The sequence below is a fragment of the bacterium genome (genome assembly GCA_021372615.1).
Lineage (GTDB): Bacteria > Armatimonadota > Zipacnadia > Zipacnadales > UBA11051 > JAJFUB01.
In genome coordinates this window covers 1-57671 of record JAJFUB010000022.1, presented here as the reverse complement: position 1 = coordinate 57671, position 57671 = coordinate 1, and the positions used below count along the sequence as shown (strand labels likewise).

44 protein-coding genes and 2 pseudogenes (1 of these 46 running past the window's edge) are annotated in these 57671 nt (G+C 68.3%); 18 read left to right on the top strand and 28 right to left on the bottom strand.

Going from position 1 to position 57671, the window contains the following annotated elements:
* Nucleotides 1-1011, top strand: partial view of a 5'-nucleotidase C-terminal domain-containing protein gene (locus tag LLH23_03650; protein ID MCE5237567.1) — the 3' portion only. The gene continues 474 nt to the left of window position 1, outside the view; 1011 of the gene's 1485 nt are visible here — the last part of the coding sequence; the start codon falls outside the window, past its left edge; it ends in the stop codon at nt 1009-1011.
* 3 nt (nt 1012-1014) lie between these two features.
* Here LLH23_03650 and LLH23_03645 read toward each other — a convergent pair whose 3' ends face one another.
* Genes LLH23_03645 through LLH23_03615 form a run of 7 tightly spaced genes read right to left on the bottom strand, consistent with a single transcriptional unit; the run spans nt 1015 to nt 7857 of the window.
* Nucleotides 1015-2472, bottom strand: coding sequence for an HD domain-containing protein (locus tag LLH23_03645; GenBank protein MCE5237566.1), 1458 nt, complete (start codon nt 2470-2472; stop codon nt 1015-1017).
* Between the two features lies 1 nt (nt 2473).
* Nucleotides 2474-3232 (bottom strand): rRNA pseudouridine synthase, encoded by a 759-nt coding sequence (locus LLH23_03640; protein ID MCE5237565.1) that lies wholly within the window; start codon nt 3230-3232, stop codon nt 2474-2476.
* A complete protein-coding gene (locus LLH23_03635) occupies nt 3114-4445 on the bottom strand; it encodes a D-alanyl-D-alanine carboxypeptidase (GenBank protein ID MCE5237564.1) in 1332 nt (443 codons plus the stop codon). Before LLH23_03635 ends, LLH23_03640 begins: the two co-directional genes overlap by 119 nt.
* A 26-nt stretch (nt 4446-4471) precedes the next feature.
* The gene (gene scpB, locus LLH23_03630) at nt 4472-5296 is read right to left on the bottom strand and encodes an SMC-Scp complex subunit ScpB (GenBank protein MCE5237563.1); all 825 of its coding nucleotides are present in this window, start codon (nt 5294-5296) and stop codon (nt 4472-4474) included.
* 40 nt (nt 5297-5336) lie between these two features.
* Complete coding sequence (locus LLH23_03625; protein ID MCE5237562.1) at nt 5337-6137, bottom strand: segregation/condensation protein A; 801 nt, start codon at nt 6135-6137, stop codon at nt 5337-5339.
* Nucleotides 6137-7210, bottom strand: a complete 1074-nt coding sequence (locus LLH23_03620) for a glucose-1-phosphate thymidylyltransferase (GenBank protein ID MCE5237561.1) — start codon at nt 7208-7210, stop codon at nt 6137-6139. The genes LLH23_03625 and LLH23_03620 overlap by 1 nt, the downstream gene beginning before the upstream one ends.
* Nucleotides 7211-7236: 26 nt before the next feature.
* Nucleotides 7237-7857, bottom strand: coding sequence for a site-2 protease family protein (locus LLH23_03615; GenBank protein ID MCE5237560.1), 621 nt, complete (start codon nt 7855-7857; stop codon nt 7237-7239).
* Nucleotides 7858-8192: 335 nt separating this feature from the next.
* Between LLH23_03615 and LLH23_03610 the strand changes: the two are divergent.
* Nucleotides 8193-8336: pseudogene (locus LLH23_03610) on the top strand (energy transducer TonB).
* A 304-nt stretch (nt 8337-8640) separates the two neighbouring features.
* Here LLH23_03610 and LLH23_03605 read toward each other — a convergent pair.
* From LLH23_03605 to LLH23_03570, 8 genes and pseudogenes are all read right to left on the bottom strand, one after another.
* Nucleotides 8641-9102: pseudogene (locus LLH23_03605) on the bottom strand (hypothetical protein).
* A 28-nt stretch (nt 9103-9130) separates the two neighbouring features.
* Nucleotides 9131-10441 (bottom strand): diaminopimelate decarboxylase, encoded by a 1311-nt coding sequence (gene lysA / locus LLH23_03600; protein ID MCE5237559.1) that lies wholly within the window; start codon nt 10439-10441, stop codon nt 9131-9133.
* 149 nt (nt 10442-10590) lie between these two features.
* Nucleotides 10591-13014 (bottom strand): Ig-like domain-containing protein, encoded by a 2424-nt coding sequence (locus LLH23_03595; GenBank protein MCE5237558.1) that lies wholly within the window; start codon nt 13012-13014, stop codon nt 10591-10593.
* Between the two features lie 233 nt (nt 13015-13247).
* Nucleotides 13248-14318, bottom strand: coding sequence for a hypothetical protein (locus LLH23_03590; protein MCE5237557.1), 1071 nt, complete (start codon nt 14316-14318; stop codon nt 13248-13250).
* 28 nt (nt 14319-14346) lie between these two features.
* Entirely contained in the window at nt 14347-15180 is an 834-nt protein-coding gene (locus LLH23_03585; protein ID MCE5237556.1) for an SGNH/GDSL hydrolase family protein, read from the bottom strand.
* Between the two features lie 23 nt (nt 15181-15203).
* Nucleotides 15204-15992, bottom strand: a complete 789-nt coding sequence (locus LLH23_03580; protein ID MCE5237555.1) for an amidohydrolase family protein — start codon at nt 15990-15992, stop codon at nt 15204-15206.
* Complete coding sequence (locus LLH23_03575) at nt 15989-16765, bottom strand: amidohydrolase family protein (GenBank protein MCE5237554.1); 777 nt, start codon at nt 16763-16765, stop codon at nt 15989-15991. Before LLH23_03575 ends, LLH23_03580 begins: the two co-directional genes overlap by 4 nt.
* 190 nt (nt 16766-16955) lie before the next feature.
* Entirely contained in the window at nt 16956-18026 is a 1071-nt protein-coding gene (locus tag LLH23_03570) for a Gfo/Idh/MocA family oxidoreductase (GenBank protein ID MCE5237553.1), read from the bottom strand.
* A gap of 160 nt (nt 18027-18186) precedes the next feature.
* Here LLH23_03570 and LLH23_03565 point away from each other — a divergent pair, with 160 nt between their 5' ends.
* The 6 genes from LLH23_03565 (at nt 18187) to LLH23_03540 (ending at nt 26687) form a co-directional block, all read left to right on the top strand.
* Nucleotides 18187-19044, top strand: coding sequence for an SMP-30/gluconolactonase/LRE family protein (locus LLH23_03565; GenBank protein ID MCE5237552.1), 858 nt, complete (start codon nt 18187-18189; stop codon nt 19042-19044).
* A 294-nt stretch (nt 19045-19338) separates the two neighbouring features.
* Nucleotides 19339-21354, top strand: a complete 2016-nt coding sequence (locus tag LLH23_03560; protein ID MCE5237551.1) for a CHASE2 and HATPase_c domain-containing protein — start codon at nt 19339-19341, stop codon at nt 21352-21354.
* Entirely contained in the window at nt 21351-24851 is a 3501-nt protein-coding gene (locus tag LLH23_03555; protein ID MCE5237550.1) for a TonB-dependent receptor, read from the top strand. Before LLH23_03560 ends, LLH23_03555 begins: the two co-directional genes overlap by 4 nt.
* A 145-nt stretch (nt 24852-24996) precedes the next feature.
* Complete coding sequence (locus LLH23_03550) at nt 24997-25989, top strand: hypothetical protein (GenBank protein MCE5237549.1); 993 nt, start codon at nt 24997-24999, stop codon at nt 25987-25989.
* Between the two features lie 45 nt (nt 25990-26034).
* Nucleotides 26035-26292, top strand: a complete 258-nt coding sequence (locus LLH23_03545; protein MCE5237548.1) for a carboxypeptidase-like regulatory domain-containing protein — start codon at nt 26035-26037, stop codon at nt 26290-26292.
* Between the two features lie 137 nt (nt 26293-26429).
* The gene (locus LLH23_03540) at nt 26430-26687 is read left to right on the top strand and encodes a carboxypeptidase-like regulatory domain-containing protein (protein ID MCE5237547.1); all 258 of its coding nucleotides are present in this window, start codon (nt 26430-26432) and stop codon (nt 26685-26687) included.
* A gap of 82 nt (nt 26688-26769) precedes the next feature.
* On the opposite strand, the gene LLH23_03535 is transcribed toward LLH23_03540, so the two are convergent.
* The 4 genes from LLH23_03535 to LLH23_03520 all read right to left on the bottom strand — a co-directional run bounded on the left by LLH23_03535 (nt 26770) and on the right by LLH23_03520 (nt 32225).
* Nucleotides 26770-27714, bottom strand: a complete 945-nt coding sequence (locus LLH23_03535) for a hypothetical protein (protein MCE5237546.1) — start codon at nt 27712-27714, stop codon at nt 26770-26772.
* 64 nt (nt 27715-27778) lie between these two features.
* A complete protein-coding gene (locus LLH23_03530) occupies nt 27779-28426 on the bottom strand; it encodes a DUF1559 domain-containing protein (GenBank protein ID MCE5237545.1) in 648 nt (215 codons plus the stop codon).
* A 100-nt stretch (nt 28427-28526) separates the two neighbouring features.
* Complete coding sequence (locus LLH23_03525; protein ID MCE5237544.1) at nt 28527-29312, bottom strand: creatininase family protein; 786 nt, start codon at nt 29310-29312, stop codon at nt 28527-28529.
* A gap of 75 nt (nt 29313-29387) precedes the next feature.
* Nucleotides 29388-32225 carry a glutamine amidotransferase gene (locus LLH23_03520; protein ID MCE5237543.1) on the bottom strand — a complete coding sequence of 946 codons (2838 nt, stop codon included), beginning with the start codon at nt 32223-32225 and terminating at the stop codon, nt 29388-29390.
* 142 nt (nt 32226-32367) lie between these two features.
* On the opposite strand from LLH23_03520, the gene LLH23_03515 reads away from it, so the two are divergent.
* Nucleotides 32368-33954 (top strand): tetratricopeptide repeat protein, encoded by a 1587-nt coding sequence (locus LLH23_03515; protein MCE5237542.1) that lies wholly within the window; start codon nt 32368-32370, stop codon nt 33952-33954.
* A gap of 262 nt (nt 33955-34216) precedes the next feature.
* Here the strand turns inward: LLH23_03515 and LLH23_03510 are convergent, their stop codons facing one another.
* The 3 genes from LLH23_03510 to LLH23_03500 form a co-directional block, all read right to left on the bottom strand.
* On the bottom strand, nt 34217-35461 hold the full coding sequence (locus tag LLH23_03510; GenBank protein ID MCE5237541.1) for a homocitrate synthase: 1245 nt from the start codon (nt 35459-35461) through the stop codon (nt 34217-34219).
* Between the two features lie 316 nt (nt 35462-35777).
* Nucleotides 35778-36269 carry a hypothetical protein gene (locus tag LLH23_03505; GenBank protein MCE5237540.1) on the bottom strand — a complete coding sequence of 164 codons (492 nt, stop codon included), beginning with the start codon at nt 36267-36269 and terminating at the stop codon, nt 35778-35780.
* 143 nt (nt 36270-36412) lie between these two features.
* Nucleotides 36413-37408 (bottom strand): Gfo/Idh/MocA family oxidoreductase, encoded by a 996-nt coding sequence (locus tag LLH23_03500; GenBank protein MCE5237539.1) that lies wholly within the window; start codon nt 37406-37408, stop codon nt 36413-36415.
* Nucleotides 37409-37867: 459 nt separating this feature from the next.
* Here LLH23_03500 and LLH23_03495 point away from each other — a divergent pair, with 459 nt between their 5' ends.
* The 6 genes from LLH23_03495 (at nt 37868) to LLH23_03470 (ending at nt 48124) form a co-directional block, all read left to right on the top strand.
* On the top strand, nt 37868-39841 hold the full coding sequence (locus LLH23_03495) for a type IIA DNA topoisomerase subunit B (protein MCE5237538.1): 1974 nt from the start codon (nt 37868-37870) through the stop codon (nt 39839-39841).
* Nucleotides 39842-40054: 213 nt separating this feature from the next.
* Nucleotides 40055-41014 carry a hypothetical protein gene (locus tag LLH23_03490; protein ID MCE5237537.1) on the top strand — a complete coding sequence of 320 codons (960 nt, stop codon included), beginning with the start codon at nt 40055-40057 and terminating at the stop codon, nt 41012-41014.
* 112 nt (nt 41015-41126) lie between these two features.
* Nucleotides 41127-43775 carry a DNA gyrase subunit A gene (gene gyrA / locus LLH23_03485; protein ID MCE5237536.1) on the top strand — a complete coding sequence of 883 codons (2649 nt, stop codon included), beginning with the start codon at nt 41127-41129 and terminating at the stop codon, nt 43773-43775.
* Nucleotides 43776-43838: 63 nt separating this feature from the next.
* A complete protein-coding gene (locus LLH23_03480; protein ID MCE5237535.1) occupies nt 43839-46079 on the top strand; it encodes a vitamin B12-dependent ribonucleotide reductase in 2241 nt (746 codons plus the stop codon).
* Nucleotides 46080-46223: 144 nt separating this feature from the next.
* Nucleotides 46224-46955, top strand: a complete 732-nt coding sequence (locus tag LLH23_03475; protein MCE5237534.1) for a SagB/ThcOx family dehydrogenase — start codon at nt 46224-46226, stop codon at nt 46953-46955.
* A gap of 158 nt (nt 46956-47113) precedes the next feature.
* The gene (locus tag LLH23_03470) at nt 47114-48124 is read left to right on the top strand and encodes a DUF2029 domain-containing protein (GenBank protein ID MCE5237533.1); all 1011 of its coding nucleotides are present in this window, start codon (nt 47114-47116) and stop codon (nt 48122-48124) included.
* A 41-nt stretch (nt 48125-48165) separates the two neighbouring features.
* Here the strand turns inward: LLH23_03470 and LLH23_03465 are convergent, their stop codons facing one another.
* The 3 genes from LLH23_03465 to accD all read right to left on the bottom strand — a co-directional run bounded on the left by LLH23_03465 (nt 48166) and on the right by accD (nt 51458).
* Nucleotides 48166-49395 carry a hypothetical protein gene (locus LLH23_03465; GenBank protein ID MCE5237532.1) on the bottom strand — a complete coding sequence of 410 codons (1230 nt, stop codon included), beginning with the start codon at nt 49393-49395 and terminating at the stop codon, nt 48166-48168.
* Between the two features lie 105 nt (nt 49396-49500).
* Nucleotides 49501-50466, bottom strand: coding sequence for an acetyl-CoA carboxylase carboxyltransferase subunit alpha (locus tag LLH23_03460; protein ID MCE5237531.1), 966 nt, complete (start codon nt 50464-50466; stop codon nt 49501-49503).
* A 170-nt stretch (nt 50467-50636) separates the two neighbouring features.
* Nucleotides 50637-51458 (bottom strand): acetyl-CoA carboxylase, carboxyltransferase subunit beta, encoded by an 822-nt coding sequence (gene accD / locus LLH23_03455; protein MCE5237530.1) that lies wholly within the window; start codon nt 51456-51458, stop codon nt 50637-50639.
* Nucleotides 51459-51621: 163 nt separating this feature from the next.
* On the opposite strand from accD, the gene pheA reads away from it, so the two are divergent.
* Entirely contained in the window at nt 51622-52695 is a 1074-nt protein-coding gene (pheA, locus tag LLH23_03450; GenBank protein MCE5237529.1) for a prephenate dehydratase, read from the top strand.
* Nucleotides 52696-52775: 80 nt separating this feature from the next.
* On the opposite strand, the gene LLH23_03445 is transcribed toward pheA, so the two are convergent.
* The 3 genes from LLH23_03445 to LLH23_03435 are packed head-to-tail and all read right to left on the bottom strand — an operon-like array spanning nt 52776 to nt 56398.
* A complete protein-coding gene (locus LLH23_03445) occupies nt 52776-53828 on the bottom strand; it encodes a M48 family metalloprotease (GenBank protein MCE5237528.1) in 1053 nt (350 codons plus the stop codon).
* On the bottom strand, nt 53829-55106 hold the full coding sequence (locus tag LLH23_03440; protein ID MCE5237527.1) for a hemolysin family protein: 1278 nt from the start codon (nt 55104-55106) through the stop codon (nt 53829-53831). It lies immediately after the preceding gene.
* Entirely contained in the window at nt 55103-56398 is a 1296-nt protein-coding gene (locus LLH23_03435) for a hemolysin family protein (GenBank protein ID MCE5237526.1), read from the bottom strand. Before LLH23_03435 ends, LLH23_03440 begins: the two co-directional genes overlap by 4 nt.
* Before the next feature lie 197 nt (nt 56399-56595).
* Here LLH23_03435 and LLH23_03430 point away from each other — a divergent pair, with 197 nt between their 5' ends.
* Nucleotides 56596-57027 carry a universal stress protein gene (locus LLH23_03430; protein ID MCE5237525.1) on the top strand — a complete coding sequence of 144 codons (432 nt, stop codon included), beginning with the start codon at nt 56596-56598 and terminating at the stop codon, nt 57025-57027.
* Between the two features lie 11 nt (nt 57028-57038).
* The coding region (locus LLH23_03425) for a phosphotransferase (protein ID MCE5237524.1) at nt 57039-57671 on the top strand (633 nt) is incomplete at its 3' end.

Here is a 57671-nt window from a genome sequence, read left to right as displayed (position 1 = left end):
GCGGCCATCGTGGGGTTGAGCACCCCGGACACCAAGACCGAGAGTGCCCCGGGCAACACCGTCGGCGTGGACTTCACTGGCCCCGCGCAGACCATGCGGCAGCAGATCGCCCGCCTGCCCGGGAACGTGAAGCTCATCATCGCCCTGACCCACCTGGGCCTCGGGGGCGACCTCAAGTTGGCCGAGGCCGTGCCGGAGATTGATGTCATCATCGGCGGGCACAGCCACACGGTGCTGCAGCAGCCGCGCCAGGTTGGGCAGACCCTCATCTGCCAGGCCGGCGCGTACAGCCAGTACCTCGGCCAGCTCGACGCCTACGTCGAGGACGGGCGCATCGTCAAGCATCGCGGCTTCCTGCGCCCGGTGACCGAGAAGGTGCCGGAGCGCAAGGACGTGGCCGCCGTCGTCAAGCAGTACGCCGAGAAGCTGGAGCAGCGGATGGCGCAGGTCGTCGGGCAGGCGGGGTGCCCGCTGGAGGGGGAGCGTGAGGCGGTGCGCAGCCGTGAGACGAACCTGGGCAACCTCATCGCCGACGCCATGCGCGAGCGAGGCGAGGCCGAGGTCGCGCTCGTCAACGGCGGCGGCATCCGCGCCGGCATAGACGCCGGGCCGATCGCCCTGGGCGAGCTGCTGACGGTGCTGCCCTTCAACAACGAGCTGGTCACGCTGGAGCTGAGCGGCCAGGCTCTGGGCGAGGTCCTGCAGTTCAACGCCAAGGGCACTGCTGACAAGGACAACGGGGGCTTCCTGCAGGTCTCCGGCCTCAGCTTCACCATCCGCAACGGCGCCGCCGAGGACATCAAGGTAGGGGAGAGCCCGCTGCAGGCCGACAAGACCTACAAGGTCGCGACGGTGGATTTCCTGGCCTCGGGGGGCAACGGCTACACGGCCTTCACGCAGGGACGGAATGTGCGCATGGTCGGGGTGCTGCTCAGTCAGCTCGTGCTGGACTACCTCGGCGCCCACCAGCCGGTCGCGCCGCAGGTGGAGGGGCGCATCCGCCTGCCGTAGCGCCTACGGCGCGTCCCCCAGCATCCGCCGCGCGAACGCCAGCGCCTCCGCCCTCGTGCTCACCAGGTCCTCGATCTGTGCCTCCTCCACGGCCGCCAGCACCTCGCCGAACCGCTCGCCCGGCTCGTACCCCGCCGCGATGAGGTCCCTGCCCGTCAGCAGTGGCGGGGCCAGCCGCTCCCGCTGCCAGTCCAGGTACCGCTGCAGCATCCCGTCGAGCACTCCGGCCAGACGCTCCTGGAGGGCGGGAATCGTGGCCGGTCCGCGGCAGGCGCGGACATCCGCGAGCGCCAGCAGGAACAGCCCGGGCCCGTGTGGGTGCACGGCCCGCAGCATCCGCACCAGCGCATGCCGCGTGATCTCCTGGGGCTCCCGGCCATCCTGCGGGAACTCCAGGGCGGCCAGTTGCAGGGGGCGCAGGTGGTTGGCGATCAGCAGCGACACGATGTCCAGGTCGTGACGCCGCATGCGGAAGCGGCGCCCGATCTTGCGGGCCAGGACCGCGCCGACGTGGTCGTGGCCGTAGAAGCGCCACCAGCCCTCTGCATCGCGCGTGCGCGTCTCGGACTTGGCCAGGTCGTGCAGCAGGGCCGTGCACAGCAGCACCGGCGCTCGGCGCGCGTGCTGCAGGTAGCGCTCGACTTCGTGGCACGTCAGGGCGAAGTGCTGTCGGGGGGACTGGATGATCTCCTCGAGCTGCGCCACCACCTCAACCGTGTGCCCCCACACGTCCAGGTGGTGATACCCGCCCTGCCCGACGCCCCGGGTGGGCTCGATCTCCGGGATCAGGTGGCCCAGCAGGCCGTCCTCATCCATCAGCCGCACCGCCTGTGTCGCGCGCGGGGGCACCAGCGTCTTGAGCATCTCCTCCCCCAGGCGCTCGCCCGGCAACGTCGGCGCCAGCGGCGCCACCTGCCGCAACCAGGCGCGGGTCTGGGGCTCGATGCGGAAGTCCAGCTCGGAATACAGCCGGTACACCCGCAAGCAGCGCAGAGCATCGGCCTGCAGGTTCGCCAGCGACACGGCCCGCAGTACGCCCCGCTGCAGGTCAGCCAGGCCGTTCAGAGGGTCCAGGAGTGCGTGGGAGGGCAGCTCGAGGGCGAGGGCGTTGATCGTGACATCGCGCGTGGTCAGGTCGGTCACGATGTCGCCGCGCAGCTCGCTGATGTCGAGGCAGTACCGGGGGCGACGCCGGTCGAGGACGATGCGGAAGCACGGCACCCGCTCGTGCAGGCTGACCAGCCGTCCCCCGGTGCGCTCGGTCAACTGTGCGGCGACCTCGCTGGCCCCGACGACGGCCAGGTCCCAGTCCTCGACCCGGTGTCCCAGCAGCGCGTCGCGCACGGCGCCGCCAACGAGGTAGACCGGGCGCCCCAACTCCCGCGCCACCCACTCCACGTGCTCGTGCACGGGCTCGGCGCGCCAGACCTCCAGGATGGCCGGCAGGGGATCGCGGGTCATGTCACTGCCGCTGGCCCCCTCTGCCCGCGCCGTCTCCACCCCGTCCCTCCACCGCTCGTCGGAGCCGCTCCACTTCCGCGGGTGTCAGCTCGCGGCACTGCCCGGGCGGGAGGTCGCCCAGCTCCACGCTGGCGATGGCGACGCGCACCAACCGCCGCACCGGGTGCCCCACCGCTTCGAGCATCCGCCGCACCTGGCGCTTGCGCCCCTCGTGCAGCGTGATCTCCACCACCGTCGCGTCGGCCAGCCGTGACAGCACCTTGACATGCGCCGGCGCCGTGGGGCCGTCTTCGAGCACGATGCCCTTCCGCAGCTGGGCAATCGCCTTGGGGCCAATGTTACCGGCGGCCAGCACATGGTACAGCTTGGCGGCATGGAAGCGGGGGTGGGTGAGAGCGTTGGCGAGGTCGCCGTCGTCGAACAGGAAGAGCAGCCCCTCGGAGTCGGCATCGAGACGCCCGACGGGGTAGACGAGCTTGCGCAGGCGCTCGGGGATGAGCGACATGACGGTGGGGCGGCCTTCGGGATCGCGGCGTGTGGAGATGAAGCCGACGGGCTTGTGGAGAGCCAGGTAGTGATGGCCCTGCGCCAGGCGCAGCGGTCTACCATTGACGGCGATGACCTGGGTGGCGGGGTCGGCTCTACTCCCCAGGTGCGCTGTCTGTCCGTCTATCGTCACCCGGCCCTGGGCGATCAGCTTCTCGCTCTCGCGCCGCGAGGCGACGCCGGCGCGTGCGAGCAGTTTTTGCACCCGCTCCATGCAGCAACACTCCTGCAGCCAGCAGCACAACCAGCCCCGCGCCGGCCTGCGGTACCTTGACGTCACTCAGACGCGCCCACAGCGACAGCGGCACCTGCTCGGCGGCAACCAATGGCACCGAGGCCCCGGTCGTCGTCGTGAGCCGGCCCACGACCTGCCCGGGTTCCACCGGCGCCTCGCAGGTTCCGTCCTCGCGCACCACCGTCGAGACGGTCTGGTCCCAGCGCCCGACCACGTACAGGTCTGCCTGCGGCCGGGCCTCCACGGAGCGCCGCGCGCCACGGCGCACCGGCACGCGGAAGGTGTCTCCGGTCCCCGCCACGCGCTGCCGCTGGTAGTTGAGAGGCCCCCACCGCAACAGCGTCTCCGCGTCACTCCAGGAGTCACGGCACTTGAGGACGACGCAGATCAGCCGCCAGCCGTCCATGGTCGCCGAGGCCGCCAGACACCGCCCCGCGTGCTTGGTGTAGCCGGTCTTCACGCCATCGCACTCGTCCCACCGCAGCAGCAGGCGGTTCCGGTTCACGAGCTTGCGCATCCAGGGCTTGCCGGCCCAGGGGATGACTGCCTCGCGGGTGCCGACGATGCGCGCGAAGGTCGGGTTGAGCATCCCCTGGCGTGCGATCCGCGCCAGGTCGGCCGCAGTCGAGTAGTGGTCCGGGTCGTGCAGGCCGTGCGGGTTGGTGAAGTGCGTGTCGGTCAGGCCCATCGCCTGCGCTCGGCCGTTCATCATCTGCACGAACGCCGGCACCGACCCCGCCACACTCTCGGCCACCATCACGGTGGCATCGTTGGCCGACTTGATGAGCGCCGCGCGCAGCACCTGCTGCAGCTTCAACGCCTCGCCCTTCTGCAGGGCGATGCTGCTCTCCCCGGTCTTGGCGGCGGTCTCGCTGGCGTAGTGGACCTGCTCCAGCCGCCGGGTCTCCACTGCCAGCAGCCCCGTCATCATCTTCGTGAGACTGGCCGGATACATGCGCGCTGTGGAGTTGTGCTCCCACAGCACCTGGCCGGTCTGCGCGTCCAGGAGAATGGCCGCCTGGGCCGACAGGACCGGGTCGGCGCCGCGCACCGGTGGCACGGGCTTCCAGGGGGGCAGAGGCGCCTTGGCCGGCGGCTGCCCGGCGACGCCCTTCGTTGCGGGACGCCCCGCAACGAACGGAGGCGTCAGCTTCTTGACCCCCGGCTTCTCCGCGGCCTGGACCTGGCACACCAGACCAATCCAGATGAAACAGAGAACTACTGCTCGGGTACGGATGGCGCTTCCTCCTGAGTCGCCGCCAACTCCTCGAGGGCCTCGCCCAACACGCGCGGCTGTTGCGTCGTCTCGCCGATCTCCGGCAAGTCCACCCGCGGCAGGTCGGACAGGTCGCCCAGCCCGAAGGAGGACAGGAAGTGTGCCGTCGTCTCCAGCAGGAACGGGCGTCCCGGCGCATCCTTGCGGCCCCTGATGCGGAGCAGACCCTTCTCCAGGAGCGAGGTCACCACGCCACCGGAATTGACGCCGCGCAGCGCGTCAATCTCCGGGCGGGTGATCGGCTGTCGGTAGGCGATGATGGCCAGCGTCTCCAGCGCCTGGATGGACAGTCGCTCGGGCTCCGGCTCCAGCAGGCGCTGCACGTAGTCGGCGAACTCTGGGCGTGTGGCCAGGGCATAGCCCCCCGCCAGTTGCACCACATGCAATCCTTGGCCCTCCAGATGCTCATTGAGCCGGTCGCACAGCCCGGGGATATCGGTGACCTCCTGCCCCAGCGCCTGGGCCAGACGGTCCACAGGCAGCGGCTCCCCGGCAACGAACAGCAGGCACTGCAGCGCGCAGAGCAACTCCCCGTCATCGGGGGGGGAGGCGGGCGCCTCGGCCTCGTCGGCCGGCGAGGCACCCTCGGGCTCCACCGCCTCGGCAGCGGGGGCAGCGGCCTCGTCGGCCGGCGTCTCTTCCTCGGCAGGGGGCGGCGTCGCGTCAGGTTCCGGGGCCAACGCCGCATCCGTCGCGGCGTCGTCGGCCCTCGGGGCCTCTGTGCCCTCGTCTACCTGCGCCCCGCCCACGTTCTCTTCGCGATCCATGATGGCTACCAGTCTGACAGGAAGTGGTCCGGTTCGCGCCCTACGCCTTCGCCAGCTCCACGGCGAAGTCGCGCATCGGGCGCGACTGACTGATGCGCACCCGGCGGCGGCGCACCAGCTCGAGAATCGCCAGGAAGGTGACGATGATGAACAGCCGCGTGGCCGGCATGACGATCAGCTCGCTGAAGGCCAGCGGACGCTTCTCGGCGGTGAGCTGCAGCAGGATGTCGTCAATGCGGTCGGCAACGGTCACGGCTGGCCGGCGCATGCGAGCCGGCGGGTCGGGTTTGGCCCGCAGCAGCATCTCCTGCACCGCCGCGATCATGTCGAACACCGAGACATCTTCCAGGTTGACGAAGCCGGTGCCGATCTCGGCCTCGTCGCCGGAGCGCAGGAAGATGCGGCTGCGCAGGCGGTGGGACTCCTCGAGCATCTCGGCGGCGTCGCGGTAGAGGCGGTACTCCTGCAGCCGTCGGTGCAACTGCGCCTCGGGGTCCTCGACGGCCTCCTCGACGACTTCCTCCTCGGCTTCGCCGGCCGGGTTGATGGGCAGCAGCCAGCGCGACTTGAGGAGCATCAGAGAGGAGGCCATCACGACGAAGTCCGCGCTGTAGTGGATGTTCAGCTCCTCCATGGTGTGGAGGTACGTCAGGTACTGGCCGGTGATCGAGGCGATGCTGATCTCGGCCACATCCACTTCCTCACGACGGACGAGGTGCAGCAACAGGTCCAGCGGGCCCTCGAAGATCTCGATGCTCACGGGGAAGCCGCTGAAGAGCGCCAGTTGGGGCTGCTCGCCGGCCTGCTTGGCTTTGGATTTGCGTGTGGTCGTCGCGGCCATCAAAGCATCCTGATCTGCGCCATGTCCCCCAGCACCATGTGCAGGGGGCGTTCGGGGGTCTCCCCGCCACCGATCTGGACCCGCTCACCCAGCACCGAGTGCTGCAGCGCCACGCCGGTGATCTGGCACTTCTGCTGGATGATACTATCCTCGACACGGCTGTCCTTGATGTCGCAGCCGTCCCCGATGGCCGCGTACGGCCCGATCACGCAGTTGTCCACGTGGCAGTTGCTGCCGATCAGGCACGGGCCTTCCAGGCGGCTGTTGGTGATGCGCGTTCCCGGCCCCACGCTGGCCGGTCCGGACAGCGTACAGCCGTTCCGCAGCGGTACCCGGGTCTCGGTGACGGTCCGGTCCAGGTAGAAGCGGTTGGCCACCAGCAGGGCCGCCGGCTCTCCGGCATCCTCCCAGAAGCCCGCCACCAGGCCCGCCTTCACCACGCGATCCTGCTCGATCAGGTGCTGGATGGCGTCGGTGATCTCCAGCTCGCCGCGGGGCGAGGGCTTGATGCTGTCAATCGCGTCGAAGATGATCGGCTGGAAGGCGTAAACGCCGACGATCGCGAGGTTCGAGGGCGGCTGGGCGGGCTTCTCGACCACGCGCGTGACCCGCCGCTGCTCATCCACCACCGCCACACCGTAGCGCCGGGGGTCCGGCACCTCCTTGAGCAGCAGCGCCGCGTCCCCGTTCCCGGCGCGGAAGTCATCCACGAAAGACGTGATGCCGTCGCCCAGCAGGTTGTCGCCCAGGTACACCAGGAACGGCGCCCCGTCCAGGAAGCCCTCCGCCTGCTTGATGGCATGGCCGAGCCCCAGCGGGTGCTCCTGTCGGATGTACGTGGCCGTCACACCCCACTGCTCGCCGTCGCCCACGTAGCCCTGCACTGCCTCGGCCAGGTAGCCCACCACCAGGCCCACCTCGTGCACTCCGGCAGCGGCCAGCGCGTCCAGCACGTGCCCCAGCAGCGGCTTACCCGCCACCGGCAGCAGATGCTTGGGCTTGGAGAAGGTCAACGGACGCAGCCGCGTGCCCTCCCCGGCGCACAGTACGACAGCCTTCAGGTCATCACTCAAGTGCAGGTCTACCCCTTCACGCGCGGCTAGATGGACGGCAATCCGGTGAATAGCACAAACAACAGCCGTACCGGCAACCCGACGATGCCGGTGAAGACCAGGGCCAGCAGGGCGAGGAACAGCCACTGGGCGTTGCGGGCGTAGAAGGTCTCGACCCGCCGGTGGAGCCTCAGTGGCAGCAGCATCTGCAGCACGTGCGACCCATCCAGCGGCGGCACCGGGATCAGGTTGAACACCGCCAGGATCAGGTTCAGGTACACCATGACCGCCAGCGGCATGGTGTATGCGCCCGACAGGCCCAGACGGATGGGCAGCGCCGCCAGGACGGCAATCACCATGTTGCTGACCACGCCCGCCAGCGACACCGCGATCGTGTCGCTCCGCGGGTGGCGGAAGGCCAGCGGGTTGATCGGCACCGGCTTGCCCCACCCGAAGCCGAACACCAGCAGCATCGTCGTGCCCATCAGGTCGTAGTGGGCCAGGGGGTTGAGGGTCACGCGACCATTGAGGCGCGGCGTGCGGTCCCCCGCCATGTCGGCCCGCTTGGCGTGGCAGAACTCATGGACGGTGAGACCGATCGCCATGGCCAGGAGCCACGACAGGAACACATCGAGACCGATCTCGCCTCGCAACAAGGGATACAGCATATCTGTAGTCTACAATCCGTGTTCGGCCTGCCAGTGCTGCAGCGCCTGCCGCGCCGCCGCCAACTGCTGCGCGCGGTCGGCTCCCTCGTCCAGCTTCGCCCGGCGGGCTGCCTCCAGCGCCGCCCTGAACCCGGGGGACGGTGTGAACCCCTCGGCCTCCAGGACGTGGCCGTCAATGTCCAGTTGTGGCGCCAGCCTGCGGAACCGCTCGAGCGCGGGTCGCGAAGCCGGGAGACGGACCCACAGCGCCGCCAGCGCCGCCCGCGCCAACGGGGCCAGAGCCTCATAGAGTGTACTATTTTTCGTGCCCGGTGCAAAGACGCCTTGCGGGGGCGCCGCCACCGCCTCTGCCGCCGCCCCGGCAGCCGTCGCCTCCGCCGCCGACAGACCAAACTCCGTCACCCGGTGCGGCATGCACGCCCCGGACAGCAGCCCCAGCGCCGCCATGGCCCGGTCCCAGTCCCCCAGCCCCAGGTCCCGCTGCGCCACGTGCAGCACGCGCAGTTCGACGCTGCCCGAACCTGTGAGCCCCAGGCGCTCCAGCGCGCCCCAGCGCCCCAGCAGGCCCACGGCCTCCGGGGCAGTCGGCTCGGCGAGCAACCGCGACAACTCGCCCCACAGGCGCTGCCCGGTCACCGTCCGCAGCGCCCCCGCGGCCACGGCCTGGTCCAGCCAGCCGCGTGTCTCCGGCTCAAGCCGACACCCGAGCCGCGCCGCATAGCGACCCGCGCGGAGGATGCGGGTCGGGTCGTCCACGAAAGTGCGCTCATGCAGCCCGCGCGTCAGACCCGCGCGCAGGTCAGCGAAGCCGCGCAGCGGGTCGCACAACAGCCCCGGGTCGCGGTCCAGGCGCAGCGCCATGGCGTTGTACGAGAAGTCGCGCCGCCGCAGGTCCTCCTCCAGGCCAGCCGGCTCGACGACGGGCAGTGCCCCCGGCTGAGGATACGTCTCGCGCCGGGCGGTGGCGACATCGAGATGCCACCCGGGCATCTCCACGACGGCAGTGCCGAAGCGTTCGTGCGCGGTCAGGCGGCCCCCGAAGTGCTCGGCAAGCCGCTCGGCCAGCGGCGCCGCCTCCCCCTCCACGGTGACATCCAGGTCCAGCGACGCCCGCCACAGGAGGGCGTCGCGCACCGGCCCGCCGACGAGATACGCCGGCAGGCCCAGTTCGGCTGCCAGCCTCCCGATCTGCGCCAGGCGTGCCGCATGCTCGGCCGCCACTCGCTCCGTCAGCGCAATCCGCATCTCGCTCGCGCGCCCACGCGGGACCCTCCTACTTCAGTCGCTCCGGCATGACGTCCTGCCGCAGCAGGTCTGCCAGCTCTTCGCGCTGGGTGATGAGGTCCGCCTGGCCATCGGCCACCAGTACCATGGCCGGGCGGCAGAAACGGTTGTAGTTCGAGGCCATCGAGTGGTTATAGGCGCCGGTGCCGAAGACCGCCAGGATGTCCCCGGGCTCGGGCGACTGCAGGGTGATCTCGGGAATGAGCGTGTCGGTCTCGCAGTGCGCGCCGGACACCCGCAGGCCCTCGACCGAGTGCTCGTGGGCCGCCTTGTTCGCAATTGTCGCCCGGTAGAGCGCGTCGTACATGACCGGGCGCGGGTTGTCCGACAGGCCACCATCCACGGACAGGTAGGTCCGCACGCCGGGAATGTGCTTGACGGCCCCGATGGTGTACAGCGTAGTGCCCGCCTCGCCCACGATCGAGCGCCCCGGCTCGAGAATCAGTGCCGGCACGGGCAGGTTCTTGTGCCCGCATGCCGCCGTGAGCGTGCCGGCCATCACTGCGGCCAGTTCGTCAATGCTGGGCGGCCGGTCGTCCTCCTGGTAGCGGATGCCCAGCCCGCCGCCGAGGTCGAGCTGCTCGCAGGCGAACCCGAGCTCCTCGCGCACGCTGCACAGGAAGTCCACGAAGACCTCGACCGCGCGCTTGAAGGCATCGGTGTCGAGAATCTGCGAGCCGATGTGGGCGTGCAGCCCGTGCAGTTGCAGGTGGGGCAGCTCCAGGGCCAGCTTGATGCCCGGCCGCGCCATGTCGCGAATGCTCAGGCCGAACTTGGTGTCCTCCTGGCCGGTCTGGATGGCCGCGTGGGTGGAGGCCTTCACACCGGGGGCGATGCGCAGCAGCAGGTGCGCCGTCTTGCCCATGTCGCCGGCGATCCGCGAGATCTCCTCCAGTTCCACGAGGCTATCGGCCACGATCCGCCCGACACCATGCGCCAGCGCCATGCGGATGAGGCTCTCCTTCTTGAAGTTGCCGTGCAGCTTGATGCGCTCGGCGGGGAAGCCCGCCTGCAGCGCCGTGTACAGTTCACCCTCGGAGGCCACGTCGAGCGACATGCTCTCCTGGTACATCAGCCGGCAGATCGCGGTCGTGATCAGCGCCTTGCTGGCATAGGCGATCTCCACTGCGGCAAGACGCTGGCCGAAAGCGCGCTTGTACTCGCGGCAGTTGCTGCGGACGAGAGCCTCGTCCACGACATACAGGGGCGTGCCGAACTGCCGCGCCAGTTCGACCGTGTCGCAGCCGCCGATCTCAAGATGGCCGGCGCTGTTGAGCTGCTGAGTCCCGAAGAGAGTCATGTGCCAATCCTCCGCATGGAGTGCCGGTATGGCTGTAGTGCGGGAGGTGGGGCAGAGGCTTGCACCTCCCGGGTGGGACAAGTTGTGAAAGCAGCCCCAAAAGGGTCTCTCTTGGGGCTGCCGTTTGTGTACCGGGAAAACGACAGGGACTACAGTTGATTGCTGCTGATCATGATGTCGCCGGTGGCGCTGTTGACGGCGATGTTGACGTCCAGCACGTCGGCGATGAACTGCAGCGGCACCATGGTGCGACCGCGCTTGATGTACGGCGCGATCTGCAGCACCCGCTGCTCACCGTTGACCGTAACCTTCGGGTCACCGATCTTCAGGTTCACATCCACGCCCTTGTTGACCGCGCGAACCTGCTTCTCGACCGGGAACCAGTACAGCACACCGTCGGTCTGCTCGAAGATCTCGCGGAGCGGCGCGAGCGAGATGCCACGGCGCGTCTCGGGCGTGGCCCGCAGCGACAGGACCTCGCCGTCGAACACGATCTTGATGTCGCGCACCTTGGCGATGGCGACCGGGATGGCGGCGATCGTGCCCTCCGGGGTCGTGGTGCGTCCATCGGCGGCCACGCGGGCGGCGCCACTCTCAGGCAGGCGAGCCGTCATGCGGTACGCCGGGACCGGCAACCCGCGGTACTCGGCCAGAGCTGCGTCGGTGATGAGCGGCGACACGGCCGGGCGGACGCCGACGGCGACCTTCGTCGGAGCCACCGGCTTCGGCGCTGCCGGCTTCGCGGCGACAGGCGTGCTGGGTACGGTGATGCGTGACAGCCCCGAGGCCGGGCCGGTCTTCTCGGGGGTCAGGACCGTCGCAGGCTGCACGGCCACGGGCTGGCTGGCGGTGATGGCGACTGCCGGGCCCACGGGCTCGACGCGCGTGACGGCGGGCCGCGACGGCCGTACCGGCAGCGGCGCCAGGCCCGGCTGGCGGGTGGTGGTCTTCACGGGCGCGGTGCTCTCGACGGCCGCCACCGAACCGGTGGGTAGACTCGTGCGACCGACGGCACTTGTGCGGAGTTCACCGGCGGGCGCCGTCGTCTTGGCCAGGGCGGGCAATGCCGGCGAGCTGAGCGCCAGGCGCGGCTGCGTGGTGGTCGGCAGGGCCGCCTCGGCCTGCAGGCCACTCGTCGTGGCGGCGCGCAGCGGCAGCACCGCGGTCGTCGGCTGCGTCGTCTTGATGGCCACAGGGCCGGAAGCCGTATCAGGAGTCGTCGCTGGCGCGGACCGCGCCACGTCGGTCGTGGGGACGGTCGCGGCGCCCGCCGGCGCCTCGGTCTTCGGCGCGGTGCTCAGAGCGCCCGTAGCGCCGGGGCGGCTGGCATCCACGCCCGGCCGCGGCAGGACGCCTGCCTCGCCCCCGGCGGCAGTCTTGGCGCTGAGAATGGCCGGCGCGAGCCCGGACTGGCGGTCACTGGCGACAGCCACGGGGCTGGACGAGCCGACGGGTGGGAGCGTGATGGTCGGCGGCGGCGGGACGTAAGTCGGCGGCTGGACCCACGGCGCCACCGTGACGATCTTCACCGGCGGGGCCGGGGCCGGCGCGATGGGCGTCGGTGCGCGGTCGACGCTGGGGGCCGGCGTAGGCGGCACGCTGGGCAGCGGGGTCCCCGTCACGGCCGGAGCCGGAGTGATCGGCGCGGGCGTTGGCACGGTCCCGGCAGTCGCGATCCCGGTAGACGGCTCACTGGTGACGACCGGCGCCGGCGTCGGGGCCGGGTTGGGCGTCGGTACCGCCGCTGTATCGAGCGTCGGCGCTATGGGCGCGGGCGCCGGGACGCCAATCGGCGCCGGCGTGGGCGGCACGGTCGGGAGCGTGGACGAGCCGAAACCCTGCGTCTTCACCGGGCCGCCGGGCGCCATCCCCGTCGCGCTGCGGTTCTCGACCACAACGGTCACTTGCGCCGAGCGCGCCTCGTTCTCAGCCTTGTCTACCGCCACCGCTTCCAGGACGTGCAGGCCGTCCACCTCGCGGGTGGTGTCCCACGCGTCCACGTACGGCGGCGCGTTCATCATCATCTTGTGCAGTCGACCGTCAATGTAGAAGTACACCAACTCGACGCCCACGTTGTCCGTGGCCTCGGCCTTGATCTCGGTCGTGTCGTGGACCTTGGCGCCCTGGGCGGGGTAGTAGATGCGGACGACCGGAGCGATGACATCGGGGCCGGTGGCGGCGGCGTTCTGTACCTGAACGGAGATGGAAGCGACGGCGGAGTTGTTGCCCGAGTCAATGGCCCGGGCGCCGATCTTGTGAGTGCTGTTGGAGGAGTAGCTGAAATCCCAGTTGAAGCTCTGGCGGCCCATCAGCATGGGCTGGGCCAGGTCCACTTCCCGCGCCAGTTGGTCATCAATGTAGACCTCCAGGCGGGTGACAGGGAGGTTGTTGCTGGCGTTGAAGGCCACATCAATCCAGATCTGGCCCGACACGACCGCGCCCTGCACCGGGCGCGTGATCGCCACCAGCGGAGCTCCGAACGCCAGCCCGGGCAGCAGCGCGGTCAGCACGATGCTGCCCAGCGCCAGGGCCGAAAGAAAGCTGAACACAGGGGAACGGCGCAGAGTTGCCATCTCTACCATCCCTTTGGGCAACGATGTGTGCTGCGAACGTTGGTTTCGCTTCTTCGTGCTGACGTGCGGAAGGCCGTCACAAATGAGGCTCCGCCGGGGCCAAAACCCATGGCCGACGGGGCCTGCTTATCTTCCCACGGTAAACGTAACACAATCTTCGCCGGAAAGTCAAGAGCCTGACCGCTTCGTGGCCTATTCGCAGACACAAGCCAGGGAGACGCCGCGACGGGCGCTTACCAGGCTTCCTCCAGGTGAATCTCGTCGCCCGCGATGATCTCCATCTGCGTCAGTCCCATCGCGGCGGAGGCCCGGTTGTCGTGCTTGAACTCCAGGACGTTCTCCCCCGCCCGCAGGTCCTCCGGCTTCAGCATCACGGTCACCAGCAGCGAGCCGCCGTCGCCGGTCAGCGGAAAAGCGTACGGTTTGGAGCCATTCAGCGTGAATGTACCCTCGTTGGGGTAGTCTACGTCCTGCGCCACAGCCCGCAGAGCCGCCATCCTGGCCCGGGGCGCCGCTTCGAGGGCGAACTTGACCGTGAACGTGCCTCCCTGGGTCAGAGACAGGTTCCTGAGCGGCACGTGCAGGCTGATCTGCTCGGGCTTCAGGGAGCCCACGAACGCCGCCAGCCATTCGGGCTGCTCGCAAAGGTACGGCGGCAGGCCCCGCCCCAGCCACAGTAGCACGTCATCGAGCACCAGCTTGGGGTCCTGGGGCTTGGACAGCGCGATCGCCCACGGCTGGCTATCCATGCCCGCCGGGACCTCCACCTTCAGGCGCTGCAGCGTGTCGAAGTCGTCCTCCAGGTCCACGACGGCCTTACCGTCCGGCGACCAGATGCCCAGTCGCGCCCCCTCGCCCGTCACGTCGGCGCTGACACCGATCTGGAACCGGTTGAGGCCCTTGGGGACGAAGAAGTAGTGCCTGGCGAAGCCGCCGCAGACGTTCAGGGGCGTCTGCTCCGAGGCGACGAGGGCGAAGGGCCCATTGGTGCGGCGCACGACCGCTACCGGCTGCCCGGTGGTCACTGCCAGCACGTGCAGCCCCTCGGTCTGCAGCGGCACGTCCATCTTCGCTTCGGTCCCCAGCGGCACGACCTGCTCAGCTACCTCGCGGCTCTGGGAGTCCAGAGCGAGCAGTTGGAGGTCGTCATGGTAGGGCGCCCGGGGGATGGCACGGGCCGCGAAGCTCGCCATCTCGCCCTTCTGCCCGGTGAAGGCCAGGTAGCAGTCATGGCGGAGGATCGTGTCCTGGGCCCGCAGCGGCAGGGCCACGGCGACCAGCAGGAGCGAGAGTAGCAGTCTCATGGTCTTCCTCTGTCGGGCAGTCTCGTCGTCAGGCCTGGGCCGTCCAGAACGCCATCATGATGCGGGCCAGGATCTGCTCGCCGAACTCGTTGGCATGGACGGCATCGCGGAAGAACAGGTGCGGGTGCACCCCGGTGCTGCGCAGGTATTCGGCCCAGGGGCCGGTCATGTCCAGATAGGCGCAGCCCAGTTCGGCCGCCAGCGCCTGGAGCGCCGCGCCCCACGGCCCCGTGCCCGAGTACGGCGCCGCCGCCAGCGCCACCGGGTCGCGCGGGTCGGCGCGCCCGAAGGTCCCCGTCGCCAGCAGCACCTCGACCTCCGGCAGGCCGGCCCGCAACTGGCCGACGACCTCACGGATGCTCTCAATGTCCGCTTGGCTGATTCCGCCGATGTAGACGACATCCGGCCGCAGCGGCACGACGACCTTCGCGATGCGCTCTTCGAGCTTGTAGTGCTGGCAGCCCCCGCACCCGCGCACGCAGACCGTGCCGCGCACCCGCGCCCGCGGGTAGGCTTCCTGCAGCAGCCCCACCCAGCCGGAGCGCATCGTGTCATTGACGATGCTGTCGCCCAGGCCGAGCAGGTGGAAGTCGCCGCCCTCCGTCAGCAGGCGCCGGGCGCGCTGCAGCGGCCCCCAGTCCGCTGGCGGCGGCGTGAACGTGCCGGGGATCATCTCGGCCTGGACGGTCCGGATCTGCTCCAGCGACCGCTCCGGCGTGCTGAAGAGGTAGTAGTCCGGCTCCGGCGGACGATTCTCGGCCGGCAGGTCGCACGGGTACGTCGCCGGGGCCGGGCCGTCTGTGGGGAAGGTGACTGGCGAGTCGGCGGCCAGCGTGTCCACGGCTTGGTCGGGTGAGGGCACGGTATGCTCCGTTCGCGCGTTGGCTACCGTCCGAGCAGCACCCGGGCGGCGGTCTCGCCCAGGATCAGGCGCTTGTCGGCCTCGCTGATCTGGGCGAAGATGACGCGGCCGATCTGCTGCTCCATGCTCATGAAGATGCAGTCCGAGCCCCACAGCATCTTGTCCGCGAGGCCCTCGCCCACGAAGTACTCCACCAGCCCCCGCGGGCAGGCCGAGAAGCACAGCTCGAGGTAGACGTTCGGGTACTGGTGGCCGAGGTGCACGTAGTGCTCGCGAGCGACCGCCCCAGCATGCCCGAGGATGAAGTTGACGTTCGGGCAGCGGCTGAACTGCGGCTCCAGGTCGTCGAGTTCGCTGTCGCTCCACGTGTGCGCCAGCAGCGGCAGGCTGCGGGCGGCGGCGAAGTCATAGACGGGTGTGTAGTTGGGGTGCCGGTACGGCAGACCGCTGCTGCTGTGGATCTTGACCCCGCGCATCCCGCCGGCCAGGCCGCGTTCCAGCTCCGGCTGCACTCGGTCCGGATAGCCGATGTCCACGACGACGTAGCCGAAGATGCGGCCCGGGTGGCGCGCCAGGGCGGCGAGTACCTCGGCATTGCCGCGGGCGGACTGCCCGTAGATGGCTGGGATGCTGCTCACGCAGGTGACGTCCACCCCGATGCGGTCCATGGTAGCCACGAGCGCGTCGGTCGAGGTGGTCGGGAAGGGGAAGTCCCGATCGTCGCCCAGGTGGCCGTGGGCGTCAATGACGATGGCGTCGCTCAGCGGTGCGCCGGCGAAGGCCTGCTGCTCGAAGTAGTCCTTCCCGATCATGCATGCACCTCCGCCTGCAGCCGCTCCAGGTTGCCGTGGGCGATGTCCTGCAGCGCTTGCGGCGACAGCCCCGCGTAGAGCAACCCCGTCACGGCCGCCCCGCCCTCCGCGTCCGGGTAATGGTTGCCCCAGAGCCAGCGATGCGACCCGAAGCGTCGGCACAGGTCCGGCCAGTAGGCATGCACCGACAGCGACGGGGCGCAGCCCAGATACAGCTCCGGGTGTGCCGCCAGCAGCGGCTCGACCAGCCGGTTGCGCCCCACGCGCGGGACTTGCAGCAGCACGACGCGCAGCGCGGGGAAGGTCTCCATCGCCTCGTGCAGGTCGCGCAGAACGATGCTCGCGTAGTCCAGCAGCAGCGGCACGCGATGCTCGGACAGGGCGGCCAGGAGCGGGCCGCTGCACCAGGGCTGCAGCGAGAAGCCCTGGGCCGCAGGATCGGTCCAGGTCCAGCGCACACCGGCGGCCAGCATCTGCGCCAGCGTGACGGCGGGGTCGAACTCCGGCTCGCGGCCGTCGGGCGTCACGAACCACGCCGGCCGCAGATGCGGCCGGCCGGTGATCTCGTCCATGAGTATGTTGTTGCCCAGGTGGGCCGAGGTCTGGCGGCAGGCGCGGTGGCGCACGACGGCGGCGCTGAGGTGCAGCCGCGTCATCTCCGCCTCGAGGTCCGCCACATCGGGCACAGGCCCCGACGGCGGCACGAGTGGCGCCCCGACGAGGGCATCGCAGGCGATGAGCGGCCCGCACACAGGTGCTTCAGGTTCTGACATCACGGGCTTCCCTTCCCGGTGTGGGTGCCACGGCCAGCCCTGCCGGCCGTGCAGGTCCGAACCGGAGCACGGCCAGGGAGCCTGGCCGTGGCACCCCGGCGATCCCTTGCAGTAGGGCGGGCGGCCTCGCCCGCCCATCCCCACCGCACGCGGGCGAGGCCGCCCGCGTTACTGCTGAGTTGCACAGACCCTAGAACGTCATCAGCTTGCCCGTGCGGGCGCTCTCGAAGCACCGCAGGATGAAGCGCGTCGTGCGCGCCCCGTCCCAGGCCGTCGCGATGGGCTTCTCGCCGTTGATGATGGACATTCCGAACGCCGGGAGAATGTCCGGCACGCCGCTGGCGACTTCGGCCCCTAGCTCCACCGAGTACTCCTTTGACTTGTACGGCGGCGTCCACTGGTCGGCCGGCACGCACGACTCGAAGCGCGCGTCGTGGCCGTGGTCAATCGCCATGCCGCTGCGGCCCTTGCACAGGGAGATGACAAAGAACGGGCAGCCGCAGGGCAGCGGGTGGTGCATCATCAGGTTGCCCACGCCCCCGTCTCCGCCCATGAAGGCGCCGGTGGCGCCGTTCTCATAGCGGATGGCGGCATTGATCGTGTCCAGCGGCTCGGGGCGGTTGTGGTGGTACATGCCACCGGTGGCCCAGACCTCCTTGGGCTCGGCGCCGGCCAGGAAGAACATCATGTCCACGACGTGGCAGCCCTGCGACAGGATCTGCCCGCCGCCCTTGATCGGGTCCTGCGCCCAACTGGCCTCGCCCCAGATGCCTGCCGCCCGCGCGTTGGCGACAATGTTGTCGGGCTGGGGAATTTCTCGCTTGACGTCCTGGGCGCCCTTGGCGAAGCGGCAGCGGAAGGCCACCATGTAGTTGAGGCCCGACTTCTCCTCCATCGCCAGGATGTCGTCGCACTCCTGCTCGGTCATCGCCATCGGCTTTTCAATCAGCACGTGCTTGCCGGCGGCCATGGCGCGCAGGGAGAGCGGGGCATGTGTGTCGTGCCAGGTGGTGATGAGAACAGCGTCCACGTTCGGGTCGGAGAAGAGCTTCTCGGGGTCGTCGGTGATGTAGTCGCCGCCGAACTTCTGGCGGTACGCCTCGGCCTTCTCCTGGTTGATGTCACACAGACCGCGGATCTCGATCTGCTCGGCGAAGGGGCGGTACTGCTCGGAGATGGCGGGAGACTTGCCGCCCACGGACGGCAGGTGCGCTCCGCACATCCCGCCACAGCCGATGACGCCCAGACGAACGGTAGACATGAGAGACTCCTTGAGTGGCAAGTGGCAGGTGCCATGTGCCAAGTGCTTGGTGGACAGTGGTCGAGGAAGCGACCGGCGCAGGATATTCGCCGTTGCGTATGGAAACACCTACTGCGAGCACTGCCGTTCACTTGGCGCTTGGGACTTGGCACCGACCACAATGCACATGGAACTCATTGCCGACTATGCCTGTCACACCGGTGAAGGCCCTCTGTGGCACCCGCTGCAGAAGCGTCTGTACTGGGTGGATATCCCCGCCGGGCGGCTGTTCCGCTACGACCCCGCCACCGGGGAGGATGAGCAGTGCCTGGAAGCTGACGAGGCCATTGGCGGCTTCACCGTGCAGGCCAATGGCGACCTGCTGCTCTTCATGGCCCGCGGCGCGGTGCGCACGTGGCGCGACGGCTTCCGCGACACGATCATCGAGGAGATCCCGGCTGAGCGCAACTCGCGCTTCAACGACGTGATCGCCGACCCGCGCGGGCGGGTGTTCTGCGGCACCATGGCCGGCCCCGACAAGCCCGGCACGCTGTACCGCCTGGATGTGGACGGAACGCTCAAGGTCATCCTCGAAGGCCTCGGCTGCCCCAACGGCATGGGCTTCACGGGGGACCGGAAGCGGATGTACTTCACCGACTCGGGGGCGCACACCATCTGGCTGTTCGACTACGACGAGGCCACGGGGGAGATCACCAACCAGCGGCCCTTTGCCGTGCTGACGGCCGAGGAGGGCTTTCCCGACGGCATGACCGTGGATGCCGAGGATCACGTGTGGTCAGCGCGCTGGGATGGTGGCTGCGCCGTGCGCTACAGCCCTGACGGACAGGTCGTCCAGCGGTTCGACTTCCCGGCGCCGAAGGTGTCGAGCGTGACTTTCGGCGGCGCGGACTACCGCGACCTGTACGTCACGACCGCCGGCGGGAGTAGCAAGTCCAGCGATGGGACCGAGGCGGGAGCGTTGTTCCGCCTTGCCGGCGCCGGGCGGGGACGTGAGGAGTTCTACTCACGGGTAGGCTGAGGGGAGCTACGCAGGCAGGCGTACGTATCTGTACGCGTTCTTCAGTTCCGTCACAATCTCACCCAATTGCGCCGTCTCCAGGGGACGCCACTTGCTGTATAATACTGACTGACCAGGCTCCGGCCCTGTCGCCGTCGGGTCCTCCGGCCATCATCCATACTCCATCCTCTGTTCACTCTTGCCGCCAGCCGATGACCGTCACCGACGGAGCAGCCCGGCATGTCACTACCCAGGCATCCTCAGCGCCCCGCGGGCGCGCCAGCCCGTCGCAGCCGCCGCCAACGGTGGCTGGCGATGGCGTTGCTGGCTGTCCTGGTGACCTTCATCTGCAGCCGCGCCAGCTCCGTCCTGTCGTATCCCGAGTTCTCCCTGCTCGATACGTGGATGCGGCTCCGGCCCGCCCGTGCGGTGTCGCCCGGGATCGTGCTGGTGGGCATTGAGGGCGCCGACGCCGACAGCTTCCGGGCCGAGAAGCAGCGCCAGCATGACGACACCTGCACCTGCCTGCTGATCCGGCGCGATCAGCTCGGCCACGCGATCAGCGCCCTCAAGCAGGCCGGGCCGCGCGTCCTCGGCATTGACCTCGTGCTGGACCTCCCCTGCCGCCCCGCCCACGATGGCCCGCTGCTGGCGGCCCTGCAGGAGCCGGGCGACACCGTCATCATGAGCGGCACTAACCCGACGCCGGGACGCTTCAACTTCATCCAGATGCCGAAGCTACTGGAGCTGAGCCACCCGACCATCGCCTCACCGGTGCTGTACAACCCACGAGGTGTCATCCGCGCGGTGCGCCTGATCCAGCGGGACGAGTTCAACCTGCGGCGGGTGGAGCCCGCCCCGCAGAGCCTCAGTGGCAACGCCTGTCCGCCCTTTGCCCTGGCCTGCTATGCCGCCTATCGGGGGCAGGGGCAGGAGTTGCCCGAGGAGCTGAGCAGCGATCGGGTGCGCTGCGCTGACGTGGTCATCCCTGTCTGGCACAGCGAGCGCGTCTTCCTGCTCGGGCCGGCGCGCTCGGACGAGACCAACCAGTCGAGCATGCACAGCATGCTCATCAACTGGGCCGGCCGCGCCGGCACCTATCCCACCTGCAGCCTGCGGAACCTCCTGGCCGCCTCACCGGAGCAGCGTCGCCGTCTGCTCGCCGGCAAGATCGTGCTGCTGGGGTCGCTGACTGACCGACAGTGCACGCCGATGTCACAGCACTGGCCCGCCGCGCCGCCGCCGCGGCCGTCCGGGGTCTCCTGCGTGGACCAGTCCGGTGAAGAGAACCTGAGCGGGCTGGAGGTGCACGCCAACGCGCTGGACACCGTGCTGCAGCGGCGCTTCATCCGCGTGCCGCCGACGGGACTGATGTGGGCCTTCATGGCCGGGCTGAGCATCGTGGTCCTGCTGATCTTCCGCCGCAAGGGCGGGTGGCAGGCCCTCGGCTATGCCGTCGCCATCGTCGCGGGCGTGTTCGTGCTGGCGCGGTACCTGATGTACTGGGACTTCTGGCTGTTCTCAGTCGCGCCGGCGCTGACGGTTGGCCTGTCGGCGATCTGCGGCGCGGTCCTGGCCTTCGCCGAAGCACGTCACGAGGCCGGTGAACTGGCGCGAAGTCTGGAAGCACGCGACAGCGTGACGGCTACACTCGTGCACGACCTCAAGCAGCCCCTCACGGCCATCAACGCCCTGGCCCAGGTGCTGCGCGACCAGCAGGCGCGCGGCGTCAGCCGCCTCACCCCGGAGGTCATCGAGCGCATCCAGAGGCAGGTGCAGATGGCTCTCGGAGACATTGACGAACTGCTCAGCACCGACCCGAATCGTCCGGTTCGTCTGGACAAGAGCCGGTTCGATCTGGCCGCGCTGGCGCGCGACCTGGCGGTACCCCAGTCCCTCAAGACCGGCATCCACAAGGTGGAGGTCCAGGCTCCGGAGGAGGGGCTGTGGGTGGTCGGCGACCCCCGTTTCCTGGGCCGGGCCCTGAGCAACCTGATGGACAATGCCACCAAGTACTGGCCCGGCGGGGGCACCGTGGTCGTCGAGATCAGGCGGGAGCCCGGGCAAGTGACCACCCGGGTCATTGACCACGGGATCGGGGTCCCGCGCGAGGCGCAGGCGCGGCTCTTCGAGCGTTTTGAGCGGGCAGTCCCGCAGGGGCTGGACATCCCCGGCACCGGCATTGGCCTTTACTCGGTCAGGAGGATCATGGAAGCTCACGGTGGAACTGTCGAGTTGATCAGTGCTCCGGGCGAGGGGTCCATCTTCATCCTCAATCTCCCGGATGAGCCGGCCATCAGCCAACCTACGGAAGGGCTGAACGTAACATGACACGGGCTTACCGAACGACCGTGCTGCTTGTTCTCGCCGCCATTCTCGGCGTCTCCGCCCAGTTGCCGGCGGCGCAGGTGCCCCGGGCCACGCTCCTGGCGGTCCGAGGCCTGGTCAAGACGCGCCCCGCCTCAGGAACCTGGCATCAGGCCACTTTGCCCCAGAACAGGTACCTGTGGCCCCGCGATGAGCTCCAGACCCACCAGCACGCGCGTGCCCGCGTCGGGCTGGACGGCGCCACGCTGGAGTTGGGGCCGCTGACCCACATCGTGATCCCCGGCGCGCGGGCCCAGAAGCCCACCGTCCGCACACTCCTGCAGGTGCTCAAGGGCAAGCTGCTGATCCTGCTGATCGGGGCGCGGCCGGTCGAGATCGGCACCGCCGGCGCGACTGCCAGCGCGCGCGGCACCAAGTTCCTGGTAGAAGTGGACGACGCCGGCCTGACCGTGCTGACCGTCATTGAGGGCAGCGTGGACTTCCACAATGACCTCGGCCAGGTGCTCGTGTCCGCCGGGGAGCAGAGCACCGCGGGCCCCGGACGGGCGCCGTCGCGCCCCATGCGCGTAGATCCCTCCACCTTCCTCGACTGGGAAGCCTCGCTCGATAGCATCTGGCTCGGCTTCGAGAAGCTGCAGCGCCCCGGCGTGTCGCCCGAGCAGCGCCAGGCCCTCCTGGGCCAGGCGAACGAGCGGGCAACGGCCAACCCGAATGATGCCGCCGCCCTCGCCGCCTGCGGTGACCTGCTGCACGACAGTGGCGACTACACCGCCGCGGAGGAGGCCTACGGCAGGACCCTGCAAGTCGCGCCAACGGACGACCTCCGCTTGAAGCTGGCCTATGCGCTGCTGGCCCAGGGGCGGAACAGGGAAGCTGCCGCCGCGTTCGCGCAGGCCGCGCAGGCGCCGGCCCTCAAGGGTGTGGCGACCGCCGGGCAGGCCATCGCAGCCCTGGGGACCGGGGGCGATGCTGCCGGTCTGGCGACCCAGGCCCTCAGCCTCAGTCCCCAGAGCGCTGAGGTTGCCGTGATGGCCGGTTTCGCAGCCCTGCGCAGTGGCCGCCTCGACCAGGCCACTGCGGCGCTGGAGCGGGCGCTACAGCTCGACCCGAAGGAGTACCGCGCCCCCGCCCTGCTGGCCCTGGCGAAGCTCGCGGCCGGCGACGGGAAGGCGGCGACCGACCTGGCGGCCGCGGCGGTCGCGGCCGCGCCGTGCTCGGGGCTGGCACACGAGGCCCTGGCTGCTGCCGCGTTCTACGCCGGGAGTCTGGAGCAGGCCTCACGGGAGGCGGCCGCCGCGGTGGCGTTGTCACCCGAGGGCGCCTCCGCGCATCTCCTCGCGGCCCAGGTGGCTGCCGCCGGCGGCGATCTGCCCCTGGCCCTGCACGAGACAGAGCTGGCGGTCACGCTCGACCCGACGCTGGCCCCGGCCTACCAGACACTCGGGGCGCTGTCGCTGGCCCTCAACGACGTCACCCGGGCCGAGAAGGCCTTCCGCCGTGCCCTGGAGCTGCAACCGAAGTTCGGCGCGGCCATGACCGGCCTGGGGCAGGTGCTGGCCCGGCAGGACAAGTTCCGCGAAGCCCTCGAGACCCAGCAGGCCGCGGTATCACTGGATCCCGGCGCCGCCAGCGCCCACAACAACCTCGGTGCCGTCTACATGCAGACGGGACGGCTGCAGGAAGCCGCCGCGGAGTTCGGCCAGGCCCTGGCGTTGCAGCCGAACTGGGCGCTGGTACATGGTAACCTGGCGCTGGACTACATGGAGATGAACGAGTACGCGCGCGCGGTGCAGGAGGGTGAACTGGCGGTGAAGCTGGGGGCGCGGTCGGCGCGCGTCCATACCACCCTGGCCCGTGTGTATCTCAAGCAGGAACGCGTCAACAAGGCCTGGGCTGCGCTCCGCGAGGCCCTCGCTCTCGACCCGAACTACGCGCTGGCCCGCATGCACCTGGCCGAGGTCTACGTCAAGCTGGGCCTGAACAGTGAAGCGAATGCCGAGCGGCTACAGGCACTGGTGCGTCAGCCGTCAGCCATGGTGGACAGCCGCTCCTATGGGCGCTCCGAGGTCAGTATCTCCGGCGGCGAGGGTGCGAGGGCCTCCGCCTTCACCAGCGGCCGGGGCGCCGGCGGCCAGAACAGCTTCTACGTCTCGGGGGCCGTTGACGCAGGGGACTGGGACCGCGCTCAGACCGGCTACACGGACAAGTCCGTTCTGGCGCTGCTCGGGCGCCAGACCAGCCCTGACAATGCGGTGGTCCTCTACGGGTCTTTCAACGAGGACGACCGCGACCTGCCCGGCCCGGCTCTGGCGGGCGGCCTGCCAAGCAACGCCGACTACCACAGTAACTTCAAGGGCGGCGAGTTCGACGTCCTGGCGCGTCTGCCCGTGGACAGTGCGACCGTCACCTGGCGAGCGGGCTACACCTGGGGCGTCCTCTCGGACAACAACCCCGACAGCCTGCTGGCCGATGACAACCCCATCCGGCGCCTCGAACTCGACCGGCGCGGCGCGATGGCGGAGGTGCGGCTCGACCAGCAGCTGCGCTACGGGGACATGCTCACCGCCGGCGCGGCCTGGTACGGGCAGGATACCGAAGTCAGCGGTGTCCTGGCGCTGGCCAACCCGTCCGGATCGCCCGAGCCGGTCAGCTACACGCCCTTCTCGTCCGACGCCAAGCGTGACCTCATGACCGGCTACGTGGACTGGGAGAAGCGACTGAACGAGCGGACCTGGCTGCTGCTGGGCGGGCGTCTGGCCGTGGCCAACGACGCGGAGCCGGTTCTGCGCCCCCGTCTGCTGCTCCGCTACAAGCCCTCAGCCCACAGCACGGTGGCGCTGCTGGCCCGACCAGCCCTAGCCGACGATGTCTCGCGGCTGGCGCCGGTGGATGAGTGGGCCGGCCGCGCCCTCCTGTCGTCTCTCGGCCTGGCCGCCGGCGGCTTCAGCCAGTCATACGAAGCGCAATATGAACTGCAGCCTGCCGACGGCTCCCTGCTGCGGGTGACGCTCTTCCAGCGCGACCTGCGCAACGTGCTGGTGGACCTGGAAGACCCCGCGTGGTCCGTGGAAGCCTCCCCGGAGGTTCTGGCCAAGGCGCGCCTGCGGGGCGTCGAGGCGGAGTACGAGCGCTGGCTGACGAGCCGGCTCAGCGGCGGGGTATATGTGCGCTGGGCCGAGTCGGAGAACCATGACGCTGGTGATGAGGACGTGCCCTATCAGCCCTCGCTGGTAGTCCAGGCCCGCCTGGACTACCTGGATGACGCGGGGTGGCGTGTGGGGCTCGTGTGGCAGCATACAGGCCGGCGCTACGCCGATCTGGGCAACGCGACGCGGCTGGAGTCCTACAACACCCTGGGCCTCAGCGTCGCCCGCCAGTTTGACCTGCACACCGATGCCTTCGTGACGGTGGAGAACCTGCTGGACGAGGAGTACCAGTTCTACCGAGGCTACCCCGAGCGCGGACGGCAAGTGACAGTCGGCTTGCGCCATCGCTTCTAGGTCGCTGGTCGTCTTGCGCGAAACTTGAGGAAGAACTATCATAGTGCCGCAGATTGGCACTCCAGGGGGGATCAGCGAGCGCTCGAGTGGCGCTGACAAGCCGAGGGACCCCGGAACGGGCTGATCGGCCAAGGGAGAGTCGCAGATGCTAACCACAACCAAGATACTGCTCCTTGGGATGGGGCTCCTGGCCCTGTTGCTGTTGGCCGGCTGCTCGGGCAGCGGCGTGAAGGTCAACGAGATCACCGACACCAGCCTGGAGGCCCTCGCCGCCGATCATCTGAGCGCCGTGCAGTTGTTCTACGGCTGGCTGGGGATCCTCTACCAGCGCACGTCCGATGCACCGACGTCGAACTGGGACGACCTGGGGGATGGCAACTGGCGGATGTGGGGGACGACCTCCGACGGCGCGCAGTACGAGTGGTTCTTGGCGGCGGACGGCAGTGGCCGCGGGACGATCTCCTGGCCGGACGGAACCCGCTTCTCCCAGGCGTTCGACGCACCCGTCTGGAACGACGACTGGACCATCTGTCAGAGCCACGTCACGAATACCTACCCCGACGGCGCGCAGGTCGAGACCGACATGACCGACGACTTCAGCGGGGTCGCCTACCACGGCGTGTGGGCCGGCACCGCACGAACCGCGGCCGGCGCCAGCATGCAGTTCACGCTGGACCGAGCCGAGAGCGATCGCGACCAGCTCCGCCTGGAGTTGCCGGGCAGTGTGGTGGTCACACTGCGCATCCCCATCGCCACCCTGACCATGCGCCCCAGTTGGCCCGTCTACAGCCAGGGCGCCACGGGCACGTTCACGGCGCCGGGACGCGGCACGAGCCAACTGCAGGTCAAAGCGCAGTCACTGGACGACGGCGACGGTGTTTGGAACCAGTGGCGGCTCACCGCTCCCGACGGCACGCAGGGTGCCTTCACGCTGAATGAGGACAGCTCGGGCACCGGACAGCTCCAGCGTGGCGGGGAGACGGTCGGAGCGCTGCGGTGGACCGACGCGGGGGTGGGAACGCTGGACCTGTTGGGCGCCAGCGTGGAGGAAGTCACGCCCTCCGCCGCGGCGTGCGACTTCCGCCTGGACAAATGGGTGCGCAACGCGGCCCTCCTGGGGCCGGCGCCGGTATACTGACCGCAGGTACATCCGCGGCAGCAACACACCAGGGAGGACAGCGAGATGGGATTTCTCACAGGCACAGTCAGCACGGGAGGGCAGCCAGCCGTCGGTGTGACACTGGACTTCCGGAAGAGCGGCTACAGCCAGGGCACGACGATCAGTGGAGCCGGCGGCAGCTACACCTCACCGAACCTAGCGGCGGGCATATACACCGTCTTCAAGACGAACCCCACCCCGGAGGCGCAGTGTGACTGCGACGGAGACACCACCTTCAACGTTCCCACGGCCGGGCTGGTGACCAAGAACCTGGAGTACTGACGGCTCGGCAAAGCGCCGACGGACCCACGACACGACGTGCGGACGGAGGTGAGATGGGCGGTACGTTGCACCGGGCCGGCGTCGGTTTGCTGACACGGGGCATTCGCGGCAACCAGTACAGCAGGGAGGGCAGTGAGATGGGATTCATGAAGGGCATCGTGAAGACTGGGGGCCAACCTGCCGCAGGCGTGACGCTGGAGTTCCGGAAGAGCGGCGTCAATCAGGGCCACACGAACACCGGGACCGATGGTAGCTACACCTCGCCGAACCTGGCAGCAGGTGTCTACACCGTCTTCAAGATGGTCCCGAACCCGGAGGCGCAGTGTGACTGCGCCGGGGTGAAGACGTTCAACGTGCCCAGCGTCGGGATCATCACCAAGAACCTGAGCTACTGACGGGGGGACGGGGCGTCAGTAACACCCCGAGGCGCGCAACCGGGTCACTGCGCGTCAGCATGATGTTGCGCGTGGCTGACGACTACCCAGGCGCTGCCTCGCGGAACGGCTTGAGCAGGGAGAACGCCACCCGCCAAGTCCCCTCCGGGGTCTGAACCGTGCAGGTCTTCCGGTTGACCCGGATGACCTGCCCCTCGTGGCGGCGGCCATCGCCGCGGAAGGTGACGCCGTCGCCAACGCTGAAGCGGTCCCGGGGGTGAGGCCGGTGCTGCGCCGGGCGGGCATCCGGCGGCGCCGGGCCCTGTCGCAGTTGCCCGTGCGGCACCAGCCAGTTGACCCCCGCCACCGCCACCGTGCATGACTGCCGGTTCACCCGTAGCAGTTGCCCCGTGAGTACCCCCTGCCGCAAGCCCGCGTCGAAGTGCACGACCAGCCCACGCTTGACAGCGCGGCGGAACTCCGCGCGCTCCGCCTTACAGCGCATGATGCTGGCATGGCGCTCTTCGTCCAGCACGCGCAGTTCCTCGGCGACCACGCGCCGATCGCTCCGCAGGTCCAGGTCGACGTCGTCCAGCGACGTCGTCGCCGTGCGGGCGATCTGCAGCACCCGCTCCTCGTTCCCCGGGAACAGCCCGGCCGCTATCGCGGCCTCGGCCAGCCGGACGAATTCCGCGCGCCAGCGCCGGCCATGGACGCGGTCCATCCGCCACACCACACGCCCGTCGCGGCGGCCGGGCACGTAGGGTCTCCCATGCTCCTGCGTGAAATCGCGGACGCGCTGGCGGTAGTCGGCCACGTGGGCCAGCTCGTGCACGAGCGTCAGGAGCCAGCGGATGGGGTGCACGCCGGTAGAGACGAGGTGGATGAGCCGGAAGTGGGGCCAGGTCTTCCCGGCAAAGGACTTACGGGGGCCGAGACACTCGATGGTGACATCATCAAGCCCCTCGGCTCGCAGGAAGGCCTGCAGGTCCGGGTGGGCAAGCCAGTCCGGTCCTTCATGAATCCGGTCAAACAGCGCTAGCTGCACGTGATTCTCCCGCGAGGTGAAGGCGCGTGTCTTCACGCGCGCAGGTCGTGTCGGGCTGCCGGTCCTAGTATGGCGTCCCGTTATACAACGCGCTGAAGTTCTGATAGACTTCCGTCCAGCGCAGCCACTTGGCGTGACCGTCAACGAATCCCATGATGTCGCCGCCGTTGTGGCCCGCATTGGTGTCATTGCGCAGGCTGAGATCGCCGCTGCAGGCGCTCAGGCCGCAGGTGCCGCAGACCCGCGGCCAGGCGATCCGGTAGTCCCCGAGCACGAAGTGGCAGGCTTCGGCGATGAGGTAGTGGCTGGCCGGGTACTGTGACTGCCCCAGGAACACTGAGGCGCGGTGCCAGTAGTTGCTCACCGCGTAATCCGGCCACCCCGGGTAAGTCTGGCCGTGATAGGACATGTCGGAGGTGTGGGGGTTACTGGGGCACTGCAGCGCCTGCCAGTTCTTGACATACGGCTGGATCGTGATCGGCCAGGTGTAGAGCCACGGGTCGGGGCCATAGGGGAAGTACGGCATGCGCTCGTCGTAGTCCTGGGCATACATGATCAACCCCAGAGCTAGCTGCTTGACGTTGCTGGTGCAACTGGCCTGCCGCGCCTTCTCACGGGCCTTGGCGAAGACGGGGAACAAGATGGCGGCCAGTATGGCAATGATCGCGATGACGACCAACAGCTCAATCAGCGTAAAGCCCTTGGGTCGCATGGGGACCTCTCCTTCGCGTGGCTGCCAATCCCTCTCAATGTCTAGCTTCGCCGTCGGCCCCGCGACTCCTGCCGTCGTCGCGGGGCCTCCCGCCTGACGCCTATCCTGCTTCCACGATCCGCACCAGCTCCACGAGCTTGGTGACCGCTTCCCCCGCTATCTGCTGGCCCAGTTCCGGCGAGGCCGCGGCCGGCTCCCCCATGACGCCGACGACGACGTCCGGCCTCTGTCCGACTCGCGCGATGACATCCGGATGCTCGACGTTGCGGGTGCGGACCTGGTAGTTGTCGGGGGCCTTCCGCATCATCGCGACCAGCTCGGGGGCGTCCAGAGGCGGCTCGCCCGGGCGCACGTCAGCGGGCGCCCAGTACATCATCATGCTCGTCTCGAAGTAGCCGGCATGGTAGTCGCCTGCCTCGAAGGCGGCTCGACACGAGGGGGAGTTCTGCCAGAACCGCGGGATGACGACATTGCGGTCGGCATACTCGGGGTGCTGGCGCATGAACAGCTCGGCCGCCTCCTGCGTGGCCCGGTTGTGCTCGGTGCCGCCGTGGCCCATGACCAGGAAGATGTTCCGCAGCCCATTGGCCGCCAGCGCGCGGATGATCTCCTGGATCAGGATGCCGACGACGTGGTAGTCAATGTTGATCGTGCCGGGCAGTTCGCCGCCCGAGTAGCCATACGACAGCAGCGGCGCGACGAAACTGCCGGTCTGTTCAGCGGCGCGTACGCACACCTGCCACGCCGTCTGGCTGTCGGTGTCGAGCGTCAGGTGGTAGCCGTGCTGCTCGGTGACACCGATCGGCACCAGCACGGTCTGCGTCTCGCGGAGCGCCTCGCGCATCTCCGCGACCGTCAGCTTCTCCCAGATCTTCGCTTTGCCCATGGATGATGATCCCTTCCGTCAGTCGGGTAGTGCCCCAGCATTCCCTGCGCCCGGCGACCGGTCCTGCCTGGCCCCTCAGCGCTTCGTGATGACCAGCACGCTGCGCGCCGGCAGCGTGCCGGAGACGACGACGCGCCCCTGCTCCGGGCGCTGGGTGAACCCCTCGGCGGTGTCCAGGGCGGTGACCTCGTACTGGCCCGGCGGCAGCGACAGCGCCACATGACGCGAGCTGTGCGCGAAGACGGCCCAGCCGCGCGGGCACTCCCACAGCGTGCCGCACGGCTGCTCCCGCACGCGTGTCGGGAAGCCCAGCGTGTCATGCAGGCGGTTCATCAGCGCGTTGGTGTGCGCGGCCGCCTGGCTGATCTTGTCCTCCGGCCGGAAGAGCAGGCGCGGGTCCTGGAACATGGCGCAGTGGTACGAGAGCAGGCGGTACAGATCGAGGTCGAACAGGCCGTCTCCGTTGTAGGCGAACGGCGAGGTGTTGGCCAGGATGAACTCGTGTCCGCGCAGGTCGGCGTAGCGGTCGCCGCGGTACCAGAAGGACTCCAGCGTGCCGGGACTCTGGCCCTCCACCCACGTGTTGACCCCCAGGTCCTGCAGCGCCTTCAGGTACCGCATGGCCTCGACGACAGTGGGGCGTGCCTGTGCCTCGGCGAAGTTGATGAACTCGTTGGGCATTGTCCAACTGTCGAGCCAGACACCGTCGAAGCCGCTCTGCGCCCGCAGCCGCGCATACTGCGCCAGGGAGTAGTCCCACCAGCCCGAGCGCAGCGACAGGGCCCACAGGTCGGGGTAGCCGCTGTCCAGCGGCTGACCCTCGCGGTTGCGCATGACCCACTCGGGATGCTCCCGCAGCGGCGGGAAGGTCTGCTTAGCCCATCCGGCCCCGGCGTAGATGTAGACTTCCAGCCCGGCGGCGTGGGCCTTGTCGCACAGGTACCTGAACGCCTCGACGCCCCCGCAGAACGGGTTCATGGTGTCATTGATCTCACGCAGGCCGCAGTCCATGCGCCGGTACCCGAGGCGCTGGGCCAGGGGCACCACGGCGTCGGCATAGCGCCGCAGGTCGGTGAAGCCCGCGATCTCATGGCGCAACATCGCGGTCGGCACCGGTGGGGTGGGCTGCAGACCGAACTGGGCGCGGTACTTGCCGCGCAAGTGGTCATACGCCGCCAGCCACAGGTTGTGGTCCATGCTCGCGTCCGTGGTCATGTACCAGAGGGTCGGCAGCGTGATGTCGCCGCGCACGCGCCCGCAGCCGATCTTGTTCACCATCTGGAGATAGTCGGCCCCGGCCTGGTGTGCCAGCCAACTGGCTACGAGACAGGGGCTGTCCGCATGGCACCACACGGTGCCCCGCGGGCTGCCAAACATCTGGAAGGGGTGGCCGCTACTGAACCAGCGGAAATGCCCGGCATCCTGGGTCTGGTCGCGCACGAACTCGGTGGCGCCGTAGCCGCGCGGGTTGCTGTAGCAGCCGCTGCGGAAGGTGCTGCAGCCCTCGATGCTGCCGCCGGGGGCCCAGCGGTGTCGCGGCGTGACCTCCTCGACGAACAGCCGGGGGCTATGCAGGACCATCGTCTCGCCGACGCCACGCCAGCGCGTGCCCTCGATCACCTCGTCGCGCGGCGTGAACTGCCAGTCGAGGCTCCCCTGCTCCTCGTTGTCCACCCGCATCCGGAAGCGCACGAGGACGCTGCGATCCCTGATCTCGTGGCCCAGGTACTGGAAGCTCACGGGCGGGGCCTTGGGGCCGGGGAGGGTCTCTTGCAGGTGGAAGCTCTCGCCGCCCTCGGTCTTGGTCAGGGCCGGGGCGATGCTGCCGGAGAAGAGGATGACGGGCGTCTCGTTGACGGGCTCCGCGGCCACAATGGCGCCTGCCGAGGTGCGGTAGCCGACCATGCCCCGCTTGTCCACGTCCGCGACGAGGCCGTTGGCGAAGGTGATGGTGAGCTTGCCGTCCGTCTCACTGATGCGGGGTGGCGCCACGGTGGGGATGTCGCGGGCCGGCGGGCACGGGTCCAGTCGCAGACTCAGCACACCCGGCGGCGCGGGCTCGACCGGTGACGTGACCGGCTGGTTCAGCAGCTCCGGCACGCCGCGAATGGCCTGCCGGTCGAAGGCCCAGAACCAGAGCGGGTCCGCAATGGCCTTCACCTGGTCGGGCGGCAGCGGCGGCGCCCCGGCCGCCCAGCGCGCCATCTGCCCGAAACACGCCGGCGCCCAGTCCCAGTCGCGGAACTGCAGCCCGGTGCTGAAACACCACAGGGAGTTCAGGCACAGGACGCGGCCCTCGCCATGTCGCCCGGCGATCAGGAACGGGTAGGCCTGTCCGACGGCCGACGCCGGCACCTCGAGCAGCGCCTCGGCCGCGGGCTTGAGCGCCACCTTGGAGAAGGAGTTGTAGCGCGAGCCGAACGGCACCCATGTGCGCGGCAGGCCCTGCACGGCCGGATGGTCGGGCCGCACCACGACCGGCTGGAACTGCAAGGGCCCCGCGGCCGGCCCGGCTGTGATCGGGAGCACATCCGCCAGGGCTTGCCCCGCCTCGCCGATGACTGTGACGAGCCCGCCCCCGCCGGCCACGAAGCCCTTCAGGGCCGCGAGTTGCTCGGGTGACAGGACCTTGTCCAGGCCCCCCTCCAGGGCGAGGCTCCCGAAGAGGATGGCGTCATATTCCCGGCGCAGCCCCTCGGCCGTCGCCGGCATCCGCGCGATGTTGTCCTTGGTTAGCCACGTCACGCGCAGGCCCGTCTGCTCCAGGGCGGCCACGGTGCGCTGGGACTGCCCCGCCGAGGACTGTTGCAAGAGCAACACGCGCAAGGGCTGCTGTGCGGCAGCCGGAGGCGAGACGGCCAGGAGCGACAGCAGCGCGGCAACGCCGACGCAGCAGCGACTGAGGTGGCTCATCGGTGGGCACTCCCGGGCACAGGCAGAGAGCCGAGCATGCCGGCGTTGTTCACTCTGGGACCGCCCGATCCCTGCCCGCGGGGAGGGAACCGGCGTCCGAGGGCGGAACTCCTCAGCTATCCCAGGGCCACTCAGGTTCATTATGACTTCTCGCGCGCTGCTCATAGCCGTCATGCTTGCCTTCGCCGCTCTCTGCCACGCTGACGAGGCGCCCGAGCGCCAGCACATCCTGCAACTCCTGGCCGCCGGCCGCAACGGTGAGGCCCTGACCGCGGCCCGGGAGTGGACCACCGCCCACCCCGACTCACCCGAGGCGCTGCTCCTGTACGCCACCGTCCAGAACGCATGCGCCGACATCGAGGGGGCCATCGACTCCCTGGACTCGGCGTACTTCCTGACGCGCGACGTGAATGTCCTCGTGCGCAAGGGGCAGGTGTACCTGGATAGCGGGCAGTACGCCCGGGCAGAGAGCGCCTTCCAGGAGGCTCTGCGCCAGCAGGAAAGCTGCGTGGCGGCGCACGTGGGATTGGCGCAGGTGATGATGGAGCGTAACCACGCGCTGGAAGCGGGGGCTTCACTGAAGGCGGCGCTGGCCATAGACCCCAAGTCGGTCCAGGCGCTGGTCATCATGGCGAAGCTGCGCATGACCGACGGGGAGCCACAGGCGGCGCGGGAGCTGCTGCAGCAGGCCCTGCAGGTGGATCCCCGGGCCCCCCAGGCCTACCTGTCGCTCGGGCAGATCGCCGCCGAAGCCGGCAACATGGCGCAGGCCCGCGACTACTGGCGCAAGTACACGGAGCTGGACCCCGGATCGCCGGCGCAGTGGCAGCTCAGCCACAACCTCTACCCGATCGCCAGCCGGCCGTTCGAGTGCACCGGCTTCTACCCGACCTTCTCGCGTGACGGCAAGCGCGTGGCCTACCGTGGCCGGGGCGACGCCGGCTCGGTATACCTCTCGGACGTGGACAACCTCGCGGTGTACGAGCGGGTCTACCAGGGGAACGGCAACCTGTATTCGCTGGAGTGGTCGCCGGACGGCAAGTACATGCTGTGCCGCGACTACCTGCGCCAGGAGGTCCAGGGCAAGCCGGAGTTCACCTACCGCCTGTTCGTGGTCCCGGTCGCCCCCGGCCAGACCGACCACGAGGCGCGGAAGCTGTACGAGGGCCGGTACATCGGCGCTCCCTGCTGGCTGCCCGACAGCCAGTCCATCGTGTTCGATGGCTACATCGCGGGCAAGGGCCGGCCACTGCTGCGCCTGCCGATCGCTGCGAGCGCCACCCCGGCGGAGCCGCAGGTGGCGCTCATGCCGGAGCGGGACGAATCGTTCTCCGGCTGCCTGGCACTGCCGGGCCAGGCGATGCCCGCCGATGGCTCTCTCCCCAAGCTCCTGCTACATCGCTGGCACGTGCCGACGCGTGAGTACCAGGTGGTCCTGGTAGACCCCCGCGACCGCAGGCAGGACCGCATCCTGGTACACTCGACCCAGAGCCTGTACTACCTGGCCGTCAGCGCCGACGGCAGCACACTGCTGTACTACCGCCGCAATGGCCAGCCGCCCAGTTGGTCGCTAGTGGCGCAGGCGCTGGCCGAGGACGGTCCCGGCCGGGCGCTCCCCTTCCGCACGACCATGCCCATGCCCCCGGCCCTGACCGCCGACGGCAAACACCTGGTGCTATACCAACAGCAGGGCCTGTACATGGTGGACTTGGTGGGGGTGAAGGAGTAGGGGGATGGGGGGTGAGGGGATGAGGGGATGAGGGGATGGCGCGTGGGCGCGCGTGTCCCCACGCGCGCAGGTGAGGCGGCCACGGCCTGTCGCGGGCTGGAAGCCCGCACTACTGATCCTGCCCCGCACCGGCTGGCATGTACCGAGTGCCGCGGGGCCCGGCGCACACGATGCGCCTCCCACGGCCTGCGCAGAACGCAACAGGGCCCGGCATCGCTGCCGGGCCCGTCCGGTAGGTCGTTGCCGAATCCCGAATCCCCGTCTACGCCGTCACTGTGAACAACTGCTTGCACACCTGCGGGTAGTGGTAGATCAGCCAGAGCTCCTCGCGGCTCAGCGGCGCCTGGTTGTGCAGGTTGGCCAGTTGGCACAGGTAGAGCGTCTCGCGCTTGTGCTCTTCGTCGCGGAAGCCCAGGTCCATCTGGGCGTAGACGTACTCGAGGCCGGAGGCCCCGCCGTGCGCGCCGGTGGTGATGACGCGGCCGGTGGGTATCTCGATCTTCTCGCCCCGGCCGAGGCTCTCGTAGTCATACAGCTCGTAGTTGTGCCGGTCCTTGAGGGCGCCGTCGGCGTGGATGCCGGACTCATGGGCGAAGGCATTGGAGCCCACGCCCGGCTGGTTGATCGGAATGGGCAGACCGAACGCGTCGGCCACGTAGTTGGCGATGCGCCAGGCCTTGGTCAGGTCAATGGTGCCGGGGTCGTAGCCGCAGTTGCGCCAATTGGCCGCGTAGCGCAGCGCCAGCACGCAGGAGACCAGGTCGGCATTGCCGGCGCGCTCGCCCACCCCGTTGATTGTGGTGTTGATGAAGGCGTCCACGCCCTGCTCGCAGGCGGCCACGGCGCCGGCGCAGGAGTTGGCCACCGCCAGGCCCAGGTCGTTGTGGCAGTGCAACTCGATCGGGATCTGCGTCTCCCTCGCGATGGTGCCGATCCGCTCGGCGATGGAGGTGGGGTCGTCGTGGCCGAGCGTGTCGCAGTAGCGGAAGCGGTCGGCCCCGGCCTCCTTGCCGGCGCTGGCGAAGTCAATCAGGAAGCCGACATCGGTGCGGGAAGCGTCCTCGGCGTTGACGCCGGCCGTCTTGGCGCCGCCGGCCTTGGCCGCCGCCACGGCGTCCACCATCATCTTGATGATGTCCTCACGCGAGAACTTGCCGCGGAACTTCCACTGCAGCATCTGCTCGGAAGTGGAGATGGACAGGTTGAAATGCTCGATGTCTGTCTGCTGCTGCGCCTTCTGGACGTCGGCGGCGACGGCGCGGGACCAGCCGCTGAGCTGGATGTGCTTCAGCAGCGGGCCCATCTCACCGTTCTCGCGGGTCAGCGCGACATTGGCGTTGATGTAGTTGCGCTCGTGGGGGCTGAGCGGGAAGCCCATCTCGCTCTGGTACACGCCCATGTCATCGAGCAGCCAGTTGATGACCGTCTTCTGCAGCTTGGACAAAGCGATGCGGGCAGTCTGCTCGCCGTCGCGGTTAGTGACATCAATGAACTCTATCCGGGGCATGGGATCACCATCCTCTTGCTGAGACTTCGGGTACGACAGGGCGGTTACACTGAGGCCGTGGCCGATGCGACAGCTATTCAGCCACGGCGCGGGTAGGGATGGGGCCAGCATCAACCCTCCCGCGATGCGGGGAACGCCTGGAACCGGAGATGATGGCGACGCGAAGGGTCGTCATGCGGGTGTCCCGTTTGGAGCCGAAGGCCACGAGCCGTGGCCGGGTGCTACAGGCCAACGGGCGGTGTCACCGCCCGTCGTTGCTGGCATATTAGCGGATTTCCCGGCTCGTGACAAGACGGAGTGCCCCGGTCGGGGCACTTTAGGGTCGGGGATATGGCTCGGACGGGGGCAGCGGTGGGGGATAGGGCGGAGGCATGTCGTCCCCCGGGGACGCCATGCGACGGCTGCGGCGCAGGCGGTGCAGGCTGGCGGTGGCGGCCGCGGCCCCGGCCCAGACCACCAGGCTGCCCGCCGGCAGCCAACGCAGCCACTCCATCCCCCCGAACGCCTTGGCCAGCGCCACATCCAAGACCAGCGTCAGGCCCAGGATAATGAGAATAGTGTCGCCGACGGGGCGGACGGGGGATGTCTCAGGCTGGACGCAGCAGCCGACGATCTGCACGGCCAGAATCAGCCCCAGCAGCAGGCCTACGAGGCCGCCGACGATGTCCAGGGCCAGAGCGGGGTGGGCCACCACGCCGGTGGCGCCAATGATCTGACTGACGAAGCTGCCCACCCAGCGCAGCCCATAGGCGCCGACGAGCGGGAAGGTGGTGAAAGCCAGGATGACGCGGGCGAGTTTGGCGAGCATGGCGATGGTACGCTGTCGGTCCTTTGGCGAGGGGCATGTGCAGGAGCGGCCACCGGCAGTTCGCGGTCGGTGACCGCTCCCACGTCTCGTCCGGTACGGGCAGTTCGCGGTCGGTGACCGCTCCCACACGGCGTCCCGTACGGTTACCGCGTCACGGGCGCAGGCTGGCCGCTGTCGGCCGACGCCCAGGCCGCCTCCGAGAGCTGGATGACCTTCAGGAAGTCCTGCGGTGTGGCCTGGACGGCGCCCTTGCCGCGCAGGGCGGCGATGAAGTTGGAGTCCGGGTCCGAGGCCGGCTCGAGTTCGCTCTCGGGCACGACGACGCGCGTCTCATCCGACCAGCGCCAGATCTCGTTGCCGCGGATCGCCAGCGTGGCGTCCTCGCCCCAGATCGTGATGTCCTCCATGAAGTTGACGGCGTGGCCGACCACCGAGATGTTGCAGATGGCACCGCCATCGAACCTTACGCTCATGCCCGTGAGGATGTCAACCTCAGCCTCCAGCTTGTCCTGGTAGGCGAAGACCTCGGCCGGCTGCAGGTTGGTCATCCACAGCAGGATATCCAGCAGGTGGCTGCCCGAGTCGTTGAGTTGCCCGCCGCCGGAGAGCGCCATCTGGCCGCGCCAGTCGCGCCGCGCCATGCGCCCGCGGTACCAGTTCTGTGATTGCAGAGCGCTGATGAAGTTGACCTTGCCGATCGCGCCCTCGGCGATGAGCTTGCGGCAGTAGCGGTACGGCGGCAGCGTGTGCCGCTGGTACGACACGCCCACCGTGAGGCCGGTCTTCTTGGCCTTGGCGATGACCTTCTTGGCATGGGCCACGCTGCACACCATCGGCTTCTCGCACAGCACGTGCCTGCCGGCGTTGAGAGCGGCCATGATCTGATCGAAGTGCTGGGTGTGGGGGGTCGAGATCTCGACGGCGTCGCACGCCACGGCCTTGAGCATCTTCTTGTAGTCCGTGAACACCGGAGCCTGGGCGATGGAGGCGTCGAGAGCCTGGGCCGCCTGGGTGGCAGCCTCGGCCGTATCGCACAGCCCGACGATCTTCACGCCGTCAATCTTGAGCAGGCGACTCATGTGTCCGCGGGCGTTACCACCGCAGCCGATCATGGCGATCTTCAGGGTCTTCTTGGGCATGGGAGGAGCCTCTTTTCCGGCAGGTTGAGTGGGTCGTCTGCAGGGACATTCGCTCCGCTTTCTCCATGACCTCCCCGGCCGTTCATGCCGGCGCAAAACTGTATAACTATGACCTATCGAACATATACAGAAACGGCGTGATTCGCAGTCTCTCAGACGGGCGCAAAACTTGACTTTTGGGGGGTCGTTCTAGTATACTGAACAGACTAGATTCGCGCTGTCATGCCCCTGCCGTCGGCAGTCCGTCGAGAGCCCGTTCCGGGGTAGGTCATACGCTCTCGATAGTCATAGCACAGTTCCCTCAATCACCCCACCGACAGGGATCTTCAGGCTCGTGCCCAACGGGTGTAGCGGGGCGTTGTGCTGGCCTTGAGCCACCAGTGTGGTTGTGGGCTGAAGGCTACTCTGGCCTTCCCGACATGCCCGGTAGCCGCGGTCGCGCCGCAAGAAGGAGTCGCCATGTCGCAGGATTACAATGCCTCGAAGATCACGGTCCTCAAGGGCCTGGAGGGCGTCCGTCACCGGCCTGCGATGTACGTGGGATCCACCGGCAGCCGGGGCCTGCACCACATTCTCTTCGAGGTCATTGACAATAGCATTGACGAGGTGTTCGCCGGCGTCTGCGACACCATCTACGTCACCCTCAAGCCGGGCAACGTCGCCGAGGTCATAGACAACGGCCGCGGCATCCCCGTAGACAAGCACCCCACCGAGAAGCGGCCGGCCGTCGAGGTCGTGATGACTACCCTCCATGCGGGCGGGAAGTTCGACAGCGGCGCGTACAAGGTGTCCGGTGGTCTGCACGGTGTGGGCGTGTCGTGCACCAATGCCCTGTCGGAGTGGCTCGAGGTCGAGGTCTCCCAGAAGGGCAAGCGGCACTTCCAGCGCTACCAGCGCGGCAAGCCCGAGGCATCGCTGCAGGTCATCGGCAACGCCAAGGGCACCGGCACCACCACGCGCTTCAAGCCCGATCCGGAGATCTTCGGCGCCTACGAGTTCGAGTGGGATGCCGTCGCCACGCGCCTACGCGAGCTGGCGTACCTGTCTGCCGGGGTGAAGATCGTCTACGAAGACGAGCGCCCCGGCCGGGAGCGCAAGGAGGTCTACCACGAGAAGGGCGGCGTCCGCGCCTACGCCGAGAAGCTCAATGACGGCAAGGAGATCCTGCACAGGCCCATCTACTTCCAGCGCAGCCGCGAGGACGTGGATGTCGAGATTGCCATCCAGTACAACGATGGCATCCATGAGAACATCGTTTCCTATGTGAACGCCATCCATACCATCGAGGGTGGCACCCACCTCTCCGGCTTCAAGACCGCCGTAACGCGCGTCATCAACACCTACGCCTTCAGCAACGGCCTGCGCAAGGAGAAGGAACGGAACTTCAGCGGCGACGAGGTCCGCGAGGGGATGACGGCGGTCATCAACCTCAAGCTGCTCGACCCGCAGTTCGAGGGCCAGACAAAGACCAAGCTGGGCAACAGCGAGGTGGAGGGGCTGGTCAACTCGATCGTGGGCGAGGGCCTCAGCGAGTTCCTGGCTGAGAACCCGCGGGTGGCCAAGCGAATTGTCAGCAAGTCCGAGACAGCGGCCCGCGCCCGCGATGCCGCTCGCAAGGCGGCCGAGGCGACCCGCAAGACGGCGCTGTCCAGCGGCGGCATGCCCGGACGGCTGGCGGACTGCTCCAGCCGTAACGCGAACGAGAGCGAGCTGTTCCTCGTGGAGGGTGTGTCCGCCGGCGGCAACGCCAAGCAGGCGCGCGACAGCAAGTACCAGGCGATCCTGCCCCTGCGCGGCGTGGGCCTCAACGTCGAAAAGGCGCGCCTGGATCGGGTGCTCGACAACGAGGAGATCCAGTGCCTCATCACCGCCCTGGGCACCGGCATTCACATGAACGGTGGCAACGGCAACGGAAACGGCAATGGGAACGGGCACGACCACGACGAAGCGTCCGAAGCCTCCAGCAGCTTCGACCTGGACAAGCTGCGCTACCACAAGATCATCATCATGGCTGATGCGGACGTGGACGGGTGCCACATCCGCTCGCTGCTCCTGACGTTCTTCTTCCGCTACATGCAGCCGCTGCTGCGCGACGGCTATGTCTACATCGCCCAGCCGCCGCTGTATCGCGTGAAGACCGGGAGTGACACCCACTACGCCCTCAACGACGATGAACTCGCCGGCCTCCAGAAGCGCCTGGGCAACCGCAAGACCGTCGTGTCTCGGTTCAAGGGTCTGTCGGAGATGGACTCCGAGGACCTGGCGGACACCACGATGGCGCCGGAGAAGCGCGTGCTGCTGCAGGTGACGCTGGAGGCCGCGCAGGAAGCCGACCGGATCATCACGATCCTGCTGGGCAACAACGTCCCGACCCGGCGCGACTTCCTGGTCGAGCACGCCAAGAACACGGCTGATCTGGACCTGTGGGCGTAAGGCAGGGACCAGGGGTCAGGGATCAGGGCCGTTCGTACCGACGAGTGCCGGCGTCCCGCCGGCCCAGGACCCTCCTCCCGACCAGTGCCGGCGTCTCGCCGGCCAAGGGCCGTCCTGACCGAGCAGTGCCGGCGTCCCGCCGGCCGAGGCCCCTCTGTACTGATCAGTGCCGGCGTCTCGCCGGCCCAGGACGGGAACCGGACGTGACCTCTCATGTGGCAACGAGCCTTCATCAGCCCGGTCATCGTACTGCTCACAACCGCCGCCTGTGCCCAGACCTTCGTTCCCATGCCCCGCGAGCTGGCCCAGCGCTGGCTGTGCTCCACCTCCGCGGCGGAGGGCTGGAGCGCGCCGGGCTATGACGCGCGGGGCTGGGTGCACGTGACGTATGACATCCCGGCAGGCTACCCCTCGTGGATGACGCCCGCGCAGCAGGCCCGCCACCGCTTCATGTGGCACCCCGCCGGGGCCAACCGGATGCACCCGGTGTACTTCCGCCGGACGCTGACGCTGGACAACAAGCCCACCGCGGCGATGCTCAAGGTATGCGCCGACGACCAGTTCAGGCTGTTCGTCAACGGGCAACTGATCGGCGAGGAGAAGCGCGCCGGCCAGACCCGGCGCTTTGATGTCGCCGCGGTCCTGCATCCGGGGGCCAATGTGATCGGCGTCGAGGCCACCGACATCGCCCCCTGGGGCTACGGGCTGCTGGTGGTGGGGGAGATCACGCAGACGTGGGGCGACAGGACCGGTTGGCGCTGCGCCCGGAAGCCCGGCCGGCTGTGGACGGCCTCGGGCTTCGATGACCGCCGGTGGGCGGCGGCCGTGGCGGACCGCGCGCCGGACATCGTCGTCGAGGACCAGAGCTACGCCTGTGTCACCACACCTACCGACATCGGCGACTTCGCGACGGCGTACTTCCGCAAGGTGCTGGCGGTGGACGGCCTGCCCGTCGCCGGGAGCCTCACGGTCCTGGGCGATGACAGCTACGAACTGTACGTGAACGGCAAGCTGCTCGCGGTGCAGAAGCGGCCGGAGCAGTCGTACGTGCCGTTCGAGACGGACCTGACCGACAAGCTGCACCACGGCCGCAACGCGCTGGCCGTGAAGGTGACGAACACGTGGGGGCCGGCGCGGCTGTACTGCGTGCCGACGGTGACAATGGAGTTGTAGCGACTAAGGATGAAGTGTGAAGGCTGAACGATGAGTCGGGCGCCAGTCACGTTGCGCCGTGCTTCATCCTTCATCATCCTGCCTTCACACTTCGCCATTCCGAAGGATCACCATGGCAGACCAATACCAACCCGGGGCCATCGAGCCGATTGAACTTGGCGAGGAGATGACGGACTCCTATACGCGCTACGCCATGAGCGTCATCATGGCACGCGCGTTGCCGGATGTCCGCGACGGCCTGAAGCCCTCGCAGCGGCGCATCCTGCAGGCGATGAACGACGAGAGCCTGTATCCCGACCGCGCCCATACCAAGTGCGCTGCCATCGTCGGTGAGACGATGAAGACGTACCACCCGCATGGTGACCTGTCCATCTACGACACGCTCGTGCGCATGGGGCAGGACTTCAACGCGCGCTACCCGGAGGTGGACCCGCAGGGGAACTTCGGCTCGGTGGACGGCGACCCCGCCGGCGCCCCGCGTTACACCGAGGCGCGGCTGTCGCGCGTCGCCATGGCGCTGCTGGCCGACCTGGACATGGACACGGTGGACTGGCAGCCGAACTACAACGAGAGCAAGGACGAGGCCCAGGTCCTGCCGGGCAAGTTCCCCAACCTGCTGTGCAACGGCGCCTCGGGGATTGCCGTGGCCTATGCGACCGAGATCCCGCCCCACAACCTCAATGAGGTGGTGGACGGGCTGATCGCGCTGATCGAGAACCCGGAGCTGGACGCCCGCGGGCTCATGCGCTACATCCACGGGCCCGACTTCCCCACCGCCGGGCTGATCCTGGGCACCAAGGGCATCCGCGAGTACTTCGCCACCGGCCGCGGCTCCGTCGTCATGCAGGCCCGGGCGGTCATCGAGCCGCTGGACCGCAGCCGCTATGCCATCATCGTCACCGAGCTGCCCTACCAGGTGGGCAAGTCGGCGCTCATCCAGCAGATCGCCAAGCTCGTGGAGAGCAAGAAGCTCGAGGGGATCAGCGACCTGCGCGACGAGTCGGACCGCCGGGGCATGCGCGTGGTCATCGAACTCAAGCGCGAGGCCAACGCCAACGTCGTGCTCAACCAGCTCTACAAGCGCACGGCGCTGCGCACCAACTTCAGCGCGAACATGATGGCGCTGGTGTCCAAGGGCGACGCGCTGGTGCCGAAGCTGTGCTCGATGAAGGAGCTGATGCAGACCTATCTGCAGCACCGCCTGGCTGTCGTCACGCGGCGCACGCAGTTCCTGCTGGCCAAGGCCCGGGCGCGCGAGCACATCGTGGCCGGCTTGCTCAAGGCCATCAACGTCATTGACGAAGTCATCGCCATCGTGCGCCAGAGCGACAACCGCGCCGCGGCCCGCCAGGCCCTGATGGACACCTTCGAGTTCAGCGAGTTGCAGGCGGAAGCGATCCTGTCCATGCAACTGGGCCAGCTCACCCGCCTGTCGCGCATTGACCTGGAGAAGGAAGCCGGCGAACTGGCTGACAGCATCGCCGAGTACGAAGCGATCCTCGCCTCCGAGGAGCGGAAGTACGAGGTCATCAAGGACGAGCTGCGGGCGCTGGCCAAGGAGCTCGGCGACGATCGCCGGACCAAGATCATCGCGGATGAGGCCGAGGACATCAACACCGAGGACCTCATCGCCCGCGAGGACATGGCAATCACCATCACCCGCGACGGGTACATCAAGCGCATGCCGCTGGACACGTACCGGCTGCAGAACCGGGGCGGGCGGGGTGTCGTGGCCCTGTCGAAGAAGGAGGAGGACAGCGTCCGCGACATCTTCGTCGCCACGACGCACCACCTCATCCTGGTCTTCACCAACCAGGGCCGCGTGTACCGGCTGCGGGCCTACCAGGTGCCGATGGCCAGCCGCACCGCTCGCGGCACGCCGATCATCAACCTCGTGCCGCTGGAAGGGGGAGAGCAGGTGACGGCGTGGGTGCCGGTGCGCAGCTTCGACCAGGGCGGCTATCTCGTCATGGTCACGCGCCTGGGCACCATCAAGAAGACCGCGCTCAAGCAGTACGACACCAACCTGAAGGCCAAGGGCCTCATCGCCATCACCATCCACCCGAACGACCGGTTGGAGTGGGTGCTGTGGACCGACGGGACGCGGGACATCATCCTGGCCACCAAGATGGGCAAGGCCCTGCGCTTCTCGGAGAAGTGCGTGCGACCCATGGGACGCTCCGCCGCCGGCGTGAAGGCCATCAAGCTCCAGAAGAACGACGAGCTGGTCTGCACCGAGTCCATCCGGCATGACGAGGAGCGGGACCTGTTGGTCGTGGCCGAGCGCGGGCTGGGCAAGCGCACGGCGCTGGCGGAGTACCGCTGCCAGGGCCGCGCCACCCAGGGCGTGATGACCCTGAAGATCACCAGTCGCAACGGCTCGGTCGTAGGCGTCTGTGTGGTGGACAATGACGACGAAGTGATGTGCATCTCCTCGGGCGGCGTGCTGATCCGCGTGCCGGTCAAGGGCATCCGCCGCACCGGCCGCAACGCCCAGGGCGTCAAGGTCGTCACGCCCGACGAGGGCACGGTGGTGCGGGCCATCGCCAAGGTCGTCAAGACCGCGCAGGAGAGCCCGGCCGAAGACGTGGAGACTGTGGAGGGCGACGAGACCGACGAGATAGGGGACGAGAAGGACTACGTCGAGGAGACGGAGGACCTCGGCGACGAGGCAGAGGAGATGGCGGAGGAGCCCGAGGCCGAGAGTGACGACACGGAGGAAGCAGAGAAGCCCAAGCCGCGCCGCAAGGGCCGCAAGTAGGGCGCGCCATGGGCCGCGCCGCTACGACGCCGTAGACCTGACCACACACCAAGGAGCCAGGCGATGCCGCTTCCGGCCAGAGAGATCGAACTCACCGACAACGCACTCAAAGTCTTGCAGCGGCGGTATCTGAAGAAGGACGAGCAAGGGCAACCCATCGAGCAACCGGACGACATGTTCCGCCGCGTGGCGGAGAACATCGCCTCGGCCGATGCCCGCTATGGCGCCACGCCCGCGCAGGTGGAGGAACGCGCCCAGCAGTTCCACGACCTGATGACCAGCCTGCGCTTCATGCCCAACTCCCCGACGCTGATGAACGCCGGACGGGAGTTCCAGCAGCTCTCCGCGTGCTTCGTGCTGCCCATCGAGGACTCGATGGAGAGCATCTTCGAGGCCGTCAAGAACACCGCGCTGATCCACAAGAGCGGGGGGGGCACGGGGTTCTCGTTCTCGCGGCTGCGGCCCGCCGAGGATGTCGTCAGCTCGACCCAGGGCGTGTCCAGCGGCCCCGTCTCCTTCATGAACGTGTTCGACTCGGCGACCGAGGCCATCAAGCAGGGCGGCACGCGCCGCGGCGCCAACATGGCCATCCTGCGCATTGACCACCCTGACATCGTCGCCTTCATCGAGGCCAAGCGCGACAAGAGCAAGCTGCAGAACTTCAACCTGTCTGTCGGCGCCACCGAGGACTTCATGCACGCGGTGCGCGAGGACCGGGAGTATGACCTCGTCAATCCGCGCAACCGACAGGTCACCGGGAAGCTGAACGCCCGGGAGGTCTTCGACCGCATCGTGCAACTGGCCTGGGAAGGCGGCGACCCCGGCGTCATCTTCCTCGACCGCCTCAACGCCGACAACCCCACGCCGAACCTGGGCGAGATCGAGAGCACCAACCCCTGCGGCGAGCAGCCGCTGCTCCCGTACGAAAGCTGCAATCTCGGCTCCATCAACCTCGCCCGCATGACCAAGGGCCCGCTGCTGGAGGCCGAGCTGGACTGGGACCTGCTCGCCGCCACCATCCATGGCGCCGTGCGCTTCCTGGACAATGTCATTGACATGAACCAGTTCCCGCTGCCCGAGATCGGGCAGATGACGCGCGGGAACCGCAAGATCGGCCTGGGCGTGATGGGCTTCGCCGACCTGCTCATTCAGATGGGCATCCCCTACAACTCCCAGGAAGCCGTGGGCGTGGCCGAGACCGTCATGTCCTTCATCGAGGCCGAGGGGCGCAAGGCGTCGCTGGTGCTGGCCGAGGAGCGGGGCGTCTTCCCCAACTGGGAGGGCAGCGTCTACGACCGGCCCGACGAGCCCCTCCGCCTGCGCAACGCCACGATCACCACCATCGCGCCCACCGGCACGATCAGCATCATCGCCGGGGCCTCCAGCGGCATCGAGCCGCTCTTCGCCGTGGCCTTCACCCGCACGGTCATGGACGGCACGCAACTGGTGGAGGTCAACCCGCTGTTTGAGCAGGTGGTCCGCGAGCGCGGCTGCTACACGCCCGAGCTGATGCAGGAGATCGCCGCCGCCGGCAGCATCCACGAGATCGCGTCCCTCCCGCATGACCTCAAGCGCATCTTCGTCACCGCCCACGATGTTACGCCCGAATGGCACGTGCGCATCCAGGCCGCCTTCCAGCGCTCGACGGATAATGCCGTCAGCAAGACGGTGAACTTCCCCAACGAGGCGACTGTGGAGGAGGTCGCGTGGGTCTATAGCCTGGCTTACGACCTGGGCTGCAAGGGCGTCACGATCTACCGCGACGGCTGCCGCGAGAACCAGGTGCTGACCACCGGCAAGAGCTACGAGCAGAAGGACGTGGAGCCGGCGGCGATGGAGCCCCGGTCCCGCCCGACCGAGGTCACCGGCGTGACGCGGGCCATGACCACCGGCTGCGGCCGCCTGTACATCACCATCAACAGCGACGACCACGGGCCCTTCGAGGTCTTCGGTAACATGGGCAAGGCGGGCGGGTGCGCCTCGTCGCAGACCGAGGCCCTGGCCCGGCTGATCTCGCTAGCCTTCCGCTCGGGCATCAAGTCCGAGCACATCATCAAGCAGCTCAAGGGCATCAGTTGCCACATGCCCGCCTGGGAACAGGGCGGCGGCAAGATCCTGTCGTGCGCCGACGCCTTCGCCCAGGCCGTCGAGCGTCTGGTCATGCCGCAGGACAAGCAGATGACGATGAACTTCAACGGCACCAGCTTCGGCCACGTCGGCGCCTGCCCCGAATGCGGCGGCCCGCTGGCCCACGAAGAGGGCTGCCTGAAGTGCCACGGGTGTGGCTACAGTCAGTGCGCGTAGCGACATAGGGGACTGACCCCGCAGGGCCGACGCAGTCGGGCCGCAGGGGTCTGTCCCCGGCAGGGACAGCAACGGGGTCAGCCCCCTCTGCGGACCGTCGGTCCGCGGCGGGGACAGACCCCCTCACGGAAGGTGGCTCCGCCCATGCGCCAACCCGGCATCGGACCGCAGTACCACGACGTCACCAAGTACGCCCGCACCGAGATGGGCAACCTGACCACGTGGGCCCGGGAAGTGCCCCGCCTCAAGGAGTACGAGGAGCCGCTGGCGACGCTGGAGCTGCCGGCGCCGCAGACTGTTGACGGCATGCCGCTGTTCGAGGCCATCGGCCAGCGGCGCTCGTGGCGTCACTTCGCCCCCGAGACCTTGCCGCTGTCGCGCCTGTCGCAGTTGCTCTGGGCGATCCAGGGCCTCACCTCCCAGAACGGGCCCAACGGCCTGCGCGCCTCCGCCTCGGCCGGCGCGCTCTACCCCAATGAGACCTACGTCTTCGCCCACCGCGTCGAGGGGTGCGACCAGGGCATCTGGCACTACCAGGTGCGGAACCACACGCTGGCGCAGCTCGCGCAGGGCGACTTCTCTGAGCCGCTGGCCCAGGCGTGCCTGGGCCAGACCGCGTGCGCCGAAGCACCGGTCGTGCTGGCCTTCGGGGCGGTCGTGGACCGCTGCGCCTGGAAGTACGGCGACCGCGCCTATCGCTACATCTACATGGACGCCGGGCACATGGGCGGCCAGGCGCAGCTCGCGGCGGTCGCACTGGGGCTGGCCAGCGTCAACATCGGCGCGTTCTTCGATGACGAGGTCAACAGCCTGCTGGGCCTGGACGGCCAGCGCGAGATCGCCGTCTACCTCGCCGCCATCGGCGTGCCGGCCTGACCGGCCGAGGCGGGGAAGGGGGGACGGCGCTCACCACACGCGATCTGCAGACACGAGGGCGAACGATTAGCGACCAGCCTACGAGTACTGGCCTCCCCCGCTCCGTTCAGGCCGAGCGCCTCCTGGGCCACGTACTCCCGCTGGTCGGCTCCCCACTCGTGACCGGCATCCTCATCGGCTACCTGCTGCTCAACCTCGGCTTCATGCTCCCCAAGTGCCTCAGCGGCTGGTTCGTGATGGTGGATGCCCACGTCTACGCGCGCGCGGCACAGAACGTGTGGCGTCACGAGGGCGTCTATCCGCTGACGCCAACCGGCGACGTCCAGGCTCCCGACGGCCAGCCCATGCCGTTCCTGTACTCGCCCTTCTTCGCGGCCCTGCTGGGGCCTCTGGGGGCGCTGCCCACCGAGAGCATTGTGCGCGTGTTCTTCGTGCTAGCCTTCGCGTGCTTCTGGGGCATTGCGGCGACGCTGGCGTGGATCGTGAACGGCCGCGTGACGTGGCGGGGCGTGCTCGGGGCGGGCTTTGTGGCCATGATGACGCCCGGGGTATACTTCAGCGTCATGTCGGGCCAGATCGAGGAGTTGCTGCAACTACTGTTCGCGCTGGCGATGGCGGGGGTGGCGCCCGGCGTGCTACTGGGGGTATCGCTGCTGGTGAAGCCCTTCGCGGCGTGGCCGCTGGCGGTCATGGCCTGGCGACAGCCGCGTCGCCTCATCCCGACGGCAGCCGGGGCGCTGCTCATCGGGGGGGCGCTGGGGGCGCTGGTCTGTGGGGTGGACAGCTACGGGCAGTGGATGCGCTACTCGCAGAACACGATGTACGGGCTGATCTTCGGCAACATGAACACCTCCCTGGGCCTGCTGCCGCTGCGCCTGGCAGGCTACACGGCCCTGCCCTCCTGGGGGCGGGTGTTCCTGATGGGGATGTTCCTCGTCTTCCCGGGGCTGGTGGCGTGGCTCATGCGGCGGCGCCCCCCGCAGATCCAGGCCTCATGGGTGGCGGCGGCGGCCCTCCTCTTCGCCCCCTTCTCCCACCACTACTACCTCCCGCTGCTGCTGGTGCCGATGGCGTTCGAGGTCAGGGGGATCCTGGACGCGATGTCTCACGGCGATGCCCTGAGGTCGCGCGAGGCGACGGAGTCGCACGCGAGCAGCGCGGAGATCTGATGATGGCCCTGCGGCCGAGGCCCCGGCACGTTCGCGCGTGTTCAGCCGATGATGCCGACACGCTCGATGAAGACGCCCTCGGGGTCGAGGCGGTACTCTTCGTTGGCGACGCCCTTCACCAACACCCAGAACTTGCTCTGCTTGTTCTCCAGCGTGCCCGGCGGCAGCATGTCGCGGATCTGCTTGATCTTCTCCGGGTTGGTCGTGGCGATGCCGGCCGCGCCCGTCCCAAGGCTGTGCGCACCAGCCATGAACAGCACCAGCCGGCCCCCATTGGCGGGGTTGGGGTGGGGCCCGCGGAGGATGAGGCCGTAGTCTTCCTTCCAGACAACCGCTCTCTGGCGCCCGCGGCCTTCGACTGGTATCCGGTTGCCCGAAGCCGCCTCATCCAGCTGCCAGTGCACTCCCATGCGGCACAGTCGTTCACCGCCCTCACACTCGTACAGCGCCGAGGGCCAGTCGCCCTTCTCTTCCTCCCCCGGGAGCGGGTCGAAGCACCACCAGTGACCGGAGCCCTTCTGCAACTCGCTGAGCACTGACTCGGTCAGGGGATTGACCTTGCGCGAGCCAATCAGGTAGAGGTTCCAGGGGCGGTCCTGCGCGTCGGGCGGGCTATGCTGAGCGGAGATGAGTTCCACCCCTCTGCCCGGTCCCAGCATTGAGCCGAACGCAGACACCAGACCAAGGATCGCGAGGTAATCGCCGAACGTCTGGGTATCATAGACCTGCCCCCAGATGCGGCACTCGGGCCCGGGGTACTTGGGGCTGGAGAGGATGTAGTTGTTGTCTCGCTTCTCGGCCAACAGCATGTCGCGGAGCAGGTTCACACCGACCTTCACTCGGGGCCGCAGATGGGCTACAAGTTCCTGCTCGAGCCGCGCGGTACCGGCCTGGTCCAAGGCGTACTCGATCTTCTCCAGTCCTTTGAGGTCGGTGGGGATCTTCTTGGCCTTGGACTTCTCGACCAATAGCAGGGGGGACTTGTTGGAGGCGACCGCGTAACCGACCTCGTAGAACACGTTCTGGCTAGTCACAGAGATCTCGGCAACGACAGCCTCCGCGTGCTCGATCAGCCAGTGGATCTTCGACAGCAGGTCGTACCCGGCGTTCTTGATCTCGTCGGCGCGCAGGCACTCGATGCCAAACTCGTCTCTGACGACTGCCGCGACGCGCTCGTATAGAAGCTGGCGATCCCCGTAGCCCATGATGACGAAGACAAAGGGCCTTCCCCCCGTCAGCTCTGCAAGAGCATCCTCGTAGTTCTCCGGCATGGCCATCCCTCCCTGGCAATAGGGCATGTCTGGGTGCTGGCGTGCTCACGAACCGCTTCGGCCAGTCGTGTTCAGGCGTTCGCCACCGTGCCCCAACCCCTGCCGCTACCTCCCCCGCCGCGCCTCCTCCGGTCCGCCCATCCAGCGGAACTTCTCGTAGCGCGACGCCATGAGCTGCTCCGCCGGGTACTGCTTCAGGTACGCCAGGTTCTGCTCCAGGCTGGTGCGCAGGGCCGTGGCCGCCGCGACCGGGTCGCGATGCGCCCCGCCCGCCGGCTCAGGCACGACCTCATCCACGATCCCCAGCTCCAGGGCGTCCTTCGAGGTCAGCTTCAGCGCCGCGGCCGCTTCCTTGCGTTTCTCGGCGCTGCGCCACAGGATCGCCGCGCACGACTCGGGCGCGATGACCGAGTAGTACGCGTACTCCAGCATGAGCACCCGGTCGGCCACGCCCAGGCCGATGGCTCCGCCGCTACCGCCCTCGCCCAGGATCGCGGTGATGATCGGCACCGGCAGGGAGAACATGTCGCGCTGGTTGGCGGCGATGGCCTCGGAGATGCCGCGGCTCTCGGAGTCCTCCAGGCAGTCGGCGCCCGGGGTGTCCACGAAGGTGATGATCGGCCGGCGCCGCTTGGCCGCCAGTTGCATGATGCGCATGGCCTTACGGTAGCCCTCGGGGCGGGCCATGCCGAAGTTGCGCTGCTTGCGCTCGGTGGCCGTGCGGCCCTTCTGCTGGCCGATGATCGCCACCGGCTCGCCGTTGAAGTTCGCCAGGCCGGCCACGATCGCGCCGTCATCGCCGTGCCGGCGATCCCCATGGAGCTCGACGAAGTCGGTGAACAGCAACTCGATGTAGTCCAGCGAGTAGGGGCGGCGGTCGTGCCGGGCGATGCCGATGTGATCCCACGGCTCCAAGTCGGCAAACAGCTCGCGAGCGACGGCGTCGGCCTCCTCCTGCAGGCGTCCCAACTCCTCGAGGTGGGGAGCGCTGGAGTCGGGGGACCTGCGCATCTCGACGAGGCGTTCGTCTATCTGGGCGAGCCGGGTCTCCAGCTCAGGCTTGCTCTTCATGGCGTTCCTCACGTCATGGACTAGGGTGGTGTCTCTGTCCTGCCTCAGGGCCAGTAGCGCGGGCGGCCTTGCCCGCGCGCTTCCGGTGGGGCGGGCGAGACCGCCCGCCCTACTGACTCCACATCGCCTGCTCGTGTCACTGGCACCACGCGCGTTGCTGGGGGCCGGTGTCAGCCCGCCATGGCCCACCGCAGGATGCGCCCCAGCGTCTCCCGCATCTCCTTGCGCGGGACGATCATGTCCACCATGCCGTGGTCGTACTGGAACTCGACGGTCTGCACGCCGTCGGCCATCTTCAGGTTGGTGACCTCGATCACGCGCGGGCCGGCGAAACCCACGGCCGCGGCGGGCTCGGCCAGGATGACATCACCCAGGAAGGCATAGCTGGCGGTCACGCCGCCGTAGGTCGGGTGGGTCAGGACGCTGATGTACGGCAGCCCGGCGTCAGCCAGGCGACCGGCCGCGCCGCTGGTCTTGGCCATCTGCATCAGCGACACCAGGCTCTCCTGCATCCGGGCGCCGCCGCTGGCACAGAAGATGACGACCGGCATCCCCTCCTGGGTCGAGCGCTCGAACAGCCGGGCCACGCGCTCGCCGACGACCCAGCCCATGCTGCCACCCACAAACGACAGGTCCATCAAGCCGATGCCCACCGGCTGGCGCTCGATGGCGCACGTGCCGGTCATGATGGCCTCGGTCATCCCGGTCTTCTTGCGGCTGTCCTCCAGCTTGTGGCGGTACTCCGGGAAGTGGAGGGGGTCGTAGATGGGCATCTCGTGGTCCCACTCGATGAACGTCCCCGGATCAGCCGTGATCTGCAGGCGCTGCCAGACCGAGAGGCGGAAGTGATGGCTGCACTTGCTGCAGACCCACAGCTCGCTCTCGAGGTCCTTGCCGTAGAGCAACTGGTGGCAGCCGGGACACTCCTCCCACAGGTCGGGCGGGATGTCCGGCTCGCGGTGCCTCTGGGCCCGGCGGAATAGTGATGCCATATGTGACCTCGTTCGTGTCTTCCAGTATCGTGGACGCGGGTACCTGCGACCGCACGTGTGTGGGAGCGGTCACCGACCGCGACTGGCTCGGCCCCACGCGGCCCTTCCCCCGCTCTCGCCCTTTGTGCTACACTCCTCCCCACCATGTGTGGAGGGTGTGCCCATGCCGCTGGACGACCTGCGCGGACAAATAGATAGAATTGACCACGAGTTGCTGCGACTCCTGCGCGAGCGGGCCCAGATCGCCTCGGAAGTCGGCCAGTTCAAGGCCAGCCAGGGACGCGACGTCTACGATCCACAGCGCGAAGCGCGACTGCTCGAGCGGCTGACCACCGACGACCTTTCGCCGCTGACTCCTGAGGCGATCCGCGCCATCTACCGTGAGATCATCTCGGTGTCGCGGAGCCTGCAGCGTACGCCCGTCATCGCCTACCTGGGCCCCGAGCACACCTTCAGCCACCTCGCTGCGCTCCAGCATTTCGGCGTCAGTTGCGACTACCGCCCACAGCCGGCGATCGAGGAGATCTTCCACTCCGTCGAGCGCCGCGAGGCCGACTTCGGGCTCGTGCCGATCGAGAACTCCATTGAGGGCGTCGTCACCCGCAGCCTCGACTACCTCGTGGACACCTCGCTGTCCATCTGCGCCGAGACCTATGTGGATGTCAGGATCTGCCTGCTCGGCTACGGGACCGTAGAGCAGATCCGCCGGGTGCTGTCACACCCGCAGCCGCTGGCCCAGTGCCGGCACTGGCTGCGCAAGCACATACCGATGGCCGAGCAACTACCGGAAGCGAGCACCTCGACTGCGACCGCCGCCGTGGCGGAGGCCCGGGACCCGGAGGTCGCGGCGCTGGGCACTGCCCAAGCCGCCGAGCACTACGGCGTGCCCGTTCTGGCCGACGACATCCAGGACTACCGCAACAACCGCACGCGCTTCTTCGTGCTGGGCCGCTGCCACCCGGGCCCGACCGGCAAGGACAAGACCTCGGTGCTGTTCACGACTCTGCACAAGTCTGGCGCGCTCGCCGCGGCGCTGGTGCCGCTGAGCGCCCACCAGATCAACCTGACGCTGATCCAGTCGCGTCCGGCCCCCACCGGCTTGCAGGGCCCCTACTTCTTCTACGTAGACTTCGACGGCCACCAGGACGACCCGATGGTCCACGCCGCCCTCGAAGGCCTCAGCGAGAACTGCCAGAAGATCAAGATCCTCGGCAGCTACCCGGCCGCACCCGAATAGGCCGCCACGAACGCAAAGGGATTCTCAGCACCGATGCGCGGTTCGGGCCGGGAATCCCCTCGGAGTCTCCTCGCGGCACGCTACATCTCGCTTGGTATCTCCTGCTCGTCCTCATCCACCACGGTCTCGATGGCGTCCTCGCCGCGCTTGGCCGGACCGCCGAAGGTCGGCACGGCCACGCCCTGGATCTCTGCGGCCTTGGCGATGGCCTCCTGGCCCTGCTTGGTCTGTGGGAACTCGGTGAGCTGCTCGACGCGCTCGCGCAGGCCTGGCTGCGAACTCATGAACTGGCCGACGCGGAAGTGCCGCTCCATCTGCGCCGAGTCGGTGGCAATGTCGCCCTGGCCGTCCAGGAAGGCCTGCAGGTCCTCGGAGGTGATGCCGGCATTGGGGTCGGCTGCCACCGCGAACTTGACCAGAGCGGCATTGATGACCGCCGGCCGCAGGGTGATGAGCATCGCGCCGCGGTCCGCGGAGAAGTCGATCAAGTCCCGCCACGCGCGCGCAAAGAACGTCATCAGCACCACCGGGAAGAGCCCGATCTTGATCCCGACGTTCGCGTGGCGGATGAAGGTCATCGCCATGTCCATGCGCACGTGCTTGCAGGCGATGTGCGCGATCTCATGGGCGATGAGCGCCTCGAACTCCTCGGGGTAGAGGGCCTGGCGGAGGGCCTGGCTGGCGACGATGATGCCCTTGCCGGCCGGCAGGCTGAAGATGATGGGGTGCGGGTCATCCACCAGGTACATGTCCGGCGGGGTCTTCATGCCCAGCACCGAGGCCTGACGGACGAGGGTCCGGTACAGGTCGGCGTGGTTGTTGTTCATCACCCGCGCCTGGCGCCCGGCCTTCTTGAACTCCGCCTGCCGCGGACGGGCCGCCAGGATGTTGGCGATGAGTACGGCCAGCACCGGATAGGCCAGCACCTCCACGGGCGCATACCACAGCCGCTGCCCGGCGGCGTTCTTGAGGAAGAAGAACGCCATGACGGCTAACCACACAAAGACGATCGCCATCCCCGCTACCCCGCCAAAGTAGCTCGACTTCTCTCCCGGAAAGGTGAAGTCGGCGGGAGACAGCCCTCTGGACTTCTTGACCTCTTTGGTCTTGCGGACCTTGCTCTTGCGTGCCAACTACCCGTCACCGTCCTCCCTTTTGCCTACGACCATGCGCACCCGCCCCACGAACTGCCCGTCGCCGTCCTCCACCGTCAGCTTGACCCCGGCCACCTCGAAGGTTTCCCCCGGCCCCGGAATGTGACCTGCCACCTGGGACAACATTCCTGCGACAGTCTCATACTGTCCTTGCGGGAGCTGGCACCCCAGCAGCTCATCGGCCTCCTCAATCTTGAGCTGCCCGTCCACCACCACCTCGGTGTCACCGACCCGCTCGACTTCCTCCTCGGGGGTGTCATGTTCGTCGGCGATCTCGCCGACCAGCTCCTCGAGGATATCCTCGATGGTGACCAGCCCGTCGGTGCCGCCGAACTCATCCACCACGAGGGCAATGTGCACCCGGCGCTCGCGTAGCTCCCGCAGCAGCTCGTCAATGCGCTTGCTGTCCGGCACGTACAGCGGCGGGCGGGCGATGTCGCGCAGCGTGAAGCCGGTGCGGTCGGCGGCCAGGCGGCGCAGCATGTCGTTGACATAGACGACGCCCGTGATGTGGTCGAGCGTCTCGGCGTAGATGGGAATGCGCGAGAAGCCGCTGCGACTGGCGACGGCGGCGAACTCGGCGACGGTGTCCGTCTCCTCGACCGCCACCATGTTGACCCGCGGCACCATGATCTCCCGCACCTGTCGCTCGCCCAGGTCAATGACGCTGTCGAGCATCTCTGCCTCTTCAGCGTCCACCAGCCCCTCTTCCTCGACGACGTCGGCCGCCGCCCTGATCTCATCGAGGCTCATCAGCTCGCGGCCGTGATGGTGCCCGCTGATCATCCGCACGATCGGCCGCGCGATGAGCTGGAGGGTCACCACTGCCGGCCGGAAAGTGCGAGCCAGCAGCATGATGGCCGGCGCCATGGCCAGTGAGACCCGCTCGGGGTACAGGCCGCCATAGGTCTTGGGCGTGAGTTCGGCGAAGACCATGATGAACAGGATCATGCCGACGTGCAGGCCCTCGTGCAGCCACTCGGAGCCCTCGGGTGTCCGGTCCTGCACCAGCAACGTCATCACCGTCGAGATGATGATGACGAACAGGTTCATGCCCACGATCAGGGCGCTCAGGTAGTTCGCGTCCGACAGCAACCTGACGACATGGCGAGCGTGGCGGTGGCGGCTGTCCATCACGCGGCGCTGCCGTGTGGGGCTCATCCCCAGGAAGGCCGCTTCCGCCAGCGAGCACAGGAAGATGCCCACCAGGCACAGCGCGATGGCGCCGATTCCCAGTCCGAGGAGCAGGTTGCTCATTCGCCCTGCTCCTCCTCGCCCTCGTCCCACGCCGGTTCGGGCAGCAGCCCCACCCGGATCTTCTCCAGGCGAGGGCCGTTGACCGCTTCCACCGTGAGCCGCAGGCCGCGCCACTCGAACGTCTCTCCCGGACCCGGCACTCGGCCGGCCAGGTCCAGCACGACCCCCGCGAGTGACTCATACTCCTCGGTGGGCAGCTCGCCCACCACATACGGCTCCAACTCGTGCAGCCCCACCCGCGCATCACACAGCAGCTCCGTGGGTGACAGCTCCACGATCTCCGGCTCTTCCACGTCGTACTCGTCCACGATCTCCCCGACGATCTCCTCGAGGAGGTCCTCGACCGTGACCACGCCCGCGGTGCCCCCGTACTCGTCCTTGACCACGGCCAGCATCTGCCGCCTGGACTGGAGCTGGTGCAGCAACTCATCGGCCCGCAGGGTCTCGGGCACATGGTGCGCGCAGCGGGCGACGCGGCGCACCGGCCGGTCCATCTCGCCCTTGATGAGATAGGGTAGTAGGTCCTTCAGGTGCAGGACGCCGATGATATGGTCCGGCGTGTCCTCGTACACCGGCAAACGCGAGTGGTGTTCCTCGAGCCCAAGTCGCAGCGCCTCGGCCAGCGTCTGCTGGGCATCGACGCCGATCATATCCGGGCGCGGGGTCATGATCTGCGCGGCGGTGCGGTCCCCGAAATCCAGTACGCCGTGCATCATCCGGCGCTCCCCCGCGTCCACGACCCCTTGCTCCTCGCTCTGCTCGATCATCGCCTTCAGGTGCTCCTCGCTCACTCCCGGCAGCATCTGGCGGGGACGCACGCCCAGCACGTACAGCAGCGCACGCGAGATGAACGAGAGAGTAAGCACCAACGGCAGGAGGATGATCGCAATGGGCGCGATGAGCACGGCAGCAATGCGACCCACGCGCTCGGGCATCGCCGCGCCGAGCTGGATGGGGATCACCTCACCGAACACGACGATGACGATCGTCATGATGGCGATCGCCACGATGGGCCCGGCATGGGGACCGAACTGCGCCACGGAGGCCACCGTGGCCACGCGCTCAGCCATGTAGTTGCACAGCGTGATGCCCAGGATGACGACGGACAGGACCACGGCGCGGTGACGGTGCTGCACCAGCAGCAGCCCCGACCCGAACAGGCCGCGCTCCTGCATCTGGCGCACGCGCGTGCGGCTGAGGGCGAGGAACGCCGCCTCCGACCCGGAGAAGAACGCAGCCGCCAGGACCAGCAGAATCAGCCGAGCTAAGTCGCCCTCAGGCGAACCATCCACGACGCGGAACCTCCCGCTGCCTGCCGGGGACTCAGGCGATGGTTGTCATTATAGCACAACGGTGCCGGAGCGTGAACCAGCGCCACGGGAGGCCGGCCCGTGGTTCGCGCCTAGAGGAAGGCCATCGCCTCATCCGTGACGAAATGCCACACGCATGGCGCCGCCGGACTGGCGATCGGCGCGCCGGGGAGGTGGGCATGTACCAACGAATGCTCTTGACGTTGGATCGCTCGCCGTTGGCCGAGAAGGCCTTGCCACACGCCGTGGCCCTCGCTCAGGCTTGCCACGCAGCTTTGGAGCTTGTCTCGGTCGTCCCTCTCAGCGATGTCCAGGCCAGTGCGGAGTACGTGGTCTACGTGGACCGCGACCAGGAAGCTGCCCAGTGCGAGGAGTATCTGCGCAGCGTCCAGAGCCGCCTGCAGGGCGAGGGGCTGCAGGTGGGCGCGACTGTGCGCCGGGGCGATGTCACCGAGGAGATCCTGAACCATGCCGACGAGTGCGGAGCGGACCTGATCGTGATGTCCACCCACGGGCGCTCGGGCCTGGGCCGCTGGGTCTATGGAAGCATCGCCGACCGGGTGCTGCGCCATGCCTCCGTGCCGGTGCTGCTCGTGCGCGCCAGCGAATGACACCCCAACCTATGGCACACACCAACACTCACCTCAGCGATCGGGAGGCGCGGGCCGTCCTGGCGACCTGGCGCCTCAAGCCCATCTTCATGCGCCCGGCCGGCGGGACCGCCAACGCCAGCCTCGTCATCGTGGGCGCTCGCGGGCAGTACATCCTGCGCCGGCGCAACCCCCGCTATGCCGATCCGGGCCAACTGGCGTATGACCATGCCGTCATCCATGGCCTTGCGAAGGCCGGGCTGCCGGTGCCCAGGATCGTCCGCAGTCCCTCCGGCAGCCGTTGGGTCGAGCATGAGGGGCACATCTACGAGCTCTTCGAGTTCATCGAGGGCGTGCCGGCCGAGCCCGAGCATCCGGGCGAGACCTGCGAGGCCGGCGCCATGCTGGCGAAGCTGCACCTCGCCGCCGAGCGCCTCAAGCCCTCGGGCAAGAAGGACTGGCCACGGTACTTCGACCCGAAGGTATCGCTGAAGGCGCTGCGGGAGACGAAGGGGCAAATGGAGCGCGGCTCTCCAGAGCCGCAAGGCAACCCGCGTGATGCCACCGAGGGGTCGCGTGGGCGGGCGTGTCCCCACGCCCGCAAAGCCGGTGGCCCCAGGAGTGGCGGGCGTGAGGACACGCCCGCCCACGCGGACGGTCCGGCT

Excerpts from the sequence above, each read along its gene's own strand:
- LLH23_03645 (MCE5237566.1), bottom strand. The coding sequence starts at position 2,472 with ATGACCCGCGATCCCCTGCCGGCCATCCTGGAGGTCTGGCGCGCCGAG.
- LLH23_03640 (MCE5237565.1), bottom strand. The coding sequence starts at position 3,232 with ATGGAGCGGGTGCAAAAACTGCTCGCACGCGCCGGCGTCGCCTCGCGG.
- scpB (MCE5237563.1), bottom strand. The coding sequence starts at position 5,296 with ATGGATCGCGAAGAGAACGTGGGCGGGGCGCAGGTAGACGAGGGCACA.
- LLH23_03625 (MCE5237562.1), bottom strand. The coding sequence starts at position 6,137 with ATGGCCGCGACGACCACACGCAAATCCAAAGCCAAGCAGGCCGGCGAG.
- LLH23_03615 (MCE5237560.1), bottom strand. The coding sequence starts at position 7,857 with ATGCTGTATCCCTTGTTGCGAGGCGAGATCGGTCTCGATGTGTTCCTG.
- lysA (MCE5237559.1), bottom strand. The coding sequence starts at position 10,441 with ATGACTCTCTTCGGGACTCAGCAGCTCAACAGCGCCGGCCATCTTGAG.
- LLH23_03595 (MCE5237558.1), bottom strand. The coding sequence starts at position 13,014 with ATGGCAACTCTGCGCCGTTCCCCTGTGTTCAGCTTTCTTTCGGCCCTG.
- LLH23_03590 (MCE5237557.1), bottom strand. The coding sequence starts at position 14,318 with ATGAGACTGCTACTCTCGCTCCTGCTGGTCGCCGTGGCCCTGCCGCTG.
- LLH23_03580 (MCE5237555.1), bottom strand. The coding sequence starts at position 15,992 with ATGATCGGGAAGGACTACTTCGAGCAGCAGGCCTTCGCCGGCGCACCG.
- LLH23_03575 (MCE5237554.1), bottom strand. The coding sequence starts at position 16,765 with ATGTCAGAACCTGAAGCACCTGTGTGCGGGCCGCTCATCGCCTGCGAT.
- LLH23_03570 (MCE5237553.1), bottom strand. The coding sequence starts at position 18,026 with ATGTCTACCGTTCGTCTGGGCGTCATCGGCTGTGGCGGGATGTGCGGA.
- LLH23_03565 (MCE5237552.1), top strand. The coding sequence starts at position 18,187 with ATGCACATGGAACTCATTGCCGACTATGCCTGTCACACCGGTGAAGGC.
- LLH23_03560 (MCE5237551.1), top strand. The coding sequence starts at position 19,339 with ATGGCGTTGCTGGCTGTCCTGGTGACCTTCATCTGCAGCCGCGCCAGC.
- LLH23_03555 (MCE5237550.1), top strand. The coding sequence starts at position 21,351 with ATGACACGGGCTTACCGAACGACCGTGCTGCTTGTTCTCGCCGCCATT.
- LLH23_03550 (MCE5237549.1), top strand. The coding sequence starts at position 24,997 with ATGCTAACCACAACCAAGATACTGCTCCTTGGGATGGGGCTCCTGGCC.
- LLH23_03545 (MCE5237548.1), top strand. The coding sequence starts at position 26,035 with ATGGGATTTCTCACAGGCACAGTCAGCACGGGAGGGCAGCCAGCCGTC.
- LLH23_03540 (MCE5237547.1), top strand. The coding sequence starts at position 26,430 with ATGGGATTCATGAAGGGCATCGTGAAGACTGGGGGCCAACCTGCCGCA.
- LLH23_03530 (MCE5237545.1), bottom strand. The coding sequence starts at position 28,426 with ATGCGACCCAAGGGCTTTACGCTGATTGAGCTGTTGGTCGTCATCGCG.
- LLH23_03525 (MCE5237544.1), bottom strand. The coding sequence starts at position 29,312 with ATGGGCAAAGCGAAGATCTGGGAGAAGCTGACGGTCGCGGAGATGCGC.
- LLH23_03520 (MCE5237543.1), bottom strand. The coding sequence starts at position 32,225 with ATGAGCCACCTCAGTCGCTGCTGCGTCGGCGTTGCCGCGCTGCTGTCG.
- LLH23_03515 (MCE5237542.1), top strand. The coding sequence starts at position 32,368 with ATGACTTCTCGCGCGCTGCTCATAGCCGTCATGCTTGCCTTCGCCGCT.
- LLH23_03510 (MCE5237541.1), bottom strand. The coding sequence starts at position 35,461 with ATGCCCCGGATAGAGTTCATTGATGTCACTAACCGCGACGGCGAGCAG.
- LLH23_03505 (MCE5237540.1), bottom strand. The coding sequence starts at position 36,269 with ATGCTCGCCAAACTCGCCCGCGTCATCCTGGCTTTCACCACCTTCCCG.
- LLH23_03500 (MCE5237539.1), bottom strand. The coding sequence starts at position 37,408 with ATGCCCAAGAAGACCCTGAAGATCGCCATGATCGGCTGCGGTGGTAAC.
- LLH23_03495 (MCE5237538.1), top strand. The coding sequence starts at position 37,868 with ATGTCGCAGGATTACAATGCCTCGAAGATCACGGTCCTCAAGGGCCTG.
- LLH23_03490 (MCE5237537.1), top strand. The coding sequence starts at position 40,055 with ATGTGGCAACGAGCCTTCATCAGCCCGGTCATCGTACTGCTCACAACC.
- gyrA (MCE5237536.1), top strand. The coding sequence starts at position 41,127 with ATGGCAGACCAATACCAACCCGGGGCCATCGAGCCGATTGAACTTGGC.
- LLH23_03480 (MCE5237535.1), top strand. The coding sequence starts at position 43,839 with ATGCCGCTTCCGGCCAGAGAGATCGAACTCACCGACAACGCACTCAAA.
- LLH23_03475 (MCE5237534.1), top strand. The coding sequence starts at position 46,224 with ATGCGCCAACCCGGCATCGGACCGCAGTACCACGACGTCACCAAGTAC.
- LLH23_03465 (MCE5237532.1), bottom strand. The coding sequence starts at position 49,395 with ATGCCGGAGAACTACGAGGATGCTCTTGCAGAGCTGACGGGGGGAAGG.
- LLH23_03460 (MCE5237531.1), bottom strand. The coding sequence starts at position 50,466 with ATGAAGAGCAAGCCTGAGCTGGAGACCCGGCTCGCCCAGATAGACGAA.
- accD (MCE5237530.1), bottom strand. The coding sequence starts at position 51,458 with ATGGCATCACTATTCCGCCGGGCCCAGAGGCACCGCGAGCCGGACATC.
- pheA (MCE5237529.1), top strand. The coding sequence starts at position 51,622 with ATGCCGCTGGACGACCTGCGCGGACAAATAGATAGAATTGACCACGAG.
- LLH23_03440 (MCE5237527.1), bottom strand. The coding sequence starts at position 55,106 with ATGAGCAACCTGCTCCTCGGACTGGGAATCGGCGCCATCGCGCTGTGC.
- LLH23_03430 (MCE5237525.1), top strand. The coding sequence starts at position 56,596 with ATGTACCAACGAATGCTCTTGACGTTGGATCGCTCGCCGTTGGCCGAG.